This is a genomic window from Brevundimonas sp. Root1279, from assembly GCF_001425945.1.
Lineage (GTDB): Bacteria > Pseudomonadota > Alphaproteobacteria > Caulobacterales > Caulobacteraceae > Brevundimonas.
Map to the genome: position 1 here is coordinate 442611 of NZ_LMEB01000006.1, position 54909 is coordinate 497519.

Annotated in this window: 54 protein-coding genes (2 of these 54 running past the window's edge); 24 read left to right on the forward strand and 30 right to left on the reverse strand. The window is 69.1% G+C overall.

The features are described 5' to 3' along the window. From ASC65_RS10155 to ASC65_RS10165, 3 genes are all read left to right on the forward strand, one after another. Positions 1-864, forward strand: the 3' portion of a protein-coding gene (locus ASC65_RS10155) for an NAD(P)-dependent alcohol dehydrogenase (protein WP_056452259.1). Its footprint begins 195 nt before the window's first position; the window shows 864 of its 1059 coding nt (coding positions 196-1059); the start codon falls outside the window, past its left edge; the stop codon is at positions 862-864. A gap of 128 nt (positions 865-992) precedes the next feature. Then, positions 993-1718, forward strand: coding sequence for an acetoacetyl-CoA reductase (gene phbB / locus ASC65_RS10160; RefSeq protein ID WP_056452261.1), 726 nt, complete (start codon positions 993-995; stop codon positions 1716-1718). 99 nt (positions 1719-1817) lie between these two features. Beyond that, positions 1818-2564, forward strand: coding sequence for a DUF4908 domain-containing protein (locus ASC65_RS10165; RefSeq protein WP_056452263.1), 747 nt, complete (start codon positions 1818-1820; stop codon positions 2562-2564). Between the two features lie 4 nt (positions 2565-2568). Here the strand turns inward: ASC65_RS10165 and gloB are convergent, their stop codons facing one another. Beyond that, complete coding sequence (gloB, locus tag ASC65_RS10170) at positions 2569-3297, reverse strand: hydroxyacylglutathione hydrolase (protein WP_056452266.1); 729 nt, start codon at positions 3295-3297, stop codon at positions 2569-2571. A gap of 45 nt (positions 3298-3342) precedes the next feature. Between gloB and ASC65_RS10175 the strand changes: the two genes are divergently transcribed. The 5 genes from ASC65_RS10175 (at position 3343) to ASC65_RS10195 (ending at position 8096) form a co-directional block, all read left to right on the forward strand. Next, positions 3343-4083, forward strand: coding sequence for a class I SAM-dependent methyltransferase (locus tag ASC65_RS10175; protein WP_056452269.1), 741 nt, complete (start codon positions 3343-3345; stop codon positions 4081-4083). Positions 4084-4134: 51 nt separating this feature from the next. Then, the gene (locus ASC65_RS10180; RefSeq protein WP_056452272.1) at positions 4135-4635 is read left to right on the forward strand and encodes a SixA phosphatase family protein; all 501 of its coding nucleotides are present in this window, start codon (positions 4135-4137) and stop codon (positions 4633-4635) included. Further along, on the forward strand, positions 4632-4988 hold the full coding sequence (locus tag ASC65_RS10185) for a DUF952 domain-containing protein (protein ID WP_056452275.1): 357 nt from the start codon (positions 4632-4634) through the stop codon (positions 4986-4988). The genes ASC65_RS10180 and ASC65_RS10185 overlap by 4 nt, the downstream gene beginning before the upstream one ends. Next, on the forward strand, positions 4979-6016 hold the full coding sequence (locus tag ASC65_RS10190) for a quinone-dependent dihydroorotate dehydrogenase (protein ID WP_056452278.1): 1038 nt from the start codon (positions 4979-4981) through the stop codon (positions 6014-6016). Before ASC65_RS10185 ends, ASC65_RS10190 begins: the two co-directional genes overlap by 10 nt. Before the next feature lie 67 nt (positions 6017-6083). Then, positions 6084-8096 (forward strand): ATP-binding protein, encoded by a 2013-nt coding sequence (locus ASC65_RS10195; RefSeq protein WP_235561472.1) that lies wholly within the window; start codon positions 6084-6086, stop codon positions 8094-8096. Here ASC65_RS10195 and ASC65_RS10200 read toward each other — a convergent pair. Together ASC65_RS10200 and ASC65_RS10205 are read right to left on the reverse strand one after the other, a co-directional pair. Next, entirely contained in the window at positions 8057-8503 is a 447-nt protein-coding gene (locus ASC65_RS10200) for a very short patch repair endonuclease (protein WP_056452281.1), read from the reverse strand. The genes ASC65_RS10195 and ASC65_RS10200 overlap by 40 nt on opposite strands. Positions 8504-8594: 91 nt before the next feature. Next, on the reverse strand, positions 8595-9080 hold the full coding sequence (locus tag ASC65_RS10205) for a peroxiredoxin (protein ID WP_056452284.1): 486 nt from the start codon (positions 9078-9080) through the stop codon (positions 8595-8597). A gap of 132 nt (positions 9081-9212) precedes the next feature. On the opposite strand from ASC65_RS10205, the gene ASC65_RS10210 reads away from it, so the two are divergent. After that, positions 9213-9782 (forward strand): YqgE/AlgH family protein, encoded by a 570-nt coding sequence (locus tag ASC65_RS10210; RefSeq protein ID WP_082525980.1) that lies wholly within the window; start codon positions 9213-9215, stop codon positions 9780-9782. A gap of 121 nt (positions 9783-9903) precedes the next feature. On the opposite strand, the gene ASC65_RS10215 is transcribed toward ASC65_RS10210, so the two are convergent. The 11 genes from ASC65_RS10215 to coxB form a co-directional block, all read right to left on the reverse strand. Beyond that, positions 9904-11571: a putative bifunctional diguanylate cyclase/phosphodiesterase gene (locus ASC65_RS10215; protein ID WP_056452289.1), complete on the reverse strand. Its 1668-nt coding sequence runs from the start codon at positions 11569-11571 to the stop codon at positions 9904-9906. Between the two features lie 32 nt (positions 11572-11603). After that, positions 11604-12194 carry a GNAT family N-acetyltransferase gene (locus ASC65_RS10220; protein ID WP_056452293.1) on the reverse strand — a complete coding sequence of 197 codons (591 nt, stop codon included), beginning with the start codon at positions 12192-12194 and terminating at the stop codon, positions 11604-11606. 24 nt (positions 12195-12218) lie between these two features. After that, positions 12219-13430 (reverse strand): M16 family metallopeptidase, encoded by a 1212-nt coding sequence (locus ASC65_RS10225; protein ID WP_156459628.1) that lies wholly within the window; start codon positions 13428-13430, stop codon positions 12219-12221. Positions 13431-13480: 50 nt separating this feature from the next. Next, positions 13481-14236: an SURF1 family protein gene (locus tag ASC65_RS10230; RefSeq protein WP_056452299.1), complete on the reverse strand. Its 756-nt coding sequence runs from the start codon at positions 14234-14236 to the stop codon at positions 13481-13483. Then, the gene (locus tag ASC65_RS10235) at positions 14229-14603 is read right to left on the reverse strand and encodes a DUF983 domain-containing protein (RefSeq protein ID WP_056452302.1); all 375 of its coding nucleotides are present in this window, start codon (positions 14601-14603) and stop codon (positions 14229-14231) included. Before ASC65_RS10235 ends, ASC65_RS10230 begins: the two co-directional genes overlap by 8 nt. Before the next feature lie 24 nt (positions 14604-14627). Continuing rightward, positions 14628-15536: a cytochrome c oxidase subunit 3 gene (locus tag ASC65_RS10240; RefSeq protein WP_056452305.1), complete on the reverse strand. Its 909-nt coding sequence runs from the start codon at positions 15534-15536 to the stop codon at positions 14628-14630. 51 nt (positions 15537-15587) lie between these two features. Continuing rightward, positions 15588-16151, reverse strand: a complete 564-nt coding sequence (locus ASC65_RS10245; protein ID WP_082525981.1) for a cytochrome c oxidase assembly protein — start codon at positions 16149-16151, stop codon at positions 15588-15590. 10 nt (positions 16152-16161) lie between these two features. Next, on the reverse strand, positions 16162-16338 hold the full coding sequence (locus ASC65_RS17470) for a hypothetical protein (RefSeq protein ID WP_200939824.1): 177 nt from the start codon (positions 16336-16338) through the stop codon (positions 16162-16164). A 3-nt stretch (positions 16339-16341) separates the two neighbouring features. Further along, positions 16342-17310 carry a heme o synthase gene (cyoE, locus tag ASC65_RS10250; RefSeq protein WP_056452308.1) on the reverse strand — a complete coding sequence of 323 codons (969 nt, stop codon included), beginning with the start codon at positions 17308-17310 and terminating at the stop codon, positions 16342-16344. Positions 17311-17424: 114 nt separating this feature from the next. Beyond that, positions 17425-19095, reverse strand: coding sequence for a cytochrome c oxidase subunit I (gene ctaD / locus ASC65_RS10255; protein WP_056452311.1), 1671 nt, complete (start codon positions 19093-19095; stop codon positions 17425-17427). A gap of 24 nt (positions 19096-19119) precedes the next feature. Further along, complete coding sequence (gene coxB / locus ASC65_RS10260) at positions 19120-20130, reverse strand: cytochrome c oxidase subunit II (RefSeq protein ID WP_156459629.1); 1011 nt, start codon at positions 20128-20130, stop codon at positions 19120-19122. A 245-nt stretch (positions 20131-20375) separates the two neighbouring features. Between coxB and ASC65_RS10265 the strand changes: the two genes are divergently transcribed. From ASC65_RS10265 to tldD, 4 genes are read left to right on the forward strand one after another with little or no spacing between them, the layout of a single operon-like run. After that, the gene (locus tag ASC65_RS10265; protein ID WP_056452317.1) at positions 20376-20747 is read left to right on the forward strand and encodes a PadR family transcriptional regulator; all 372 of its coding nucleotides are present in this window, start codon (positions 20376-20378) and stop codon (positions 20745-20747) included. Further along, positions 20744-21316 (forward strand): DUF1700 domain-containing protein, encoded by a 573-nt coding sequence (locus ASC65_RS10270; RefSeq protein WP_056452320.1) that lies wholly within the window; start codon positions 20744-20746, stop codon positions 21314-21316. Before ASC65_RS10265 ends, ASC65_RS10270 begins: the two co-directional genes overlap by 4 nt. A 13-nt stretch (positions 21317-21329) precedes the next feature. Then, on the forward strand, positions 21330-22106 hold the full coding sequence (locus ASC65_RS10275; RefSeq protein ID WP_056452324.1) for a GIN domain-containing protein: 777 nt from the start codon (positions 21330-21332) through the stop codon (positions 22104-22106). 46 nt (positions 22107-22152) lie between these two features. Then, positions 22153-23583 carry a metalloprotease TldD gene (tldD, locus tag ASC65_RS10280; protein WP_056452328.1) on the forward strand — a complete coding sequence of 477 codons (1431 nt, stop codon included), beginning with the start codon at positions 22153-22155 and terminating at the stop codon, positions 23581-23583. Between the two features lie 113 nt (positions 23584-23696). On the opposite strand, the gene ASC65_RS10285 is transcribed toward tldD, so the two are convergent. Continuing rightward, positions 23697-24662, reverse strand: a complete 966-nt coding sequence (locus ASC65_RS10285) for a TraB/GumN family protein (protein WP_056452331.1) — start codon at positions 24660-24662, stop codon at positions 23697-23699. A 170-nt stretch (positions 24663-24832) separates the two neighbouring features. Between ASC65_RS10285 and ASC65_RS10290 the strand changes: the two genes are divergently transcribed. Then, positions 24833-26935, forward strand: a complete 2103-nt coding sequence (locus tag ASC65_RS10290) for a TonB-dependent receptor plug domain-containing protein (RefSeq protein ID WP_056452334.1) — start codon at positions 24833-24835, stop codon at positions 26933-26935. A 65-nt stretch (positions 26936-27000) separates the two neighbouring features. On the opposite strand, the gene ASC65_RS10295 is transcribed toward ASC65_RS10290, so the two are convergent. Next, positions 27001-28659 carry an amidohydrolase gene (locus ASC65_RS10295; RefSeq protein WP_056452336.1) on the reverse strand — a complete coding sequence of 553 codons (1659 nt, stop codon included), beginning with the start codon at positions 28657-28659 and terminating at the stop codon, positions 27001-27003. Between the two features lie 363 nt (positions 28660-29022). On the opposite strand from ASC65_RS10295, the gene ASC65_RS10300 reads away from it, so the two are divergent. Together ASC65_RS10300 and ASC65_RS10305 are read left to right on the forward strand one after the other, a co-directional pair. Beyond that, entirely contained in the window at positions 29023-29337 is a 315-nt protein-coding gene (locus tag ASC65_RS10300; RefSeq protein WP_056452339.1) for a hypothetical protein, read from the forward strand. Positions 29338-29346: 9 nt separating this feature from the next. Further along, entirely contained in the window at positions 29347-29778 is a 432-nt protein-coding gene (locus ASC65_RS10305) for a DUF488 domain-containing protein (RefSeq protein ID WP_056452342.1), read from the forward strand. Positions 29779-29931: 153 nt separating this feature from the next. On the opposite strand, the gene ASC65_RS10310 is transcribed toward ASC65_RS10305, so the two are convergent. The 3 genes from ASC65_RS10310 to ASC65_RS10320 all read right to left on the reverse strand — a co-directional run bounded on the left by ASC65_RS10310 (position 29932) and on the right by ASC65_RS10320 (position 34074). Next, the gene (locus ASC65_RS10310; protein ID WP_056452345.1) at positions 29932-32109 is read right to left on the reverse strand and encodes a 3-hydroxyacyl-CoA dehydrogenase NAD-binding domain-containing protein; all 2178 of its coding nucleotides are present in this window, start codon (positions 32107-32109) and stop codon (positions 29932-29934) included. A 217-nt stretch (positions 32110-32326) separates the two neighbouring features. Then, a complete protein-coding gene (locus ASC65_RS10315) occupies positions 32327-33532 on the reverse strand; it encodes an acetyl-CoA C-acetyltransferase (protein ID WP_056452348.1) in 1206 nt (401 codons plus the stop codon). Between the two features lie 152 nt (positions 33533-33684). After that, entirely contained in the window at positions 33685-34074 is a 390-nt protein-coding gene (locus ASC65_RS10320; protein ID WP_056452351.1) for a VOC family protein, read from the reverse strand. A gap of 194 nt (positions 34075-34268) precedes the next feature. On the opposite strand from ASC65_RS10320, the gene ASC65_RS10325 reads away from it, so the two are divergent. After that, entirely contained in the window at positions 34269-34823 is a 555-nt protein-coding gene (locus ASC65_RS10325; RefSeq protein WP_056452356.1) for a hemerythrin domain-containing protein, read from the forward strand. Positions 34824-34831: 8 nt separating this feature from the next. Here ASC65_RS10325 and ASC65_RS10330 read toward each other — a convergent pair whose 3' ends face one another. Then, complete coding sequence (locus tag ASC65_RS10330; RefSeq protein WP_056452731.1) at positions 34832-35821, reverse strand: KpsF/GutQ family sugar-phosphate isomerase; 990 nt, start codon at positions 35819-35821, stop codon at positions 34832-34834. Between the two features lie 125 nt (positions 35822-35946). On the opposite strand from ASC65_RS10330, the gene otsB reads away from it, so the two are divergent. Genes otsB through ASC65_RS10345 form a run of 3 tightly spaced genes read left to right on the forward strand, consistent with a single transcriptional unit; the run spans position 35947 to position 39996 of the window. Further along, the gene (gene otsB / locus ASC65_RS10335) at positions 35947-36735 is read left to right on the forward strand and encodes a trehalose-phosphatase (protein WP_082525982.1); all 789 of its coding nucleotides are present in this window, start codon (positions 35947-35949) and stop codon (positions 36733-36735) included. Then, on the forward strand, positions 36732-38516 hold the full coding sequence (locus ASC65_RS10340) for a glycoside hydrolase family 15 protein (protein ID WP_056452359.1): 1785 nt from the start codon (positions 36732-36734) through the stop codon (positions 38514-38516). The genes otsB and ASC65_RS10340 overlap by 4 nt, the downstream gene beginning before the upstream one ends. A gap of 55 nt (positions 38517-38571) precedes the next feature. Next, positions 38572-39996, forward strand: a complete 1425-nt coding sequence (locus tag ASC65_RS10345; protein WP_056452363.1) for an alpha,alpha-trehalose-phosphate synthase (UDP-forming) — start codon at positions 38572-38574, stop codon at positions 39994-39996. A 7-nt stretch (positions 39997-40003) separates the two neighbouring features. Here ASC65_RS10345 and ASC65_RS10350 read toward each other — a convergent pair whose 3' ends face one another. Continuing rightward, positions 40004-40618 carry a glutathione S-transferase family protein gene (locus tag ASC65_RS10350; protein ID WP_056452366.1) on the reverse strand — a complete coding sequence of 205 codons (615 nt, stop codon included), beginning with the start codon at positions 40616-40618 and terminating at the stop codon, positions 40004-40006. 137 nt (positions 40619-40755) lie between these two features. Here ASC65_RS10350 and ASC65_RS10355 point away from each other — a divergent pair, with 137 nt between their 5' ends. After that, positions 40756-41478 (forward strand): helix-turn-helix transcriptional regulator, encoded by a 723-nt coding sequence (locus ASC65_RS10355; RefSeq protein WP_056452369.1) that lies wholly within the window; start codon positions 40756-40758, stop codon positions 41476-41478. A gap of 146 nt (positions 41479-41624) precedes the next feature. On the opposite strand, the gene ASC65_RS10360 is transcribed toward ASC65_RS10355, so the two are convergent. Together ASC65_RS10360 and ASC65_RS10365 are read right to left on the reverse strand one after the other, a co-directional pair. Beyond that, a complete protein-coding gene (locus ASC65_RS10360; protein ID WP_056452372.1) occupies positions 41625-42830 on the reverse strand; it encodes an acetyl-CoA C-acyltransferase in 1206 nt (401 codons plus the stop codon). A gap of 122 nt (positions 42831-42952) precedes the next feature. After that, complete coding sequence (locus ASC65_RS10365) at positions 42953-43855, reverse strand: SDR family NAD(P)-dependent oxidoreductase (RefSeq protein WP_442854125.1); 903 nt, start codon at positions 43853-43855, stop codon at positions 42953-42955. A 206-nt stretch (positions 43856-44061) separates the two neighbouring features. Between ASC65_RS10365 and ASC65_RS10370 the strand changes: the two genes are divergently transcribed. Together ASC65_RS10370 and ASC65_RS10375 are read left to right on the forward strand one after the other, a co-directional pair. Next, on the forward strand, positions 44062-45240 hold the full coding sequence (locus ASC65_RS10370) for an outer membrane beta-barrel protein (RefSeq protein WP_056452379.1): 1179 nt from the start codon (positions 44062-44064) through the stop codon (positions 45238-45240). Positions 45241-45369: 129 nt separating this feature from the next. After that, a complete protein-coding gene (locus ASC65_RS10375; protein WP_056452382.1) occupies positions 45370-46674 on the forward strand; it encodes a UDP-glucose dehydrogenase family protein in 1305 nt (434 codons plus the stop codon). Here the strand turns inward: ASC65_RS10375 and ASC65_RS17145 are convergent. Both ASC65_RS17145 and ASC65_RS10380 read right to left on the reverse strand, forming a co-directional pair. After that, positions 46671-46862: a hypothetical protein gene (locus tag ASC65_RS17145; RefSeq protein WP_156459617.1), complete on the reverse strand. Its 192-nt coding sequence runs from the start codon at positions 46860-46862 to the stop codon at positions 46671-46673. The genes ASC65_RS10375 and ASC65_RS17145 overlap by 4 nt on opposite strands. A gap of 124 nt (positions 46863-46986) precedes the next feature. After that, the gene (locus tag ASC65_RS10380) at positions 46987-47655 is read right to left on the reverse strand and encodes an OmpA family protein (protein WP_056452385.1); all 669 of its coding nucleotides are present in this window, start codon (positions 47653-47655) and stop codon (positions 46987-46989) included. 152 nt (positions 47656-47807) lie between these two features. On the opposite strand from ASC65_RS10380, the gene ASC65_RS10385 reads away from it, so the two are divergent. Then, positions 47808-48773, forward strand: a complete 966-nt coding sequence (locus ASC65_RS10385; protein WP_056452388.1) for an isopenicillin N synthase family dioxygenase — start codon at positions 47808-47810, stop codon at positions 48771-48773. 216 nt (positions 48774-48989) lie between these two features. Here the strand turns inward: ASC65_RS10385 and ASC65_RS10390 are convergent, their stop codons facing one another. From ASC65_RS10390 to ASC65_RS10410, 5 genes are all read right to left on the reverse strand, one after another. Beyond that, positions 48990-50879 (reverse strand): TadE/TadG family type IV pilus assembly protein, encoded by a 1890-nt coding sequence (locus tag ASC65_RS10390; protein WP_162245670.1) that lies wholly within the window; start codon positions 50877-50879, stop codon positions 48990-48992. Positions 50880-50992: 113 nt separating this feature from the next. Further along, positions 50993-52852 (reverse strand): M2 family metallopeptidase, encoded by a 1860-nt coding sequence (locus ASC65_RS10395; protein WP_056452393.1) that lies wholly within the window; start codon positions 52850-52852, stop codon positions 50993-50995. Positions 52853-52947: 95 nt separating this feature from the next. After that, positions 52948-53658 carry a monofunctional biosynthetic peptidoglycan transglycosylase gene (gene mtgA, locus ASC65_RS10400; RefSeq protein ID WP_056452396.1) on the reverse strand — a complete coding sequence of 237 codons (711 nt, stop codon included), beginning with the start codon at positions 53656-53658 and terminating at the stop codon, positions 52948-52950. A gap of 46 nt (positions 53659-53704) precedes the next feature. Further along, positions 53705-54667, reverse strand: a complete 963-nt coding sequence (locus tag ASC65_RS10405; RefSeq protein WP_056452399.1) for a WD40 repeat domain-containing protein — start codon at positions 54665-54667, stop codon at positions 53705-53707. A gap of 42 nt (positions 54668-54709) precedes the next feature. Next, a protein-coding gene (locus ASC65_RS10410) for a hypothetical protein (protein ID WP_056452402.1) crosses the window boundary here: on the reverse strand, positions 54710-54909 show its 3' portion. It continues 538 nt past the right edge of the window; only the last 200 of its 738 coding nucleotides appear in the window; its start codon lies beyond the right edge, outside the window — the gene reads right to left on this strand; the stop codon is at positions 54710-54712.

The window sequence follows — 54909 nt, forward strand, 5'->3', positions numbered from 1 at the left end:
ATCGCCGGCGTGGTCACCGCCGTCGGGGCCAACGTGAGCCGCTTCAAGGAGGGCGACCGGGTGGGCGTCGGCTGCATGGTCGACAGCTGCCGCACCTGCGCCTCGTGCCGCGAGGGCGAGGAGCAGTACTGCGTCCCCGGCATGACCCAGACCTACGGCTCTCCCGACCCCAAGGGCGCCGACGTCGGCCAGAAGATCACCCAGGGCGGCTATTCGACCGCCATCGTCGTCGACCAGAACTACGTCCTTCGCATCCCGGACAGCATCCCCCTCGACGCCGCCGCCCCCCTGCTGTGCGCCGGCATCACCACCTACAGCCCCCTCAAGCACTGGAAGATCAAGCCCGGCTCCAAAGTCGCCGTGATCGGCCTGGGCGGCCTGGGCCACATGGCGGTCAAACAGGCTGCGGCCATGGGCGCCGAGGTCACCGTCCTGTCGACCTCCGACCGCAAGAAGGCCGACGCCGAGCGGATGGGCGCCAAACATTTCCTGATCAACTCGGACAAGGCCGCCATGGCCGCGGCCGCCGAGAAGTTCGACCTGATCATCAACACCGTCTCGGCCACCCACGAGATCGCCAGCCACGTGCAGTTGCTGGCCCGCGACGGCACCATGGTCATGCTGGGCCTGACCACCGAGGGTCTGCCCGTCTACGCCATGGGCCTGCTGTGGCGGCGCCGCGCCGTCGCCGGCTCGCTGATCGGCGGCATCCGCGAGACCCAGGAGATGCTCGACTTCTGCGCCGAGCACGGGATCGCCAGCGACATCGAAGTCATCGCCCCGGCCCAGATCAACGAGGCCTACGACCGGCTGGAGAAGTCGGACGTCCGCTACCGCTTCGTCATCGACATGGCAAAGATCTAGGGACGAGGGGCGACGGGCGAGGGGCGCTGCTTCGACCCTCGCCCCTCGACCCTAGCCCCTCTCGTCGCTACACCGTTAGATTGAAGGCCCTCCACCAGAGAGGGCGCTCCAGGGACAAGGAATCGCACATGGCTCGCGTGGCATTGGTGACCGGCGGCACCCGCGGCATCGGCAAGGCGATCGTTCAGCGGCTCAAGGAGGACGGCATGGCCGTCGCCGCCGGCTACTCCGGCAATACCGAGGCCGCCGAGGCGACCGCCCGCGAACTGGACGTCATGGTCGTCAAGGGCAACGTCGGCAGCTTCGAGGACTGCGCCCGCGCCGTGGCCGAGATCGAGGCCAAGCTGGGCCCGATCGACGTGCTGGTGAACAACGCCGGCATCACCCGCGACGGCTTCTTCCACAAGATGAGCTCGGAGCAGTGGTCCGACGTCATCCGGGTGAACATGGACAGCGTCTTCAACATGACGCGTCAGGTCATCAACGGCATGCGCGACCGCAGCTTCGGCCGCATCGTCAACATCAGTTCGATCAACGGCCAGAAGGGCCAGATCGGCCAGACCAACTACTCGGCCGCCAAGGCCGGCATGATCGGCTTCACCAAGGCCCTGGCGCTGGAGAACGCCCGCAAGGGCGTGACCGTGAACTGCATCGCGCCCGGTTATATCGACACGGAAATGGTGGGGGCGATGGACGAGAAGGTGCTGGCCGGCATCGTCGCCCAGATTCCCGTCGGTCGCCTCGGCAAGGGCGAGGAGATCGCCGACATGGTGTCCTGGCTGGCGGGCGAGCGTGCCGGATATGTCACAGGCTGTACGCTGTCGCTGAACGGCGGTCAGTATCTGGTCGGCTGAGGTCCACCTGCCCAAAATCCGCCGCGTGGCGATTCCTACTAGGCCGCTATGGAGTTGACGGCGAGGGTCAGAACGGCGCTAACGCCGCTTCAGGCCGCGATGGCGATCGCCCTCGCGGTTACGGCCCTTTTGTCTCTGCTGTTCGCCGCCCCGGCCCTGGCCCAGAGCCGCGGCAACGCCCAGGCGGAACAGAGCCAGTCGCTCCGCGAACGCCGTCCATCCCCGCCGACGCCGCCGCCCGTGGGCCGCTACATGGCGGAATCGGGCGAGGGCTTCATCCTCGACCGATCTGGGCGGCACCCCCTGCTGCGCTTCGACCGCCGCGCCGAAACCTGGGTGCTGCGCCCCAGCGCCGCCCCGCGCGGCGACGTCATCTACCGCAACGATGCGGGGGATGAGGTCCTACGGGTGACCCCCGGCGGCGGCATGACCGTCTACACGCCGCGGGCGCCCGGCGGCTCGCCCGCCTCGTTCGCCGGCGCCGGCCAGAGCCTGACGCCGCCGACCCTCGGCCCGGTGCTGCTGTTCCGCCTGATGGCCCAGCGCAGCGCCATGGTGAGCCAGGCGCTCGGCCGGCTGGTCGAGGTCAATCTGAGCGGACAACGCTCGGAATCGCTTTGCGTGGAGGCCCTGATCGTGACGACCGAGGCGGTCATCCGCATCGCCCGCTCGCCGACCGCGCGCGAATACGTCGAGGATCTGCGCAGCATCACCATTGTCGAGGGCCGCCGCTCAGGGGTGACCTATTCGCGCGGTCGCCTGACCGTCACGGTCAATCCGGACGAGGGCATGGCCGGCCGCCCATCCTCGGCCCGCGTCATCCGCGCCATCCTGCCTCAGACCTGAGCCGCTAGCCCGCAAAGCTGTCCTTGGCCGCGCGGCGCGCCGCGAAGTCGCTGGCGTCCCTGGCCCGCAGGAAAGGGTTGAAGGCCTTCTCCGCCCCGATCGTCGTCGGCACCGTCGGCTGGCCGCGCTCACGGGCCGCGAACACCGCCGCCGCTCGCGCCGCCATTTCGGGGCGATCATCCAGGCTCAGGGTGAAGCGGGCGTTGGCCGCGGTGTATTCGTGGGCGCACCAGATCACCGTCTCGTCCGGCCAGGCCGCCAGCGTCGACAGGCTGGTCCACATCTGCTCGGCCGTGCCTTCGAACAGCCGACCGCAACCCATGACGAACAGGGTGTCGCCGACGAAGGCCTGGCCGCTCGCCGCGTCGCGATAGACGATGTGGCCGAGGGTGTGGCCGGGCGTCTCGGTCACCGCCAGCGTCGTCTCGCCCAGTTGCACGACGTCGCCGCCGCGGACCACCCGGTCCAGCGAGGCGGCGCGGCGCACCTCCTCCGGACCGACGATCTCGCAGCCGGTCGCCGCCTTGAGGCGCGCGTTGCCCTGGGTGTGGTCCGGGTGCCAATGGGTGTTCAGGATCAGGTCCAGCCGCCCCCAGCCCGACCGCTCCAACTCGGCCAGCACGGCCTCGGCGTCAGGCGTATCGACCGTCGCCACCTGTCCGGTCGCCGCATCGCGCAGCAGGAAGCCGTAGTTGTCGTTGAGGCAGGGGAACAGTCGGACGTCCAGGGTCATGACCCGATCCTAGCAGCCGGGCCCCCATGCGCCTATGATGGGGTCATGCGCCGCAGTATCGAAGAGCTCCGGGACTTCTACGGCGAACCGGCCGGGACCCTGGCGCGTCGGCTGCTCGCGCGCCGGCTGGAGGACGCCTGGGGCGAGGCGAACGGGACCGACGTCCTCGGCATCGGCTACGCCACGCCCTGGCTGGACGCCTTCGTCGGCGCCCGCCGCGTCGTCGCCGCCATGCCCAGCGGTCAGGGAGTCGAGCTGTGGCCCGCCGCCGGCCGCAACCGTACGGTCCTGGTCGACGACCGCCGCCTGCCCTTCGCCGCCGGCGCCTTCGACCGCATCCTGCTGGTCCACGCCCTGGAAGAGGCCGACGACGCCCAAGCCCTGCTGCTCGAGGCGGTGCGCGCCCTAGCCCCGGCGGGACGGATCATCCTCGTCGCCGCCGCCCGCGGCGGGCTCTGGTCGCGGGTCGAGGCGACGCCTTTCGGCCACGGCCGCCCCTTCACCCGCCGCCAGCTTGAGCGACTGGTGCGCGAGGCCGGGCTGGAGCCGACGGCCTGGTCCCAGACCCTTTACGTGCCGCCATGGCGTCCGCTGCTGCCCTTCGCCGACGGCTTCGAACAGATCGGCCGTCACATCATGCCCGGCGCAGCCGGCGTCATTCTGCTCGAGGCCACGCGCCAGGCCTATGCGCGGGTTCATCCCGGCGGGGCCGCCGCCACCGCCCCGCTGCTGACCCCGGCCCTGCACCCGCAACCGGCGTCCCGGGCGCGCCGCAGCCATCCGTGAACCCTTCGCCGGCGGTTCCATTTGTCACGGTCAGGCCCTAAAGGCCGGAGCATGCAGAGACTGATCCTGATGCGGCACGCCGAGGCCGAACGGGCCGCCGGCTCCGGGCGCGACCGCGACCGGGCCCTGTCCGCCCGCGGCCGCGAAGACGCCGCCGCCATGGGCCGCGCCCTGGCCGCCCGCGGACTCAAGCCTGACCTGGCCCTGGTTTCGCCGTCCAAGCGCACCACCCAGACCTGGGAGTTGGCTCACGACGCCTTCGGCGACGTCGAGGTGCACGACCACGATCCGCTCTACAACGGTCCCGCCGACATCCTGCGTCGCTACATCGAGGACGCCGAGGATGCGGCCGGCTGCCTGATGGTGGTGGCGCACAATCCGGGCGTCCATGTCCTGGCCGTAGAATATCTGATCGAAAGCGCCGCTTCGCCGGCCATCCTGGACCGCATGACGGGCGGCTTCCCGCCGGGCGCCGCGGCGGTGTTCGGCGTCGACCCGGCCGGCCGCTGCACCCTGGAAGGCTTCCTCCAGCCGCGTGACCTGACCGCATGAGCGAAGTCGCCTACAAGCTGGTCGATCGCGCCGAATGGGAGGCCGCGCGCCCCTCGGGCGCCTACGGCGGCTCCGCCGTCGATCTCGCCGACGGCTACATCCACATGTCGACCTCGGCCCAACTGGCCGAGACGGCGCGCCGCCACTATGCGGGCCGCAGCGACCTGGTGCTGGTGACGGTGGACTGCACTTGGCTCAGCGAGACCCTGAAGTGGGAGGCGTCGCGCGGCGGCGACCTGTTCCCGCACCTCTACGCCCCCCTGCCCTTCGCCGCGGCGGTCGCCGAGCGCGGCCTGTCCGTCGACGCCGAAGGGACCCTGAAGTTCGAGGACGGAGCCGCCGGATGGCCCTGAGCGACATCGGCGCGGCCGTGCTGCGCAAGATCGACCCCGAGGCCGCCCACGGCTTGGCCATCAAGGCCCTGAAGACCCTGCCGCTCCCCTCGGCCCCGGTCGACGATCCCGTGCTGCACACGACCCTGGCCGGCCTCAGCCTGGCCAACCCGGTCGGCCTCGCCGCCGGTCTCGACAAGAACGGCGAGGCGTTGCACGGCCTGGCCCGCCTCGGCTTCGGCTTCGTCGAATGCGGCTCGGTGACGCCGCGCGCCCAGCCCGGCAATCCGAAGCCGCGCCTGTTTCGCCTGAGCGAGGACCGGGCGGTCATCAACCGCATGGGCTTCAACAACCAGGGACTGGAGGCCTTCGCCGCCAATCTGGCGCGCCGCCCCACTGAGACCGTCATCGGGGCCAACCTCGGCGCCAACAAGGACACCGAGGACAAGGCGGCGGACTACGTCACAGGGCTGGTTCGCCTGAAGGGTCTGGCCGACTACGTCACCGTCAATGTCTCCTCGCCCAATACGCCGGGTCTGCGCGACCTGCAGGGGCGGGCCGCGTTGGACGACCTGCTCGGCCGGCTGGCGGAGGCCCGCGGCGATGACCCGACGCCGGTCTTCCTCAAGATCGCGCCTGACCTCACCGCGGCCGAGATCGCCCTGACTGTCGAGGCCGCGATCGACCATCGCATCGACGCCCTGATCGTCTCGAACACCACCCTCGATCGCCCGGAAAGCCTGCGCGCACCGGACCGCGGAGAGGCCGGCGGCCTGTCGGGCGCGCCGCTCAAGGCCAAGGCCATGGCCGCTCTTCGGGCCGCCGCCGAAGCGGCCGCCGGCAAACTGCCGCTGATCGCGGTCGGCGGCATCGACTCCGGCGAAGAGGCCTACGCCCGCATCCGCGCCGGCGCCGCCGCGATCCAGCTCTATTCCGCCCTGGTGTTCGCCGGGCCGGGGCTGGTCGGCCACATCAAGCGCGATCTGGCCGCCCGCCTGCGCGCCGACGGTTTCTCCAGCGTGGTCGAGGCCGTCGCAACCGCGCGTTGACGGAGCGTTAGGGCAAGCTGTGCATGGTGGCGGGAAGGGCGGACTACGCCCGCCTCCCGGGGGATGCATGGCGAACGCCAAAGCCGATATGCCTGCCGCCGCGTCCGATAGCTGGGCCGGCGCCATCCGTCAGCGGCGCAAGGCGCTGCTGCAGCGGTTGGGCATGGCTGCGGCCAGCGCCCTGGTGTTCAGCCCGCTGCTGGGCTGGGACCTCAGCGTCGCCTGGGTGCTCGGCTATTTCGTTATCCAATTGGTCGACCTGTGGATCTTCGGGCCCGTCAACCAGGGCAAGACCGAGCGGCTGCGCGGCCCACGCGGCCTGGCCGGCGATGCGATCCTGTTCGTCAACGCAAGCTATTTTGGCAGTCTGGCCATTCCGCTGTGGCAGGCTGGCGGCCCAATGGGCGGCATCTGCGCGGCCATGTTGCTCTCCGCCGGCGCCATCTATTCGATGATCAACGCCCCACGCTCGACCTCGGTGCTGGTGCTGACGGTGACGCCGCAGTTCCTCTACCTGGCCTCGACGCCCTTCTTCATGTTCGCCTTCCACGCGTCGCCGGCCTTCGTGACCGCCGCCTCGATCGCCGTGGGCGTCTTCATCACCTACTGCCTGTCGACCTGGCAGCGCATGAACCAGTCGCGCATCGCCGAAAGCGCCGCCCGTGTAGAGGCGGAAGAGAAGCGCGCCGACGCCGAACGGATCATGGAGGGCCGCAGCGCCTTCCTCGCCGCTGTGGGCCACGACCTGCGCACCCCGATCAGCGCCATCCTGACCGGCTCGGCCGAGCTGGAGCGCGGGGCTGGCGACAGCGCCGCCCGCGCCCAGGCGCGCCTGATCAGCGACGCCGGCTTCATGATGAAGGCCCTGCTCGACGATCTGCTCGACCACGCCAAGCTCGAAGCCGGGCACATGACGGTCGAGAGCGCCGACTTCAACCTGCGCGACCTGCTCAACCAGTCGGCCCGGCTGTGGCGCGGCCCGGCCCGCGCCAAGGGCCTGAAGCTGCGCATCGAGGGCGCCTCGCGCGTGCCGATGTCGGTGCGCGGCGATCCGATGCGGCTGCGTCAGATCCTCAACAACCTGATCTCCAACGCCATGAAATTCACGGCCGAGGGCTCGATCACCCTGCGCTTCAACGCTTGGGCCGAGGACACCGGCGGCCACGCCGTCCTGATCGAAGTGGCCGACACCGGCCCGGGGATGACCCCCGACCAGCTGTCGCGCCTGTTCACCCCATTCGACCAGACCATCGCCGGCGTCAGCGCCCAGTACGGCGGCACCGGGCTGGGCTTGGCCATCAGCCGCCAGCTCGCTGAGCTGATGGGCGGCCGCCTGACCGCGCGCAGCGCCGTCGGCAAGGGCGCGAGCTTCACCCTCGCCCTGCGCCTCGACGACGGCCAGGTGATCGCCGCCCCGACCCAGGTCCTTGATCAGGAGAGCCGAGACGCCGTCGCCCGCGCCCTGTCGACCCGCGTCTCGACCCGCCCGTCGGCCCCGGCCTCGCCGGCGCCGCTGGCCCAGTCTCTGACCGCCGAAGCCCCGGCCGCGACCCCCGCCGTCCTGGCCGTCCTCGCTCAGGTCGACCCGAGCGCCGTCGGGCCCCATCCCGAACCGGCCCCCGCGCCCGAGCCCGTCGCAGCCGAGGGCGCCGAAGACGAGGACGAAGGCCGTCCGATGCGCGTGCTGGTCGTCGACGACCACGACATCAACCGCCGCGCCATCCAGCTGATCCTTCAGCCGTTGGGCTGCGATATCGCCACCGCCGCCGACGGCATGGCCGCCCTGAAGATCTGCGAGAGCTCCAGCTTCGACCTGATCTTCATGGACGTCCGCATGCCCGAGCTGGACGGTCGCGAGACCACCCGCCGCATCCGAGCCGGCGGCGGTCCCAACGCCCTGGTCCCGGTCATCGCCGTGACCGCCGACACCTCGGCCGAGGACATCGCCGCCTGCACCGACGCCGGCATGACCTATTTCGTGCCCAAGCCGATCACCCCGCCCATGCTGCTGGGGGCCATCACCCATGTGATGACCATGGCTCAGGACGACGTCGCCCCCCCGGCCTCCGCCGCCGCCTGACCGCGCACCTCGGCGACCAGCCGGTCGCCGAAGTCGGGCGCCTTCATCGCGCACTCCCAGACCGTGACGACCCGCCATCCGGCCCCGTCCAGCGCCGCTTCCGCCTCGGCGTCGCGTCGCCGATTGCGGTCGATCTTGGCGATCCAGTAGTCGGCGTTGGCCTTGGGCTGGCGTGCGCCGCGCGGGCAGTCGTGCCCGTGCCAGAAGCAGCCGTGCACGAACAGGGCGACCCGCCGCCCCTTCATCACCAAGTCCGGACGGCCGGGCAGGCCTGCGCCGCCCAGCCGATAGCCGATGCCCGCCTCGCGAAGGATACGACGCACGGCCAGTTCCGGCCGCGTGTCGCGTCCCTTCACCCGCCGCATCACGGCGCTGCGTTGCTCGGGACTGAAGACGTCGGTGCTCATCAGCTCAGGAACGCGGGAACGCCCTCGCTCAGCGAGCGATAGCGCCCCGCGCTCAAGCAGCGAGCCGCCGCGCGGCGAGCGTTAGCGCCCTTTAGAGAGTGGCCAGCAGATGCTCGGCCGAGGACACCTTGAACTCGCCCGGCTGCTCGATGTTCAGCTGCGCCACGACGCCGTCCTTGACGATCATCGAATAGCGCTGCGAGCGCTCGCCCATGCCGAAGCCCTTGGCGTCGAGCGAAAGGCCCAGCTGGCGGGTGAAGTCGCCGTTGCCGTCGCCCAGCATCAGGATGTCTTCCTTGCCGATGCCCTGGCTGTCGGCCCAGGCGCCCATGACGAAGGCGTCGTTGACCGAGACGCAGGCGATCGTGTCGACGCCCTTGGCGGCCAGGTCCGCGCGGTGATCCTTGAAGCCCGGCAGGTGGCGGGCCGAGCAGGTCGGGGTGAAGGCGCCGGGCACGGCGAACAGGGCCACGGTCTTGCCGGCGAAGATCTCATCCGTCGAAACCGGCTTCGGACCGTCGTCGGTGGCGCGGGTCAGGGTGGCCGAAGGAATGCGGTCGCCGATCTGGATGGTCATGAGGGGGCTCCGGGCTGGGCTTGGGCTGGACGGGCTCGTCTGCGCCCCAGATAAGGCCGACCGCCGTTCTCGCCAAGCCCGCGACGCTTCCGCGCCTTGCGCCTGCCCCCCGGCGATCCGATGATAGGAGGTATGGACGGCTTCGAATCCCTCGTCGGACGGCTGCTGGTGGCCATGCCCGGCATCAGCGACACCCGCTTCGAGCACGCGGTCATCCTGGTCTGCGCCCACGGTCCCGATCACGCCATGGGCCTGCGGCTGGACCGCCCCGCGCCGGGCGTCGACCTGAAGAGCGTCCTGGCCAAGCTGGAGACCCCCGCCCCCGACGCCGCCGCTCAGCGCGCCGTCCTGGTCGGCGGCCCGGTCGAGCGCGAGCGCGGCTTCGTCCTTCACACCGACGACTGGATGGCCCCGGACGCCTCCATGGCCTTCGGCGACGGCCTGGCCATGACCGGCACGCGTGAGGCCCTGGCGGCCATGGTCGACCCCTTCGCCGGCCCGCGCCGCGCCGTGCTGCTGCTCGGCTACGCGGGCTGGGGCGAGGGTCAACTGGAGGATGAGCTGGGCGAGAACGTGTGGCTGACGGCCGAACCCGACCCCGACCTGATCTTCGACCCCGACTACGCCGGCAAGTGGAGCCGCGCCATCCACGCCCTCGGCATCGACCCGGCCCAGCTCTCAGGGCAAAGCGGACGGGCCTGAGCAGGGGCTAGGTTCTAGGGGCTGGGGGCTGGGGGCTGGGGCGATGGACGCGGATCAGGAGGGCTGCTCGACCGCGGCTCCCCTAGAACCTAGAACCTAGAACCTAGAACCTAGACCCTACCTACGCCGATCGTTGCTTCAGCGGCGCCACGCCGTCGGCCAGGGACTCGTTGAGATAGACCTCGGCCTCCTGGGCCGGCAGGGCGGCGGCGTAGCCGAAGCCCTGACCATAGTGACACTGGGCGTCCAGCAGCAGAGCCGCCAGGCCGGCGTTCTCGACCCCCTCGGCGACGACCTCCAGCGACAGGTCGCGGCCCAGGTTGACGACCGATTTGACGATCTTCGCCGAGCCCTCGTCCTTGTCCATGGTCAGCACGAAATAGCGGTCGATCTTCAGCGTATCGAACGGCAGCTTCGCCAGGTAGCTGAGCGACGAGAAGCCGGTGCCGAAGTCGTCCAGCGCCAGCGAGGCGCCGGCGTCCCGCAGTTGTTTGAGAGTGTCGGCGGCGCGCGTGGTGTCGCGCATGATGTCGCCCTCGGTGACCTCCAGCTTCAGCGCCCCGCGCGGCAGGCCCGACTCGACGATGATGCGCCGCACGTCGTCGACCAGGTTGGCCCGCTCGATCTCGCCGACCGACAGGTTGACGCTGCAGAACAGGCGGCCCGCGGTCGGATGGCGCGCCAGCCACTCGGCCAGCTGCCGGGCCGACTGGCGCATCATCAGCAGGCCCAGATCATTCATCAGGCCCATCTCGTCCGCCAGGCCGAGGAACTCGTCCGGGGGCACCAGGCCGCGCTGCGGATGGCGCCAGCGGGCCAGCGCCTCGAAGCCGGCGACGGCGCCCGAGGTCAGGTTCACGATCGGCTGGTAGAAGGGCTCGATCTCGCCGCGCAGGAAGGCGTTGCGCAGGTCCGCCTCGAGCGCCAGACGCGATAGGCTGTCGGACTCCAGGGCGCGGCCATAGGCGGCGGCCCCGCCGCGGCCCGCGGTTTTGGCCTGCTCCACGGCCAGTTCGGCCCGGCGCAGAAGTTCGGCGGGATCCGGCGCATCCGGCCCGCCCTCGGCGACGACCGCGCCGATCGAGACCGTCGGATAGATATCGAAGCCGGCCACGCGCAGCGGCTGCTCCAGCGCCGCGCGCAGGCGCTCGGCGGTGTTTCCCGAGCCGCGCGACACGATGATGGCGAACTCGTCCTCGCCAATGCGCGCCGCGCCGGCTTCGTGCGCGAAGGCGGCGTTCAGACGCGACCCGAGCGCGGCCAGCACCAGGTCGGCGCGCTCATGGCCCAGGGCCTCGTTGAGGCGGCGCAGACGGTCGAGGTCGGCCACCACCAGCTCATAGTCGCCCGGCTGGACCAAGGTCTCGCTGATGCGCGCCAGGAAGGTGCGGCGGTCTAGCAGGCCCGTCAGGTGATCGCGGTGCGAGGCGGCGAATTTGGTTTCCAACGCCACCACGCCGGCGGCGCGCAGCCCGTCTTCCAGCCAGACGCCGCGCCAGATGCAGGTCTCGGCGTCGCGCATGCGCAGGCGCACGGCGACCTCGGTCCCCTCCTCCTGCGGCTTGAGGATCTTTTCGGCCAGGGCGCGGTCCTGCGGGATGGCCACGGCGGTGAAGGCCGCGCCCGAGCATTCCGGCGCGAGGGGGCCCAAACCCAGGGCCCGGGTCGCCCCGGTGAAGCGCATCTGATCGTCGGCGGGGGTCCACACCCACAGGGCGGCGTCTGCAGCCGCGAGCGCCTCAATGGCGGTCGTCGCGTCCCAGGCCAGACTTCTGGAGCGTGTGTTCAAAGCGCGTGACCGGTCCTGACAGGACGGCCTGACTAGCCGCCGCGCCCGACCGCGTCATTGACGATGCCGAACAGCAGATGATCTGCCCAAGCGCCGTTAATTTTGAGATAAGCACGAGCCCGCCCCTCGTGCGCGAAGCCGGCCTTTTCGAGCACCCGCCGGGAGGCCGTGTTGCTCGGCACGCAGGCCGCCTCGACCCGGTGCAGCGCCAGTTCATCGAACGCGTATTCGACCATCGCCCGCACCGCCGCGGTGGCGTGTCCCTGCCCGGCATGGCCCTGGCCGATCCAGTAGCCGAGGGTGCCGGATTCGGCGACGCCGCGACGCACGTTCGACAGGGTGATGGCTCCCAGCAGCGACTGGTCGCCTTCTGCGAAAATGAAGAAGGGCCAAGCGTTCCCCGCCTCCATCTCGCGAGCGTAGATCGACAGCCGGCGGCGGAAGGCGGCGCGGGTCAGGTCGTCCTCAGGCCAGGTCGGCTCCCAGGGCTGCAGGTAGCGGTAGGACGCCTGCCGAAGGCCGGCCCAGGCCTCGTGATCGGACGCGCGTGGGGGCCGCAGGCAGACACCGTGGCCCCGGACGATCGGCCCGCTTACCTCGTTGATCCAGTCCAGCAGGGCCATCGGCGAAGGATAGTCTTCGAGGCGTCAGGCGAAAAGAGCGTAGCGGAAGGCGGCGCCGGCCGGAGCCGCCGTTTTCGGGCCGAGCACGGCGGTCGCCGCGAGACCGGCGGACAGGGTCACGGCGGCGGCGGCGCGCACGTCCTCGGCGGTCTGGGCCAGCACCCGGTCGGCCATGGTCTGCGAGCCGATCGGGGCGCCGAAGATCAGTACCTGGGCGGCCGCTCGACCGGCGCGCGCCGCCGGGCTTTCGTCCGACATCCAAAGGCCGGCGTTCAACACGGCCTTGGACCGCGACAGCTCGACGTCGGTCGGGCCGTGCTCGGCCAGGGCCTTCAGTTCAGCGGCGCAGACCTTGGCCAGCTCGACCGAGCGATCGGCCGCGGCGCCGGCGTAGATGCCCAGCAGGCCCGCATCCTCATACGGCTCGTGATAGGCGTCGATGGCGTAGGCCAGGCCGCGCGCTTCGCGGGCGCTCTGGAACAGCCGCGAAGCCATGCCGCCGCCGAGGATCTCGGTCATCAGCCGGGCGGCCGGATATGCCGGATCCACCGCGGACGGCGCGGGCAGGAGGAAGACCACATTGGCCTGCTCGATGCGGCGGGTGAGGGTCGCATCGCCGCCGGTGAAGACAGGCGCCGCCGGGGCGTCCGCCGGGGTCGCCGCCTCGCCGCCGAACCAGCGCTCCGCCAGGGCCAGAAGCTCCGTCTCATCGACCGCGCCCGAGGCCGATACGACCATGCGATCCGGCGAGTAGAGGCGCGCACGCCATTCGCCAATTCCCGCTCGCTTGATCGGCTTCAGGCTGGCCACCGAACCGAGGATCGGGCGGCCCAGCGGCTGATCGCCATAGGCCCGGGTCTGGGCCATTTCGAAGACGTGGTCGTCGGGCGTGTCGAAGGCCTCGGCGATCTCCTGGGCGACGACATCCTTCTCGCGCTCGATCTCATCGGGATCGAGGGTCGGACGAAACACCAGGTCCGAGACCACCTGCATCGCCAGACCGAGCGATCCCTGCAGCGCCCGCACCTCGAAGCTGGTGCGCTCATAGCCCGTCGCCGCATTGAGCGAGCCGCCCTCGGCCTCGATACGCTCGACGATCTCGCGCGCGCTCATCTCGCCGGCGCCCTTGAACACCAGGTGCTCGAGGCAATGAGACCAGCCCGAGCGGGACGCATCCTCCCACTTGGCCCCGCCGCGCACGGCGACGGTCAGGGCCAGCGTGCGCAGGCCCGGCATCGGATCGCAGACGACCCGCAGGCCGTTCGACAGGGTGTGCAAGCGGGCGGTCAGAGGGGCTCCTTCGTCGTCCTATTGCCCCGCTCGCTTGGCGTGGCTGATTGAGGGCTGAGCTTTCGGCGCAGCAGGGCGATGTAGAAGGCGATCAGGGCCAGCGCCAGACCGAACCAGGTCAGGGCGTAGCCGAGGTGGTTGTTTGAAAAGGCCGCCGGCGGGGCGGACGGATGAAGGGCCTGCCACTCGGGATTGGAGGAGGTCAGGGCGAACAGGGTCCAGGGCGAGACCTCGCCGACCTGCAGGGCCTCGGCCATCGCGGCCGAGTCGCGGGCGTAGAAGCGTCCCTGCTGCGGCGGGGGTGCCATGGCGCCCGGCGGGGGAGTCTGCCGGAGCTCTACGGCGACCGTCATCGGGACCGTCGACGACGCCACGGGCGGCCGGGCCGAAATCTCGTCCGCGACAAAGCCCCGGTCGACCAGGAAGGCGCGCTCCTGCCCGGCCGGCCGGCAGGCGGAGATGAGGCGCACGCCGGCCTGGCCGTCGTGGATCGACTGCAACTCGACATAGGGCGCCGAGGCCAGGCCCGGGCAGTCGATGGACGCCTTGCGGAACTCCGGCGAGCCCGAGGCCAGAACGGTCGCCAGGGGCGCGGGCGGCCGGGCGACGGCGGTCTCCGCCTGGGTGATCAGGCCTTGCTTCCAGTGCAGCCGCTGAACCTGCCAGACGCCGAGCGACAGCAGCAGGGCGAGCGCGAGGGCCGCGACGACGGTCAGTCCCCACGGGAAACGACGGCGAGCGGCCTCAGTCATGGCTGGTCCGGTTGCGCATCTGCAGGGCTATCATGACCCCCTTGCCCGGCCGCATCAGGCCGATCGACAGGGTCGCGACCAGCGGCAGGGCGATGAGCAGCAGAAGCCAGATCGGCGGATCGTAGGCGATCATCACGAACAGGGCGCTGAACACCACGATCCCGCCGGCGATCTGCATGATGAAGATGGCCGCCCCGTCGCCGGTGTTCAGGCGGCTGAAGTCGAAACCGCAGGCGGCGCAGCGGTCGACCACCTTGAGAAAGCCCTCGAACAGCGGCCCCTGCCCGCAATGGGGGCAGCGGCAAAGCAGACCGGCGCGGATCGGGTCGATCCGCGCCGGTGCAGCGTCTTTGAGTTCAGAGGACATTCGTCACCCCGGCGAAGGCCGGGGTCACCCGAAGGTGACGTAGACGAAGGCGAACAGGAACAGCCAGACCACGTCCACGAAATGCCAGTACCAGGCGGCCGCCTCGAAGCCGAAATGCTTCTGCGGGGTCATGCCGCCGCCCATGATGCGGAGCAGGCAGACGATCAGGAAGATGGTGCCGACGAGGACGTGGAAACCGTGGAAGCCGGTCGCCATGAAGAAGATCGAGCCGTACAGGCCGGAGTTGGCCGCCGCTTCGTTGAAGAAGAGGTGCTCGTGGATGATGTGCTGGTACTCGTAGGCCTGCACCGCGGTGAACAGGATGCCGAGCGCGACGGTGATGGCCAGGCCGATCTTGGTCGCCTTGCGGTCGCCGTTGGCCAGGGCGTGGTGAGCCCAGGTGACGGTCGTGCCCGAGAGCAGCAGGATGATGGTGTTCAGCAGCGGCAGCTGCCAGGCGTCCAGGACCTCGACGCCCTTCGGCGGCCAGGTCGACCAGGCGGCGGCGGTGTCGGCCCAGGAGGCGACCTGCGGGATGTGAGCGCGCGCTTCATTGAAGATCGCCATCTCGAAGAACATCCAGAAGAAGGCGGCGAAGAACATCACTTCCGAAGCGATGAACAGGATCATGCCGTAGCGCAGGCCGATCGAGACGACCGGGGTATGGTCGCCCGCCTTGGCTTCCTTGATGACGTCCGACCACCAGCCGAACATCGAGACCAGCACGCCGGCCAGACCGGCGAAGAACAGGGCCATCTTGCCTTCCGACAGCAGGGCCGAGGCGACCGGGCCGGAATCAGCCGGAACCAGGCCCTTCATCCACACCACGGCGCCGATCAGCATGATCGTCGCCGCGATCGACGAAACCAGCGGCCAGGGGCTTGGATTCACCAGGTGGTAGTCGTGGTGCGGGGTCGCGTGGGCGTCGGCCATCTAGGTCTCTTGGAACGGTCGAGAGTCGTTGGGTGGAGGCTATAGCGTCCGCTATCCGGCGGCGCCAGTGGGTGCGGCAGCGTTTGGGGCCTCTTCGAAGCCCTTGGTCGGATAGAAGGTGTAGCTGAGGGTGATTTCGCGCACGCCGTTGGCCTCGCGATCGGTCGCGATCTCGGGGGCGACGAAGTACTGCACGGGGAATTTCATGGTGGCGCCGGGCTGGATCACCTGACCCTCGAAACAGAAGCACTGCAGCTTCTGGAAGTACGGTCCGGCGCGCTCGGGCACGACGTTGTAGGCGGCCGTGGCGTGAATCGGATGGTCCGAGGTGTTGGTCACGTCGAAATAGGCCATGCCCGTCTCGCCGATCCGCACCCGCTGGCTGATCTGCTCGGCCTTGAAGACCATCGGCAGGCCGCGGACATTGGTGTCGAACCGGATCAGCACCGTCTCATCGAGGATGGTGTCCGGGGCCTTCTCGGCCTTCTTCACCGTGCCGTCGAAACCGGTCACCTGGCAGAACAGGCGATAGAGCGGCACGGCGGCGAAGGCGGCGCCGGTCATGGCCATGACGCCGAATGCGCAGGCGATCGCGATCAGATTCTTGCGGTTCACGGCGCCGGCCTCAGTTCGCGTAGCCGACCGGTTGGCCCGCGGCCATGGCGGCCTCGCGGGCGTCGAGGTTGCGCTTGAGGTTCAGCACGGTGACGCCGAACACCAGGATGATGAACACCACCAGAGCGCCGGCGATGGCCAGGTTGCGCTTCTTGCGGGCGGCGAGTTCTTCGGGGGTCAGGCGCATGGGTTACAGGCTCACGGACGACGTCACGCTCTCGACCAGCAGGGCCGCGAACAGCGCCATCAGATAGAGGATGGAGAAGGCGAACAGGTTGCGCGCCGGTTTGGCCTCCGCGCGCACGTCATACAATGCGGCCTCTCGCCCCACGGCCTCGGCCTTGTCCGGCTGGTCGCCGGCGCGCGAGCGCCACAGGCGGAGGGCCAGCCACAGGAAGCCGAGCCCGCCCACGATCGAGACGCCCAGATAGATCGGGCCGCCCAGACCGGTGAAGCCCGGCGCGATCGCCGCCGGCACGAACACCAGGGTGTAGAGCAGGATCTGCAGGCGGGTGCTCTTGGCCCCGCGCGCCACGGGCATCATCGGGATGCCCGCCTTGGCGTAGTCGCCGGCCGAATACAGGGCCAGGGCCCAGCTGTGCGGCGGCGTCCAAAGGAAGATGATCAGGAACAGCAGCCAGGCCTGCCATGGCGCCTGGCCGGTCGCGGCGGCCCAGCCGATCACCGGCGGGAAGGCCCCCGCGGCGCCGCCGATGACGATGTTCTGGGGCGTCCGGCGCTTCAGCAGCAGGGTGTAGAAGACGGCGTAGTAGAGGATGGTCATCAGCAGCAGGCCGCCGGCCAGCCAGTTGGTCGCCATGCCGAGCAGCATCACCGAGAAGATCGACAGGATGACGCCGAAGGCCATGGCGTCGTTCTTCTTCACCCGGCCTGCGGCCACCGGCCGGCCGCGCGTGCGCCGCATCAGGGCGTCGGTGTCGCCCTCCAGCGCCATGTTCAGCGCCCCCGCCGCGCCTGCGCCGACGGCGATGCACAGGATCGCGATGGCGGCGGAGATCCAGTCGAGGTCGCCGCGTGCGACCACCAGGCCGGTGACGGCGGTGAAGATCACCAGCGACATCACGCGCGGCTTCAACAGCTGGAAGAAGTCCTCCGGCTGGGCGAGCGATACGGCGGGCGGGGCGGCGGGTTCGGTCATGGGTCTCTTGCGCTCGGGTGGCGCGACGCGCGTTAGCGCCTGAAAAAGGCCGAAGGCCGCCCTTTCGTTCGAAAGAGCGGCCCCCGTAGGTCGTTCCGGCCGGAGCCGGTCGTCTTAATGCTCGTCGTTCTTGACCACGGGCAGTTCGTTGAACTGGTGGTGCGGCGGCGGCGAGGACAGGGTCCATTCCAGCGTCGTGGCGCCTTCGCCCCACGGGTTGGCGACGCCCTTGCGGCGACGGATCGCGGCTTCCAGCAGCATGATCAGGAAGACGACGACGCCGACGACGGTGATGGCGTAGCCCACCGACGAAACATGGTTCCAGAGGGTGAAGGCTTCCGGATAGTCGACGTAGCGACGCGGCATGCCCTGCAGACCGAGGAAGTGCTGCGGGAAGAACACCAGGTTCACGCCGATGAACATGATCCAGAAGTGCGCACAGCCGAGGAACTCGTTGTACTTCACGCCGAACATCTTCTCGAACCAGTAGTAGAAGCCCGCGAAGATGGCGAAGACGGCGCCCAGCGACAGCACGTAGTGGAAGTGCGCCACGACGTAGTAGGTGTCGTGCAGGCTGTAATCGATGCCGGCGTTCGACAGGACCACGCCGGTGACGCCGCCCAGGGTGAACAGGAAGATGAAGCCGATCGCCCACAGCATGGGCGTCTTGAAGCTGATCGACCCGCCCCACATCGTCGCGATCCACGAGAAGATCTTAACGCCGGTGGGCACTGCGATGATCATGGTCGCGGCCACGAAGTAGGCGCGCAGGTTCACCGACATGCCGACGGTGTACATGTGGTGCGCCCACACGATGAAGCCGATGAAGCCGATGGCGACCATGGCGTAGGCCATGGCGAGGTAGCCGAAGACAGGCTTCTTCGAGAAGGTCGAGACGATGTGGCTGACGATGCCGAAGCCCGGCAGGATCAGGATGTACACCTCGGGGTGGCCGAAGAACCAGAACAGGTGCTGGAACATGACGGGGTCGCCGCCGCCGGCCGGATTGAAGAAGCTGGTGCCGAAGTTGCGGTCGGCCAGCAGCATGGTGATGGCGCCGGCCAGGACGGGCAGCGACAGCAGCAGCAGGAAGGCGGTGATCAGCACCGACCAGGCGAACAGCGGCATCCGGTGCAGGGTCATGCCCGGCGCGCGCATGTTGAAGATGGTGGTGATGAAGTTGATGGCGCCGAGGATCGACGAGGCGCCGGCGATGTGCAGCGAGAAGATCGCCAGATCCATGGCCGGGCCGGTGTGGCCGGTCGTGGACAGCGGCGGATAGATCGTCCAGCCGCCGCCGAAGCCGCGGCCCGGACCGCCGTCGACGAACATCGACAGGATCAGCAGCACCCAGGCCGAGACCAGCAGCCAGAACGAGATGTTGTTCATGCGCGGGAAGGCCATGTCCGGCGCGCCGATCATGATCGGCACGAACCAGTTGCCGAAGCCGCCGATCATCGCCGGCATGACCATGAAGAAGATCATGATCAGGGCGTGGGCGGTGACCACGGCGTTGTAGCCGTGCTTCGACTGCTCGATCAGGCCCAGCAGGCTGACCGACGAGTTGGCGGCGAAGATCTGGATGCCCGGCTCGGCCAGTTCCCAGCGGATCAGGCCGGACAGGGCGCCGCCGACGATGCCCGCCATGATGGCGAACATCAGATACAGCGTGCCGATGTCCTTGTGGTTGGTCGACAGGAACCAGCGGGTGAAGAAGCCCGGCTTGTGGTCGTGATCGTCATGACCGTCGTGGTCATAGGCGAGATTTTCGGCTGCGGTGGCCATGGTCTTTGGGGCTCTCGCGGTTCGTTACTGGGCGGCCGGAGCGGCGGCGGGCGCGGCCGGCGCGGCGGCGCCGGTCGGCTGGGCGGTCGGGGTGGTGGCTTCCTGGGCCGTCGGGATGGCGTTGGCGCCTTGCGAGACGGTCAGGGCGCCCGTGGTGCCGGCGGCGACCTGGGCGGCGGTGCCGCCCGGAGCCTGTTCCGGAGTCTTCGGCGTCATCGAGCCGCCCTTGGAGGCGACCCAGGCTTCGAACTGGGCCTTGGAGACGACGTTGATCTGGATCGGCATGAAGGCGTGGTCGACGCCGCACAGTTCCGAGCACTGGCCGTAGAAGGTGCCGACGCGGTCGGCGCGGAACCAGGTCTCGTTGACGCGGCCCGGGACGGCGTCGGTCTTCAGACCGAAGGCCGGCAGGGCGACGGCGTGGATGACGTCGGTGGCGGTGACCAGCAGGCGGACGTTGGTGCCGACCGGAACGACCATCGGCTCGTCAGCGGCCAGACGATACAGGCTCGTCGGCATGCCGCGCGAGGCGACCTCGTCTTCCGGCAGCATGTTCGAGATGTACTCGCCGATGCCCTGGTCCGGATATTCGTAGGCCCAGTTCCACTGGTTGCCGGTGACCTTAACCGTCAGGCCGGGCTCCGGCATGTCGTGGTAGGCGAACAGCAGGCGGAACGAGAACAGCGAGATGAAGACCAGGATCAGGACCGGCAGGACCGTCCAGATGATCTCGATCAGGGTGTTGTGGCTCCACTTGGCCGGAACCGGGTTGGCCTTCTTGTTGTAGCGGATGCAGATCCACACGATCAGGCCGAGCACCAGCAGGGTGATCGCCGTGATGATCGGCATCAGGATCAGGTCGTGGAAATGGTGCGCCTGCTCCTTGAGCGGCGAAGCCGCCGGCTGCAGGCCGAGGCCGCCCGGCGTGGGCTGACCCATCAGGTCCTGCGCCGCGACCGGCGCGGCGAAAAGAGCCAGGGCCAGGGCGGTCATGCCGCCGCCGATCAGACCCCGGGCCCGCGTGCCCATCCCCATGCGAGACATCCTCATTAAATTCGTTTCGTCGCAATCGTTTGCGAGTGGATCGCAAACAACCGCCGGAGCGCGCTGCCCGCGGCGGTACTTCGCGGGGGTCCATATCGCCCCCTCCCGCGCTTGCCAAGCGATAGGACGCAACCGCGACGTTCGGGCGCCGGATTAAATCGCATTCATGTTTCGCCAGCTACCTTGTAGCGCAAGATACCTTGCGATATCCCATCTCCATCACAGGAGACGCCGAGGTGCCTGAAACCATTGAAATCCAACTCAAGAAGGGAGTGCTCACATTGTGTGTGCTGGCCCTTCTGAACCGGCGCGACAGCTACGCCTACGAGATCGCTTCGACACTTTCCGACGCGATCGACATGGGCGAGGGGACGATCTACCCGCTGATGCGCCGCATGCAGTCTGACGGGCAGGTCGAGACCTATCTGGTCGAATCGACGGCCGGACCGTCCCGCAAATATTACCGCCTGACCGACGGGGGCCGCCGCGCCCTGGAGACCCAGACCGCCGAATGGCGCGCCTTCGTCACCGCCGTCGAAGGCGTCATGACCGCCGAGGCGCCCGCAGAGCCGGCCGCCGTCGCTACTGAAAGGGGAGCCGAACAATGACCCGCGCCGAATTCATGGCCCGGCTGAAACAGGGCCTCATCGGCCTGCCGATGACGACCGCCGCCGAGATCGCCGCCGACTACGAGGCGCATTTCGACGAAGGCGTGGAGGCCGGCCGCACCGAGGCCGAGATCGCCGGCGCCCTTGGCGACCCCGGTCGCCTGGCCCGCGAACTGCGCGCCGAGGCCAGCGCCCGCCGCTGGACCCAGGAACAAAATCCGTCGGCCGCCGCCGGCGCCATCTTCGGCCTCATCGGCCTGGGCGCCATCGACATCCTGATCCTGCTGCCGATCGCCCTGCCGCTGTTCGGCACCGTCCTCGGCTTCCTGGTGGCCGGCATCGCCATCTTCTTCGCCGGCGGGATCATCCTCGTCGTCGGCCCGCTGATGGGCGCGCCGGGCGGCGTAGCGGCCGCCATCCTGATGGGCATCGGCTTCATGGGGCTGGGCCTGTTCATGAGCGGCCTGATGGCCGTCCTGACCAAGTGGCTGATCGACGCCACCGTCTGGTACGCCCGTCTCCACTATCGCGTGCTCAAGCCCGCGATCGACAACCAAGTTCAGGCCTGAGGGAGGACCTGACATGATCCGCAATCTACTGGTCATCACCGGGGTCGGCTTCCTGCTCGCCCTTGTCGGTCTCGGCGGCGGCATGGCGCTCGTCCGGAACGACGTCCAACGCAACGACTGGACCTGGATCGTCGAGGACGGCGGCACGGGCGGCGACAGCATCCGCTTCGAGCGCGGCCGCAGCGATCCCGAGGCCACCCGCGACATCGCCTGGGGCGGCGGCGAGCGCCTGTCCATCGACCTCCCCGCCCAGGTCACCTACGTCCAGGGCACGACGCCGGGGGTGCACATCACCGGGCCCAAGACCGTCATCGACCGCGTCCGCTTCCAGGACGGTCGCCTGACCCTCGACAGCGATAACGTCGGCGATCGTGGCTACATCCGCTGGAGCGGCCGGGGCATCCGCGCCTGGAGCGAGTACGACGACCTGCGCGTCGTGGTCACCGCCCCGAAGGTCACCACCTTCGACGTCGGTGATGACGGTCACCTGTCTATCCGCGACTACGACCAGCCGACCCTGACCCTGCGCCTCAACGGCGAGGGCGACGCCGACGCCCGCGGCGCGACCGAGCGTCTGGATCTCAAGGTGTACGGCGACGGCGACGCCGACCTGCACCGCCTCGAGGTCACGGATGCGGTCATCGAATCCTCGGGCGACGGCGACACCCGCGCCGGACCGACCGGAAACGTCCAGATCGACATCACCGGCGACGGCGACGTCAACCTGTCCCGCCGCCCGGCCCAGCTGCGCCAGTCGACCAGCGGCTGGGGCGAGGTCGAGCAGGAATAGCGCCTGCGAAGGTGACGCGGGGACGGTCAGCGCCTATCTGGGCTCCATGACCGTCCCCGTTTCGCCGCCCGCCATCCTCGACACCGCCGACGTCGCCCCCGAGGAGGCGCTCGGCATCCTTCAGGCGGCGCTGGCCGGCGCCGACGACGGCGAACTCTTCCTCGAACGCTCCGAATCCGAATCCCTCGTCTTCGACGACGGCCGCTTGAAGTCCTCGGCCTGGGACGCGGGCGAAGGCTTCGGCCTTCGCGTCGTGGCGGGCGAGACCGCCGGCTACGCCCACGCCAACGAGATCAGCGCGCCCGCCCTGCGCCGCGCCGCCGACAGCGCCGCCCTGGCCAAGGCCGGGCACGCCGGGACCGCCGCCGAGGCGCCCCGCGCCACCAACCAGAAGCTCTATGAGGCGGTCGACCCCCTCGCCTCCCCGGCCTTCGCCGACAAGATCGACCTGCTGCGCGAGATCGACGCCTGGGCCCGCGCCCGCGACCCGCGGGTGGTCCAGGTCTCGGCCAGCCTGATCGGCGAGCGCCGCCAGATCGAGATCCTGCGCGGCGACGGTCGCCGCGTCTCCGACTTCCGCCCGCTGGTTCGCCTGAACGTCTCGGTCACCGTCGAGAAGGACGGCCGCCGCGAGGGCGCCTCCGCCGGCGCCGGCGGCCGCTCGGGGTTCGAGACCTGGATTGCGCCCGACCGCTGGCAGGGCCAGGTCGACGAAGCCCTGCGCCAGGCCCTGGTCAATCTCGACGCCGTCGACTGCCCGGCCGGCGAGATGGACGTGGTGCTGGGCGCCGGCTGGCCCGGCGTCCTGCTGCACGAGGCGATCGGGCACGGCTTCGAAGGCGACTTCCACCGCAAGGGCTCATCGGTCTTCACCGGCATGATGGGCAAGCGCGTCGCCGCCCCGGGCGTGACAGTCGTCGACGACGGCTCCATCGCCGGCCGCCGAGGCTCCCTGACCATCGACGACGAGGGCACCCCGACCTCGCGCACCGTCCTGATCGAGGACGGCATCATGGTCGGGCTGATGCACGACCGCCTCTCGGCCCGCCAACTGAACACCCACGCCACCGGCAACGGCCGGCGCCAGTCCTTCGCCCACATGCCGATGCCGCGCATGACCAACACCTTCATGGAAGGGGGCAAGGACAAGCAGGCCGATATGATCGCCTCGACCAAGCGCGGCCTCTACGCCGCCAATTTCGGCGGCGGCCAGGTGGACATCACCAACGGCAAATTCGTCTTCCAGTGCACCGAGGCCTACCTGATCGAGGACGGGCGCATCACCGCCCCGGTGCGCGGCGCGACCCTGATCGGCGACGGTGCCACGGCGCTGCAGCGGGTCGAGATGATCGGCGACGACTTCGCCTTCGACCCCGGCGTCGGCGTCTGCGGCAAGGCCGGCCAGGGCGTCCCCGTCGGCATCGGCCAACCCAGCCTCAAGATCCTCGGGCTGACCGTGGGCGGCACGGCCGTTTGATCAGGTTCTAGGTTCTCGGGGTTAGGTTCTAGGGAAGAAAGGTCACCTGCGCCTGAGCTCGCGCCGGAGCCCGCGACAGCGTCACTAGAACCTAGCCCCTAGTACCTAAAACCTCACTTCCACTCCGGCCCGTCGATCTCGAAGCCGCGGGCCTCGAGGTCGTCCAGCACCCCGCCCTCTTCGGCCAGCAGGCGGACCGGGGCGACGCCCATGGTCACGCCGGGCGAGAACAGGGCCGTCTCGATGGCGGCGGCCCACTGCGAGTGCAGTTGCGGCGCGATCTCCGGGTCGCCCCACGGCCAGCACTGGGCCAGAGCCTTGTCGAGCGGCGAGTCGATCACCTCGGGCACGCGCAGCGCGCGCCAGGCCTCAGCCCGCTGGCGGGCGGCGTCCGGGCCGATCTCGGCGGCGGCGACGGCGGCCTGCACACAGGCGACGTGAGACGACTGCGGAGCGGTGATCAGGCTGTCGATCAGTTCATCGCCGCGGACCGTGCCGACGGGGCGGATATCCACCCGGGCGCGGCGCCCGGCGCGCTCGATCACGTCCAGGGCGTCATCCCGGCCGCCGCGACCGGTATAGCCGGCCTTGTCCTTCATCAGGTCGAAGCCGAGAATCAGCAGGCTCTTCTCACGCCAGTCCTGATTCCGCTCGCCGGCCATGACGGCGTCGAGCCGGGTCTGCCACTCAAGCGTCAGATAGTCGGCGCTGGTCTGCCCCTGCGGCATCCGGGCGATGGTGCGGATCCGCCAGAGCACCCGCAGCACGTCGGTGATCGAGGCGCGCCCGACCTGGGGCGTCAGGATCAGGTCCGAGCGGGCGGCGGCGGCCTCCAGATCGTCCGGCCGCCATTCCAGGTCCCGCGGCAGGCCGGTGATGGCGCCGACCAGGATGAGGGTGCTGTCGCCCTTGGTCACCGTCCACATCGGCGCCCCCGAGCGCCGGGCCAGGACGATGATCTCGCCCAGTTCGTCCGCCTGTTGCGTCGACGCCGTGACCGGAGACGGGGCCTCCTGCGCCACGGCGGGCGCACCGGCCAGAAGGGTCGCGACGGCAAGGAAAGTAACGGCGGTCTTCATGGCTATACCTGTTCCCTTGAGTAAAACGCCGTGGTGGGCGGCCCATTTCAGAACACGAGGATGACAGCTCCGTAATGCTGTCACCGATTTAATCCACCTGTCCGTCTTGTAACTGGAGACGGGGGCGCAGGATCGGCACAGCTTCGTCACACGACGAGGGGAATCCTGCAATGACGAAGACCATCCTGCTGGCGACGACGGCCATGCTTCTGACCGCCGGTGCGGCCCAGGCCCAGAGCGCCAACGGCGCGCCGAGCACGGCCCCAGCCACGCCGCCGCAGGTGGCCGAGGCGCCGGTCCCGACCGGCCCGACCCAGAACTCGCCCGAGGTCGATACGGCCCAGCAGGGCGTCCTGGTCTTCACTCCCGACTTCTTCGCCGAGCAGCGCCCGAACACCGCCCTGGACATGGTGGTCCGGGTGCCCGGCTTCTCGGTCAACGACGGCTCGGGCAACCGCGGCTTCGAGGGCGCGGTCGGCAATGTGCTGATCAACAACGCTCGCCCCGCCTCCAAGAACGACACCGGCTCCAACGTCCTGTCCCGCACGCCGGCCAATCAGGTCGAGCGCATCGAACTGATCCGCGGCGGCGCGCCGGGCATCGACATGCAGGGCTATTCGGTCGTCGCCAACGTCATCCTCAAGACCGAGAACACCCGCCAGTCGATCGTCACCTTCAACGCCAACCTGTTCGAGGGCGGCCAGGACCTGTTCGGCGGCTCCTACCAGTTCACGGCCCGCGAGGGCGAACGGACCTGGGGCGTCACGCTCAGCGACGGCATCTCGTCGAGCGACTCCAACGGCGTCGGCACGGTCGTGCGCACTGACGCCAACGGGAACGTCATCCGCCAGGAAGACTGGTTCAACGACCAGTACGGCGGCGGCACCGCGATCCGCGGCAACTTCGCCACCCCCCTGTTCGGCGGCAAGATCGACCTGACGGCGCGCTACGGCGTCAACGACTTCCACAGCGTGAGCCTGCAGACGGCCACCGATGTCCGGCGCGAGAACCTCTACGATGACGACGGCGACAGCGGCGAGTTCGGGGCCGTGTACACCCGGCCGCTGAGCCCGCGGCTGAACCTCGAGACCCGCCTGATCCACGAGTGGAGCACCTTCGACAACGCCTCGACCTCCCGCACGCGGCTCGGCGCGATCGACAATCCGGAGCAGCGGTTCGCCTCGGAGGGCGACGCCTCGGAAAGCATCCTGCGCGGCCTGGTCCGCTTCGAGCACTCGCCGGCCCTGACCTTCGAGACGGGGGCCGAGGTCGCCTACAACATGCTGGAGACCAATCAGGCCTTCACCGTCGGCGGCGTGCCGGTTCCCCTGCCCTCGGCCTCGGTCAAGGTCGAGGAGATCCGCGGCGAGATGTTCGGCAAGGGCACCTGGCGGATCGACCCCAAGCTGACCCTCGAAGGCGGCCTGCGTGTCGAGGCCTCGACCATCAGCCAGTCCGGCGACGCCGACCAGGAAGAGAGCTTCTTCTTCCCGAAGCCGCGCTTCCTCGCCACCTGGACCCCGATGGCCGACAACCAGCTGCGCGTGCGCTTCGAGCGCGAGGTGGGCCAGCTGGACTTCGGCGACTTCGCCGCCTCGGCCGACCTGGACGACGAGAACGTGCTGGGCGGCAACGTCGACCTGGTGCCGGAACAGCGCTGGATCAGCGAAGCCATCTACGAGCGCCGCTTCTGGGGCGAGGGCATCATCAGCATCGGCCTGCGGCACGATGCGATCGTCGACGCCATCGACGTGATCCCGCTCGACGACGGCCTGTCGGCGGTGGGCAACATCGGCGACGGCACCCTGGACCAGCTGAACGTCAACTTCACCCTGCCGTTCGACAAGCTGGGCGTGCCGGGCGGCACCTTCCGCTTCCGCAACACCTGGAACAAGACCGAGGTCACCGACCCGACCACCGGCGAGAAGCGGCCGATCTCCAACGTCCGCCCGACCCAGGCCGTCATCTCCTGGGAGCACGACATCACCACCTGGAAGTTCCAGTACGGCGGCGCCTGGCTGCCGCTGCTGGGCCAGAAGAGCTTCGATCCGGACCAGTCCTCGTCCTGGCGCGGCTCCGACTATTTCGAGCTCTGGGCCGAGTACAAGCCGACCGCGACCCTCTCGATCCGGACCCAGGTCAACATCTGGAACGACTTCGACCAGGAGCGGATCGTCTACGCCGACCGCACCACCCGGGACATCCTGTTCATCGAGGAGCGCTTCATCGATCCGCGCACCTTCTGGCAGATCCGCCTGCGGAAGACCTTCTAAGCGAAGGACGCCCCCTCCCGCAGGGCAGGACGGCCCCGTCGGCGACAGCCGGCGGGGCCTCTTTTCTAATCGGCGCGGTAGACGACCTCGCCGTCCACCACGGTCAGAACCGCCTTGCCCTTGGGGATGTCGGCGAAGGGGGCGGTCATCAGGTCGACGTCGAAGGCGGTGAAGTCGGCCCGCTTGCCGACCTCGATGGTGCCCAGCTCGGCCTCGCGGAAGCTGGCGTAGGCCGGCCAGAGGGTGAACATCTTCAGGGCCGTGGCGCGGTCGACGGCCTCCTGCGGGCGCCAGTCGGGGCCCTGGAAGCCGTTCAGGTCGCGGCGTGCGACAGCGGCGTAGAACTCGATCAGAGGCGCGCCGCGCTCGACTGGAGCGTCCGAGCCCCCGACCACGATGACGCCGCGGTCGACCAGACTGTGCCAGGCGTAGGCGCCGTCGAGGCGGGCGTCGCCGAGCCGCGCCGGGGCGAAATGCAGATCGCCGATGGCGTGGCTGGGCTGCATGGAGGCGATGATCGGCAGGGTCTCGAAGTCGGCGTAGTCCGCCGGGCGAAGGATCTGGGCGTGCTCGATGCGCCAGCGCACATCAGCGCCGTTTGGCCGCTCGCTCGCCGGGACCTTGGCCAGGGCCTCGGCGTACCAGTCCGCCACCGAGGCGTTGCCGCGGTCGCCGATGGCGTGGGTGGCCACCTGGATGCCGCCCTTCAGCGCCGACTCGTAGAGCGGCACGATCTCGGCCTCGGTGATCTGCATCAGACCCGTCGTGTCGGGCCGGTCGGCGTAGGGCTCGAACAGGGCCGCGCCGCGCGAGCCCAGGGCCCCGTCGGCGTAGTATTTGATCGCCCGGGTGATGATCCGGCCGTCGGCCACGCTGCGCGGGCCGCCCGCGATCAGCGCCGCGGCGCCGTCGGGGGTGACGCTGTTGTAGATGCGCAGGGGCGCCTCGCCGCCGGCGGCCATGGCCTCCAGCAGGGGGATGTCCCTCCACGGGGCGCTCATGAAGTGGACGCCGGTCCAGCCGTAGGCGGCCTCGACGCGGAAGCCGGCGCGATAGGCCTCGCGGGTGGCGTCGGGATCGGCCTGGGGCATCAGGCCCGAGACCAGCTGTTCGGCGGCGTCGACCAGCATGCCGGTGGGCTTGCCGTCGGCGCCCTTGAGGATCTCGCCGCCCGAGGGCGCGACCGTCGAGGCGTCGATGTGGGCCGCCGCGAGCGCCGGGGTCGAGGCGACCACCGCATGGCCGTCGGCCCGGCTCAGCAGCACGACGCGGCCGGGCGCGGCGGCGTCGAGGTCGGCGGCGGTCAGGAAGCGGCCTTCCGGCCAATGCGTCTCGATCCAGCCGCGGCCGACGATGGGGCCCTCCGGATGGGTCGCGGCCCAGGCCTTGAGCCGGTCCATGGCCTCGGCGACCGAGGCCGAGCCCTCGAGGTTCAGGGTCAGCTCGCGCCAGCCGATGCCGTCCAGGTGGGCGTGGCCGTCGGTGAAGCCGGGGAAGAGGGCCGCGCCCTTGAGGTCGACGGTCGCCACGGTCGCCGGCACGGCGGGCTGGTCGGCGAGGCGGCCGACCCAGGCGATGCGGCCGTCGCGGACCAGCACGGCCTCGGCGGCCGGAGCCCCGTCCACACCGGTGTAGATCGGCCCGCCCTTGATCAGCAGATCCTGGGCCTGGGCCGAGGCGGCGGTCCCGGCGAGCAGCAGGGCGAGGCAGAGGCGGCGGATCATGGGCAGGCTCCGGGGATTGGCAGGCGAGCGGCGGCGGCGGGAACGGTGAAGGTGAAATCAGGGTCTGAAAAGTCTGAATCGTCTGAACCGGCGGCGCGGCCAGGTCCTGAAAAAACAGAGTCTGAATCGTCTGAATAGTCTGAAATCGACGAGGGGACCGGCGCGGAAATACAGAGTCTGAATCGTCTGAATGGTCTGAAATCGCCCCCGCGAGGCCGAGGAGAAAACACAGTCTGAAGAGTCTGAATCGTCTGAATTCGGCCCCCAAGGACGCAGGATGGCATGGCGGTGCGCCGGAAACGGACGTGGGCTGGCCATCCAGGGACGGCTCGGCCAATCTGGTCGGAAACGGAGAACGCCCGCGTGATCGCCCTCGCCCTGACCCTGCTCGTCGCCGAGCCCGAGCCCGCCCGGGCCGAGCTGTGCCGCGCACACATGAACGCGATGATCGCCGAGGCCATGAAGGAGACCGGCCGCGTCGCCGGCCCGAGCTGGTTCATCCGCGACTGGTGGACCGCCCGACTGCCCGAGGCCGGCGCGCCCGGCGCCCTGACGGCGGAACAGAGGGCGGCGCTGGAGGCTTCCATGCCGGCGCGGAAGGCGGCCGATCCCGACAAGCACCGGGCCGAGCTCGGCAGCTGCGTGAACGAGGCCATGGACGCGGGCGCCGTGCCCTAGGAGGACCGGATGAAGGTGTTCACCGTCGGCTACGAGGGCGAGCCGCAGGCCGCCGTGATCGACAAGCTGAAGGCCGCAGGGGTCGAGGTGGTCGCCGACGTGCGCGCCGTGGCTTCTTCGCGCCGGGCCGGCTTCTCCAAGACGATCCTCGGGAACAGCCTCAAGGACGCCGGCATCGACTACGTCCACCTGCGCCCGCTGGGCACGCCCAAGGCCGGGCGCGACGCCGCCCGCAAGGGCCACATATCCGAGATGCGCGAGATTTTCGCCGAGCACATGCAGGAGCCGCCGTCGCAGCTGGCCTTCGAGGAGCTGCGCGAGCTGGCGGGGAAGAAGAAGACCGCCCTGCTGTGCTTCGAGGCGGATCACGCGGGGTGTCACCGTTCTGCGCTGGCCGAGCGGCTGAAGGCGGAGGACGGGTTCGAGGTGGTGAACCTGTAACTCAAAGCCCTTCTCCCCTTGCGGGAGAAGGTGGCCCGCGAAGCGGGTCGGATGAGGGGTCGAGCGGTGTGACCCCTCACCCGACCGCACAAGAACGATCGCAACGCGATCGTGTGCGGTCTCCCTCTCCCGCAGGGGGAGAGGGAGCAGTTTTTACGCCGCCGCCTTCTGCTTGCCGGCGAAGTCGCCGTAGAAGGTGCGGCCTTGGGCGGCCATGTCGCGCAGGAGCTGGGGCGGCGAGAAGCGGGGGCCGTACTGGGCGGCGTATTTGTCCGCCTGCTCGACGAAGGCCTTCAGGCCGGTCTGGTCGATCAGGGTGATCGGGCCGCCGGTCCAGGGGGCGAAGCCCCAGGCCAGGATGGCGCCGACGTCGGCCTCGCGCGGGTCGTCGATGACGCCCTCTTCCCAGCAACGCGCGACCTCGACCGCCTGGCGGTACAGCAGGCGCTGCTTCTGGTCCTCGACCAGCTCCGGGGTGGAGTCGTTGATCTTGACCGGCGCCAGCTCCGAGAGGCCGGACCACAGCTTCTTGGGCTTGGTTTCGTAGTCGTAGAAGCCCTTGCCGTTCTTGCGACCGTAGCGGCCCAGGTCCTCGACCATGGTCTGGACGACCTGCCAGCCGGCCATCGGCTCATAGGCGTCGCCGAGGTCTTCCTTGGTCTGTTTGGCGATCTTGACCGACAGGTCGAGCGCGACGTCGTCGTGCATCTCCAGCGGGCCGCGCGGCATGCCGGTCATGCGGCCGATGTTGTCGATCAGGGCCGGGGCGTAGCCTTCCTCGAGCATGGCGAGGCCCTCGGCCACATAGGTGCCGAAGCAGCGCGAGGTGTAGAAGCCGCGGCCGTCGTTGACGACGATCGGGGTCTTCTTGATCTTCATGATGTAGTCCAGCGACTTGGCGATCGCCGCCTCGCCGGTCTTCTCGCCGAGGATGACCTCGACCAGCATCATCTTGTCGACCGGCGAGAAGAAGTGGATGCCGATGAAGTCGTCGGGGCGCACCGAGGCCTCGGCCAGGCCGGTGATCGGCAGGGTCGAGGTGTTGGAGCCGAAGATGGCGCCGGCCTCCAGCTGGGCCTCGGCGCGCTTGGTCACCTCGGCCTTGATCTCGCGGTTCTCGAACACCGCCTCGATGACCAGGTCCGAACCCTTGATCAGGTCGTAGTCGGTCGTCGCGGTGACCGAGCCGAGCAGGGCATCAAACTTGGCCTGATCGATCTGGCCGCGCGAGAGCCGCTTCTTGAGCAGCTCCTCGACGTGGGCCTTGCCCTTGTCGGCGGCCTCCTGGTCGCGGTCGATCAGGATGGTCTCGATGCCGGCCAGGGCCTGCACATAGGCGATGCCCGCGCCCATCATGCCGGCGCCCAGGACGGTGACCTTCTTGGGATCCGACTTGGGCTGGTTGGCCGGACGCACGGCGCCCTTGTCGAGCTCCTGCTTGGACAGGAACAGCGAGCGGATCATGGCCTGGGCCTGCGGCGTCATCAGGGTCTTGATGAAGTAGCGGGTCTCGATGCGCAGCGCCGCGTCCATGGGAACCTGGACGCCCTCGTAGACGGCCTTCATCAGGTTCAGGACGGCCGGGTAGTTGCCGTAGGACTGCTTGCGCAGCATGGCGTTGCCGACGAGGAAATTCTGGATGCCGGCCGGGTGGTAGGGCCCGCCGCCGGGCAGTTTGAAGGACTTGTCGTCCCACGGCTGCACGGCCTTGCCGCCGCCCTTGATCCAGGCCTTGGCGGCCTCGACCTCGCTGCCGACCGGCACGACCTCATGGACGATGCCCGCGCCCTTGGCGTCGTTCGGGCGGAAGGACTTGCCCTCGCTCATGGCGGTCATCGCCGCCATCACGCCGACCAGGCGCGTCAGGCGCTGGGTGCCGCCGCCGCCGGGGAAGAGGCCGACCTTGATCTCGGGCAGGCCGAGCTGGATCTTCGGGCTGTCGCCGACCACGCGGTAGTGGCAGGCCAGGGTCAGCTCGAGGCCGCCGCCCAGGGCCAGGCCGTTGATCGCCGCGGCGACCGGCTTGCCGCAGGTCTCCAGGGCGCGCAGGGCGCCGTTCAGCTTCCAGCCCGCATCATAGGCGTCCTGCAGCGAACCGCCGGCCAGCATGCCGCCGGCCATGTCGCCCAGGTCGGCGCCGGCGCAGAAGCCCGACGCCTTGCCCGAGGTCAGGACCGCGCCCTTGATGGCGTCGTCGGTCTTGATGCGCTCGACCCACTCGGGGATCTCCTTCATCACGCCCGAGGTCAGGGTGTTCATCGACCGTCCCGGGACGTCGAAGGTGATCAGGGCGATGCCGTCGGCGTCGACGTCGATCTTGAAGTTTTCCATCGGCCTAAGGCCCTTATTCTGAAACGTCGGCGCTTGAAGCCGACTGTTGATGGTTCGTCACGAAGACCACGAAGGAGGCACGAAGGACACGAAGGGCCCGGTGTGAGCGCCGCAGGCGACTATTCCGGATGTTCGGCGGCGCTGCGCGCGGCGATGAGGCGCTGCCTCTTGGTGCACTTCGCGCCTCCTTCGTGTCCTTAGTGATGAACCTCCGAACTCAGACGCGTTCGATGACGGTGGCGGTGCCCATGCCGCCGCCGATGCACAGGGTGATGAGGGCGGTCTCCTTGTTGGAGCGCTCCAGCTCGTCGAGGACCACGCCGGTGATCATGGCGCCGGTGGCGCCGAGCGGGTGGCCCATGGCGATGGCGCCGCCGCAGACGTTGATCTGGTCATGCGGGATGTCGAGCGCCTGCATGAAGCGCAGGACGACGGCGGCGAAGGCCTCGTTCAGCTCCCACAGGTCGATGTCGTTCTTCGACATGCCCAGCTTGCCGAGCAGCTTGTTGGCCACGAACTCCGGGCCGGTCAGCATGATCGACGGCTCGGAGCCGATCGAGGCGGCGCCGCGGATCCTGGCGCGCGGCTTGAGGCCGAGGGCCTTGCCGGCCTCCAGCGAGCCGATCAGCACGCCGGCCGAACCGTCTACGATGCCCGAGGAGTTGCCCGGGGTGTGGACGTGGTTGACGCGCTCGACCTCGGGGTAGCGCTGGTTGATCACGCTGTCGAAGGCCATTTCGCCCATCATGGCGAAGGACGGGTTCAGGGCGCCCAGGGTCTGCATGTCGGTGTTGGGGCGGATGGTCTCGTCATGGTCGAGGCGGACCAGGCCGAGCTGGTCGAGCACCGGGATGACCGAGCCCTTGAAGCGGCCCTCGGCCCAGGACCGGGCCGAGCGCTTGTGGCTCTCGACCGAATAGGCGTCGACGTCGTCGCGGCTGAAGCCCCATTTGGAGGCGATCATGTCGGCCGAGACGCCCTGCGGCACGAAATAGGTCGGGAAGGCCGAGGACGGGTCGACCGGCCAGGCGCCGCCGTCCGAGCCCATCGGCACGCGGCTCATCGCCTCGACGCCGCCGCCGACCGCGAAGTCGGCCTCGCCGGACTTCACCTTGGCCGCGGCCATGTTCACGGCTTCCAGGCCCGAGGCGCAGAAGCGGTTGATCTGGACGCCGGCGGTGGTCTGGGCCCAGCCCGAGTTCAGGACGGCGGTGCGGGCGATGTCGGCGCCCTGCTCGCCCACCGGCGAGACGCAGCCGAGGATGACGTCGTCGACCTTGGAGGTGTCCAGGTCGTTGCGGTCGCGCAGCGCCTGCAGGACCTGGGTGGCCAGCGACAGGGCGGTGATCTCGTGCAGCGAGCCGTCCTTCTTGCCCTTGCCGCGGGGGGTGCGCACGGCGTCGTAGATATAGGCGTCGCCCATGAGGATCTCTCTCTTGAGTGTCCCTACCGCTCGCGACGCGGTCGCTCGCTGCTTGAGGGAGGAGGGTGCGGAATCGAAACTCGCAGGTCAAAAGCCCTACGTTTACGTCAACGTCAAGTATTCACTTTTCAGCGATCCGCCAGAGGGCGCGGTCACTCCGCCGCATGGCAGACCGCCTCGATGTTGAAGCCGTCCGGATCGAGCACGAAGGCGGCGTAATAGGTCGGTCCATAGTGCTCGCGCAGGCCCGGCGCGCCGTGGTCTGTCCCCCCCGCCGCCAGGGCCGCGGCGTGGAAGGCCTCGACCTGGTCGCGCGTGCCGGCGCGGAAGGCGACGTGGTTGCCTTCGCCCGGCCGCTCGTTGTCGGCGATGACGAAGGTGACGCCCTCGGCCCCGCCGAACATCACCGCCGTGCCGCCGGTCTCGGTCCGGTCGGGCGGGATCGTCGCCAGGACGTGCATGCCCAACGGCGCCAGGGCCTTCTCATAGAAGGCCCGCGAGCGGGCGATGTCGGAGACGGCGAGTCCGATGTGGTCGATCATGGCGCGGCCCTGTTCTGTGTCGAGGCCCTTCCCCCGCGCCAACGCGCAACCGCGCGAAAAGGCGCCATTCCGGTACGGCGCCGGACACGACCTGGCCAAACCGCAGCGAACGACTCTCACCTAGCTAAGCCGTTGGAACGTGTGGGGAACTCCGGGCTTTCTCCGGCTCGCCATTGCCTGAGGAGGAAATTTCCATGGCCCAGAATTACGAAGAGATGGACGCCATCGCCATGCTGAAGGCCGACCACCGCAAGGTGGAAGAGATCTTCGCCGCCTTCGAATCCGCCCGTAGCCGCGACAAGAAGCAGGCCCTCGCCGAGCAGGCCTGCCTGGAGCTGAAGGTCCATACGGTGATCGAGGAGGAGATCTTCTACCCGGCCTGCAAGGGCAATATCGAAGAGGACCTGCTGAAGGAGGCCTATGTCGAGCACGACGGGGCCAAGCAGCTGATCAACGAGATCGAGGCGGGCGGGCCCGAGGACGACTTCTACGACGCCAAGGTCAAGGTGCTGTCCGAGATGATCGAGCACCACGTCGAGGAAGAAGAGAAGCGCTCGGAAGGCATGTTCGCCCAGGCCCGCGCCGCCGGCCTGGACATGGATCTGCTCGCCGACCAGATGCGCGAGCGCAAGCGGACCGCGATGGAGGAGTTCCAGGCCGGCAAGCCGGCGGAGCCGCTGACCCTGCGCGAGGAAAACGGCGGCCAGGAGCCGACGCTGAACGAACTGACCGGCGACACGGCGCGCTGAGGCGGGGCCTAGCTGACGTAGCCCGCCTGCATCAGTTCGGCGATGTGGACGATCGCCATCGGGCGATCGTCCTCGACCACCAGCAGGGTGGCGATCTTGTTCTGGGTCATCAGGTCGATGGCGTCGCTCATGCGCGCGTCCGGCCCGATGACCTTGGGACGGGGGCTCATGACATCGGCGGCGGTCAGGCCCGAGAGGTCGCCGCGGGAGAAGGCGCGGCGGACGTCGCCGTCGGTGACGATCCCGGCCAGGGTCCCGTCCGGATTGACCACGGCGGTCGCGCCCTTTCGGCCCTCGGTGATGGCCGAGACCACCTCGGCGAAGGTCGCGGTCAGCGGCACGGTCGAGGGGACCGGCGGGCGGTCGCCCATCCAGTCGCGCACGCTCTGCAGGCTCATGCCCAGCTTGCCGCCCGGGTGATGCAGGCCGAAGTCCTCGGCGGTGAAGCCGCGGCGGCCCATCAGCACCATGGCCAGGGCGTCGCCCATGGCCAGGGTCATCAGGGTCGAGGTGGTCGGGGCCAGGCCGTTGGGGCAGGCCTCGGGCGCATTGGGCAGGGTCAGGCAGACCGCCGAGGAGCGACCGAGGAAGCTGTTCGGGCGCTGGGTGATGCCGATCACCGGAATGCCCTGGCGCTGGCAGTAGAGCAGCGGGTCGCGCAGCTCCCGGGACTCGCCCGAGTTGGAGATGGCCAGCAGGGTGACGTCGTTGCGCAGCATGCCCAGGTCGCCGTGGCTCATCTCGGCGGGGTGGACGAAGAAGGCGTTGGTGCCGGTCGAGGCCAGGGTGGCGGCGATCTTTCCGCCGATGTGGCCGGACTTGCCCATGCCGGTGACGACCAGATAGCCGGGTCGCGACAGGATCACCTCGACGGCGCGGGCCAGGCTGTCGTCCAGGCCGGCCTCCATCGCCTGCAGGGCCGCGATGTTCAGCTGGATGACCTCGCGGGCGCGGGCGGTCATGGCGGCGGTGTCGGCGGGGAGCGGAGCGTCGGTCATCTGCGGGAATTGGCGCATCCGCAGCGGTTGTACAACTCAGCGCGGGCGACCGCCTCGGATGCTGCGATGCGGAAGAAAGCGAAGATTTCCCGGAAACCCGGCGGGCCTTGAGCGTTAGGACGCCCATGGGGACGTCAGACCTGATCATCGACGCCGCGGATGCGGCGGCCGACACGCCGACGCGTTTGCCCGCGCCGCCGCCTTCCCTTCCGCGCCCGGCCCTGTTCCTCGACCTCGACGGCGTGCTGGCCGAACTGGCCGAGACGCCGGACGCCGTGGTGCCGCATCCGCGGCGCACGGCGGTGCTGAAGGGGCTGATCCCGCGGCTGGACGGCCGGGTGGCCATCATCAGCGGCCGGACCATCGCCGAGATCGACCGTATCGCCGAGGACAGCATGGCGTCCGCCTCGGGCGTGCACGGGCTGGAGCGACGGCGCGCCGACGGCTCCTTCCTGCGCGCCGAGGCGTCCGAGACCGTGCGCCACGCCATCGCCGCCTTCGAGGACTTCGCCCGCACCCGCCCCGGCGTGACGGTCGAGGACAAGGCGGTCGCCGCGGGCCTCCACTATCGCGGCGCGCCGGACGCCGCTCCGGCCGCCGAGGCGCTGGTCCATCGGCTCGCCGCAGAGACCGGGCTGTCGGTGCAGCCGGGCAATATGGTCATCGAGCTGAAGACGCCCGGCGCCAGCAAGGGCACGGCGCTGAAGGCCTTCATGGCCGAGGCCCCCTTCGCCGGCGCCACGCCCGTCATGCTGGGCGACGATCTGACCGACGAGGACGGCTTCAAGGCCGCGGCCGAACTGGGCGGCTTCGGCGTGCTGGTCGGCCCGCCGCGCGAGACCGCGGCCCGCTTCGCCCTGCCCGACGTCGACGCGGTCCTAGCCTGGCTCGAAACCCTGCAGGAGTGCGAATGACCCCGAACCTGGACCTCGCCCCGATCGGCAACTGCTCGATCAGCGCCCTGATCGACCGCAACGGGCGGTTCGTCTGGGCCTGCGCCCCGCGCGTCGACGGCGAGCCGGTGTTCTCGGCCCTGATGGACGGTTTCGACCCCGAGCACGGCTTCTGGGACTTCGAACTGGAGGGGCTGAGGCAGGTCTCGCAGGCCTATGTGCGCAACACGCCGGTGCTGCGGACGGTGCTGACCGCGGAGGATGGAGCGGGGGTCGAGATCCTGGACTTCGCCCCACGTCATCCGAAGCACGCCCGCACCTACCGGCCGCTGGCCTTCGCCCGCATCGTCCGCCCGCTGGAGGGCTCGCCGCGCATCCGCGTGCGGTTGCGGCCCGCCGCCGACTGGGGCGCGCGCCGCGCCGAGACCACCAGCGGTTCGAACCATATCCGCTACCTGTGCAGCGACGTCACCTTCCGCCTGACCACCAACTGCCCGGTCTCGCATATTCTGAACGAGCGGACGTTCCGGCTGGAGAAGCCGCTGGCCTTCTTCTTCGGGCCCGACGAGGGCTACGACCAGGACGTCATGCCGGGGGTCTCGGCGGCGCTCGACCAGACCGTCGCCTATTGGCAGGACTGGGTGCGCACCCTCTACCTCCCGCTCGACTGGCAGGAGGCGGTGATCCGCGCCGCCATCACCCTGAAGCTGTGCGCCTACGAGGAGACCGGGGCCATCGTCGCGGCCCTGACCACCTCGGTGCCGGAATTCCCGGAGAGCGGCCGCAACTGGGACTACCGCTACTGCTGGATCCGCGACGCCTATTACGTCGTGCGGGCCCTGAACCGACTGGGCGCGGTCGACATCCTGGAGAACTACCTGGGCTACCTCAGGAATCTTGTCGACGCCTCGGGCGGCGGTCACGTGCAGCCCGTCTACGGCGTCGGGCTGGAAGAGGATATCGACGAGCGGATCACCGAGACGGTCGCCGGCTATCGCGGCATGAAGCCGGTGCGGGTCGGCAACCAGGCGCGCGAGCACCTGCAGCACGACGTCTACGGGCAGATCGTCCTGCCTCTGGTGCAGGCCTTCTATGACCACCGCCTGCTGCGGCCGGCGACGATCGACGACTTCTACGCGCTGGAGAAGGTCGGCGAACGGGCCTTCGCCATGCACGACCAGACCGACGCCGGCCTGTGGGAGTTCCGCACCATCGCCCGGGTTCACACCTATTCCTCGGTGATGTGCTGGGCCGCCTGCGATCGCCTGGCCAAGGCCGCCGATCACCTGGGCCTGCCCGCCCGGGCCGAGGCCTGGCATGAACGCGCAGGGATCATCCGCGAGCGAATCGAGCGCGAAGCCTTCGTCGAGGACGAGGGCCGATTCGCCGCCAGCTTCGGCAACCGCGAGCTCGACGCCTCCCTGCTGCAGATGACCGACCTGGGCTTTCTCGACGCCCTGGACCCGCGCCAGGTGAAGACCTTCGAGGCCATCGAGCGGGACCTGAAGAAGGGTCCCTACCTGTTCCGCTACATCGAGCCGGACGACTTCGGCGAGCCCGAGACCGCGTTCAACTTCTGCACCTTCTGGTTCATCGAGGCCCTGCACATCAACGGCCGCACCGAGGAGGCGAGGGAGATCTTCGAGCAGATGCTGAGCCGGCGGACCCACGCGGGCCTGCTGAGCGAGGACCTCTCGCTGGGCGACAACGAGCTGTGGGGCAACTACCCGCAGACCTATTCGCTGGTCGGCATCATCAACTGCGCGGTGCTGCTGAGCCGCTCGTGGACGGACGCCCGATGAGACGTCTCACGACATTGCGTTGCGACCATGCGGCGAACGGAGCGGTTCTGCATCCATGAGTCGCCTGATTGTCGTTTCGAACAGGGTGTCGGCCCCCATGGACCCCGCCGCGGGTTCGGTGGGCGGCCTCGCCATGGCCCTGTCCTCGGCGCTGCGGAAGTACGACGGCTTGTGGTTCGGCTGGTCGGGCGAGACGGTCGAGAAATTCGTGCCCGAGGCCAAGATCGAGGACCGCGCCGGCGTCACCGTCGCCCTGGTCGACCTCGAGCCGCAGGATGTGGACGAGTACTATAACGGCTACGCCAACAAGACCCTGTGGCCCCTGTTCCACCACCGGGTCGACCTGACGGCCTACGAGCGGTCGTACGGCGAGGGCTATGAGCGGACCAATGCGCGGTTCGCCGAGGTGCTGGCGCCCCTGATCCGGCCCGACGACGTCATCTGGATCCACGACTATCACATGATCCCGCTGGCCCGGGACCTGCGCCGCCGGGGCATCAAGAACCGCATCGGCTTCTTCCTGCACACGCCCTGGCCGGCGCGGCAGCTGCTGGTCACCCTGCCCCACCACCGGCGGCTGGTGGAGTCGATGTTCAGCTACGACCTGATCGGCTTCCACACCCGCGAGTGGCTGGACCTGTTCCGGGACTATGTCGCTTCGGAGCCCGAGGTGCGCGGCAAGCTGCTGCCGAACGACGCCCTGGAGGCGTTCGGGCGGACGGTGCAGGCCGGCGTCTTCCCGATCGGCATCGACGTCGAGGGCTTCCTGAGGGCGCGCAACTCGGTCTTCGGGCGGCGCACCTACGACCGCATGGCCGCGTCCTCGGCCTTCCGCACGATGATGGTCGGGGTCGACCGGCTCGACTACTCCAAGGGCCTGGAGCAGCGGCTGCTCGGATATGAGCAGTTCCTGACCGACAATCCGGACATGCGCGGCGACGTCTTCCTGCTGCAGGTGACGCCGATCAGTCGCGACGAGGTCGATACCTATCAGGACATCCGTTCACGGCTTGAAGGCCTGGCCGGGCGGATCAACGGCGAGTTCGCCGACATGGATTGGCAGCCGATCCGCTACCTCAACCGCACCTACCGCCGCGACCAGCTGGCCGGCATCTATCGGGCGGCCAAGGTCGGTCTGGTGACGCCGCTGCGCGACGGCATGAACCTGGTGGCCAAGGAATATGTGGCGGCCCAGAACCCCGAGGATCCGGGCGTCCTGGTGCTGTCGCGCTTCGCCGGGGCGGCCGAACAGATGGGCGAGGCCCTGCTGGTCAATCCGTTCAGCCGCGAGGAACTGTCCGACGCCATCAAGCGGGCCCTGACCATGCCGCTGGCGGAACGGCGGCGTAAGTGGGAGTGCCTGATGGAGTGCGTGCGGGAAACCGACGTCAGCATCTGGCGCGACGACTTCGTCGCCTCGCTGCGGGCGATCGACAGGCCGGCGGACGGGGACAGCGATCCCGCCGCCCGCGCGGCCTGATCAAGCCTCAGGCCACCTGTGCGTCCGCCGGCGGCGTTCCGTCCTTGGCGGCGGCCGCCGCATTGGCCGGGCTGGCCATGATCCGCTCCAGCCATGCGTCGAGCAGCGGGCTCTCGGGGGCGAACTCGCGGCCCCAGGCCATGGCGGCGCCGACCATGACGTCGACGGCGGTGAATCGGTCGCCCATCAGATAGGGCCCGGCCTCAAGCGCTTTGAGGATACGGTCGTTGGCGGCGTCGTAGCGGGCCTTGGCGACCGGATCGCCTTCGGTCTGGCCGCTGATCCGGCCCCAGTAGGCGGGCTCCATCTCGCCGGCGGTCCAGCTCAGCCAGGTGACATAGGCGGCGCGTTCGGACGAGCCGACCGGGGCGCCGAGGCCCGCGTGGGGGAAGAGGTCTGTCAGATAAAGGGCGATGGCCGCCGACTCGGTGACCAGAGCTCCGTCATGCACCAGCGCCGGGACCTTGCCGTCCGGGTGCGGATTGGCCGCGTCGCGCCCGCCGCTCTGGGTCTGGGCGCGGAAGATGTCGACGTAGCGGATCTCGTACGGCGCGCCGATCTCCTCCAGCAGCCAGACGATGCGGCTCGAACGCGACCAGGGGGCGTGGAAAAGGGTCAGCATGGTCTTTCTCCGGAGTGAGGGCGCTATCGCTCGCCGCGCGGCGCCTCGCTGCTCGAGCGCGTCGCCGCCGACCCGGATTGATCTACTGCCACCCTGCTGCCAGCATGTTGTCAGCAGGCGTACGGCAGGATGCAGACATGAGACGCGCGGACCGCCTATTCCAGATCATCCAGGTGCTGAGACGCTCGTCGAAGCCGGTGACGGCGGACGCCATGGCGACCGAGCTGGAGACCTCGAAGCGCTCCATCTATCGCGACATCGCCACCCTGATGGGCCAGCGGGTGCCGATCCGCGGCGAGGCGGGGATCGGCTATGTGCTCGACGGCGGCTTCGACATGCCGCCGCTGATGCTGACCTCGGACGAGGTCGAGGCGGCGGTGCTGGGCGCGCAGTGGGTGGCCGGGCGCGGCGACCCGGCCCTGGCCCGGGCGGCGCGCGACCTGGTGGCCAAGATCGCGGCGACGGTTCCCGAAAAGCTGCGGCCTGTGCTGCTCGAGCCCGCGGTCGCGTCGGCGCCGACGTGGAAACGCGAGGTGGAGACCCTGGACATGTCGCGGGTGCGGGCCTCGATCCACGCCGGGCGCAAGCTGCGGCTCCATTATTCCGACGAACAGGGCCGCGAGACCCTGCGGGTCATCTGGCCCTGCCTGGTCGGTTATCGCGAGACCACCCGGCTGCTGGTCGGCTGGTGCGAGACCCGCGACGACTTCCGCACCTTCCGCACCGACCGGGTGGTCGAGGCGGAGTTCCTGGACGACCGCTATCCGGGCCGGCCGGCGGTGCTGCGCGCCCGATGGTTCGCCCAGATGGAGGCGGAGCGGGCGGAGTGGCTCAACCGGCAGGGGGACGGAACCAACTAACCCGCTCATCCCGGCGAAAGCCGGGACCCAGTGCTGTCCAGCGAAGCACCTGCGCCGAAGGACTACCGTTCATGGGAGCGTCCAACCAGCCGTCACCCAAAGAACTGGGTCCCGGCTTTCGCCGGGATGAGCGGATTTGAGGGTCCTCAGTAGATCTCGAACAGCCCGGCGGCGCCCATGCCGCCGCCGACGCACATGGTGACGACGCCGTATTTGGCGCCGCGGCGCTTGCCCTCGATGAGGACGTGGCCGGTCATGCGGGCGCCCGACATGCCGTAGGGGTGGCCGATGGAGATGGCGCCGCCCGAGACGTTGAGGCGGTCGTTGGGAATGCCCAGCCTGTCGCGGCAGTAGAGCACCTGCACGGCGAAGGCCTCGTTCAGCTCCCAGATGCCGATGTCGTCGACGGTCAGGCCGTGGCGCTTCAGCAGCTTGGGCACGGCGAAGACCGGGCCGATGCCCATCTCGTCAGGCTCGCAACCGACCACGGCCATGCCGCGATAGGCGCCGAGCGGCTGCAGGCCGTGACGCACGGCCTCGCCGGCCTCCATGATGACGCTGGCCGAGGCGCCGTCCGACAGCTGGCTGGCGTTGCCGGCGGTGATGAACTCGCCCTGCTGGATCTCCTCGCCCGAGCCGAACACCGGCTTCAGCGACTTCAGGCCTTCCAGGGTGGTGTCGGCGCGGTTGCCCTCGTCCTTGGACAGCGTGACCTCCTTCTTCGAGGTCTCGCCGGTGGACTTGTCGACGACCAGCATGGTCGAGGTCATCGGTACGATCTCGGCGTCGAGGCGGCCCTCGGCCTGGGCCTGGGCGGTGCGCTGCTGCGACTGAAGGGCGTATTCGTCCTGGGCGTCGCGGCTGATGCCGTAGCGGCGCGACACGACCTCGGCGGTCTCGAGCATCGACATATAGATGTGCGGCGCGAGCTTGAGCAGCTCCTCATCCTTGCCGCGGTACAGGTTCATGTTCTGGTTCTGGACCAGGGAGATGGACTCCAGGCCGCCGCCGACGACGACCTTCTGCTGGTCGAAGATCACCTGTTTGGCGGCGGTGGCGATGGCCATCAGGCCCGAGGCGCACTGGCGGTCCAGGCTCATGCCGGCGGTCGTGACCGGCAGGCCGGCGGCGAGGGCCGCCTGACGGCCGATGTTGGTGCCGGTCGAGCCCTGCTGCAGGGCCGCGCCGATGACCACGTCCTCGACCTCGGCCGGATCGATCCCCGCCCGCGCAACGGCATGGCGGATGGCGTGGGCGCCCAGCTGCTGGGCCTGGGTGTCGTTGAAGGCGCCGCGGTAGGCGCGGCCGATGGGGGTCCGGGCGGTGGAGACGATAACGGCTTCGCGGGACATCCGGGCACTCCTGTATGGGATGCCTGTGATCTAGGCCCATACCGTGGCGTCAGCCAAGGGTGGTTCGGTCCAGCAAGGAAACGGGCCGGCCTTCGCTAGCGACCGGCCCGCGACAAGGCCGCCTATTTGGCCTGGGCCGCCTGAGCCTTGCCCAGTTCGATGAAGCCTTGGGCCGCGCCCATTTCGGGGATGATCTCGCCCGTGCGGTCCGAAATCTCCTCGAAGCGAGCGGCGACCTGCTCGGGGGCGTCCTCGCCGGCGATCCAGGCGCCCTGGGTCAGGGTGACGTAGGCGCGCTCGAAGCCGCCGGCCCCGGCGGTCAGGATGCAACGGCTGGGCGCGTCCTCGCTGACCAGGTGCAGCAGCCCCGGCGTGACCATGTCGGGGCCCAGCAGCTCGAGCGGCAGGCGGGCGCCGAGGTCCTCGGTCATGCGGGTGTGGGCGGTCGGGGCCAGACAGTTGACGCGGATGTCGTTCTTGGCCCCCTCGATCGACAGGGTCTGCATCAGGCCGACCAGGGCCATCTTGGCGGCGCCGTAGTTGGACTGGCCGAAATTGCCGAACAGGCCCGAGGACGAGGTCGTCATCACGATGCGGCCGTAGTTCTGCTCGCGCATGATGTCCCACACCGCCTTGGTGCAGTTGACCGCTCCCATCAGGTGCACGTCGACGACGAAGCGGAAGTCCTCCAGCTCCATCTTGGCGAAGGTCTTGTCGCGCAGGACGCCGGCGTTGTTGACCAGGATGTCGACCCGACCCCATTGGGCCATCGCCGCCGCAACCATGGCCTGGACCGCCGCCGGGTCGGTGACCGAGGCCGCATTGGCCATGGCCTCGCCGCCGGCCGCCACAATCTCTGCAACCACAGCTTCAGCCGCCGTGGCCGAGCCGCCGGAGCCGTCGCGGGCGCCGCCCAGATCATTTACGACCACCTTTGCGCCACGCTTCGCCAGCCCGAGCGCGTGTTCACGGCCAAGGCCGCCGCCGGCTCCCGTCACGATCGCCACGCGGCCTTCAAACCCCATAGCCATGCCCATTCTCCTTCGTTGCGCGTTGTCCTGTTAGCAGGCGTTTCAGTTTCGGACAGCCCGTCCGAATGTGTTGGAATGGCGCCACACTCGCCGTATTCCGAGCGAAAACCAAGGAACCGGAACCGTACAATGCCGTTCGGCTCCGGAGCGTCCCGTTTCAAAGCGTGGGCATTCGGGCAACCTTGAGTGTGAGGGATATCATGAAGGTGAAACTTCTCGCCGGCGTCGCAATGGCGGGGCTGTTCGCAGCCGGCGCAGCGGCGGCCGAGCCAAATGGCTGGTACGGGGCAATCGATGTGGGTTACCACACGATCTCCGACCAGGAACTGGTGTCGCAAACCACCGGTCCGGAATGGGACATTGAACTGAAAGACGACTGGGCGGCCTTCGCCCGTCTCGGCTATCGGTTCACCCCGAACTGGCGCGTGGAGCTGGAAGGCGGCTACCGCACCAACGACATCGAAGGCATTACCAATCCGAACGGCAACGTTCCGACCGGCGTCTGTAACTCGACCCCGGCCCTCGGCGCGTGCGAATCCCCGGACGGTGAGATCCAGGCCACCACCCTGATGGCCAACGTGATCTACGACTTCGGTGATGAGACCTGGGGCTTCCGTCCCTTCATCGGCCTCGGCGCGGGCGTCGCTCGCATCGACACCGAGTTCACCGGCACCCTGGGCGGTCAACGCACCACGGCCGTGGGCGCCGACGACAGCTCGACCAAGCTGGCTTCGCAGTTCCTCGCCGGCGTCGCCTGGGCCATCAGCGACCGCGCCAACGTCGACCTGACGTACCGCTACCTGATGACCAACATGGAGTTCGACACCTTCGTGTCCGCTCCGGCTGCTGTGCCGCTGACCGGTCCGTTCGCGGGCCGCTACGACCAGAGCCACACCATCACGCTGGGCCTGCGCTATGCGTTCGGCGCCGACGAGCCGGTCTACGTGCCGCCGCCGCCGCCGCCGCCGCCGCCGCCGCCCCCGCCGCCGCCTCCCCCGCCGCCGCCGCCGCCGCCTGCTCCGGCTGCGCGTGAGTTCGTGGTGTACTTCGACTGGGATCGTTACGACCTGACGCCGGAAGCCCAGGCCGTCGTGACCCAGGCGGTCAACCACGCCAAGACCGGTCGTCCGACGCGGATCCTGATTGTCGGTCACACCGACACCTCGGGTTCGGCCGAGTACAACATGGGTCTGTCCATGCGCCGCGCCCGCACCGTGGGTGACGCCATGGTCGCCGGTGGCGTCAACGGCGGCGTGATCTCGCTGGACGGCAAGGGTGAAACCCAGCTGGCCAAGCCGACCGCCGACGGCGTTCGCGAGCCGCTCAACCGTCGCGCATCGCTCCCCGGCCTTCGGGCCGGGAAGCGGACGGCAAGCTGAACTACCGGAACCGCCGGTCCCTCACGGGGCCGGCGGTTTTGTTTGGCCCGGCATTTGGCCCGCCCCCGGGGTGGCCAAAGGCGGGGACGGCCGCTATCTCCGGCCCACTATTGGAAGAGGCGAAACCGCATGCGCGTCGCAATGATCGGAACCGGCTACGTCGGCCTGGTGTCTGGAGCCTGTTTCGCCGACTTCGGCCATGAGGTGACCTGCGTCGACAAGGACGCCTCCAAGATCGAGCGCCTTGAGCGCGGCGAGATTCCGATCTTCGAACCGGGCCTGGACGACCTGGTCGCGTCCAACGTCCGCGGCGGCCGCCTGAGCTTCGCCCTGGACGGCGCCGAGGCGATCCGCGCCGCCGACGCCGTGTTCATCGCCGTGGGCACGCCGTCGCGCCGGGGCGACGGCCATGCCGACCTGTCCTACGTCTACGCCGCCGCCGAGGAGATCGCCGGCCTGATCGAGGGCTTCACCGTCGTCGTGACCAAATCGACCGTGCCGGTCGGCACCGGCGACGAGATCGAGAAGATCATCCGCGCCCGTCGCCCGGACGCCGACTTCGCCGTGGTCTCCAACCCGGAGTTCCTGCGCGAGGGCGCGGCCATCGAGGACTTCAAGCGTCCGGACCGCGTCGTAGTCGGCGCCGAGGACCCGCGCGCCCAGGAGGTGATGCGTGAGCTGTACCGGCCGCTGAACTTGAACGAGACGCCGATCCTGTTCACCGGACGGCGCACCTCGGAGCTGATCAAATATGCGGCCAACGCCTTCCTGGCGATGAAGATCACCTTCATCAACGAGATGGCGGACCTGTGCGAGAAGGTCGGGGCCGACGTGCAGCAGGTCGCCCGCGGCATCGGCCTGGACAAGCGGATCGGCGGCAAATTCCTCCACGCGGGGCCGGGCTACGGCGGCTCGTGCTTCCCCAAGGACACCCTGGCCCTGGTGCGCACCGCCACCGACGCCGGCGCGCCGGTGCGGCTGATCGAGACCACGGTGGAGATCAACGACGCGCGCAAGAAGGCCATGGCCTCGCGCGTCGAGACGGCGCTGGACGGCGACCTCAAGGGCAAGACCGTCGCCCTGCTGGGCCTGACCTTCAAGCCGAACACGGATGATATGCGCGACGCGCCGTCGCTCGACGTCGCCCCCGCCCTGATCGCCATGGGCGCCACGGTCCAGGCCTTCGACCCGGAGGGCATGCACGAGGCCTCGCGGATGCTGGACGGCGTGGTGTTCAAGGACGGCCCGTACGACGCCGTCGCCGGCGCCGATGTGGTGGTGATCCTGACCGAATGGGACCAGTTCCGCGCCCTCGACCTGGACCGCGTCAAACTGCTTCTGCGTCAGCCGGTGATGGTCGACTTGCGCAACGTCTATCGTCCGGACGACATGCGGGCGCGCGGCTTCCGCTACGCCTCGATCGGTCGCGCCTAGGGGCGGTCGACCGTCCTGACGACCCGCACCTCGGCGGCGTGAGCCGAAGCCGCTTGCGCCTGGGCTTCATGGCCGTGGGGCATGAGCGCGCGGCCGGCGCCGATCACCAGAGTCGCCGTCACCACCGCCGAAACGACGGCGATGGCGCCCATGCGGATGCTCTCAGTGATTTCGTGTTCCGACCGCACGCGTTTCCCCGATTCAGACGCACGTCGTTAACAGCATCCGGATCGGCCAGCCGCAAGTCACGGAACGGTGTCCCGCGACAAAAAAGGCGGGGCTGAAGCCCCGCCCTTCTTTCTGATCGCTGGATCAGCCCTTGAACGGGCGGATCGTGATCTCGACGCGACGGTTCTGGGCCTTGCCCTCGGCCGTGGCGTTGGTGGCGATCGGGGCGCTCTCGCCGCGACCTTCCACGTACAGACGATCCGGCAGCACCTGATGGCTGACCAGGTACTGGGCGACCGACGAGGCGCGCTGGCGCGACAGGTTCAGGTTGAAATCGTCCGCGCCATCGGCGTCGGCATGGCCGACGATGTCGATGACCGACTGGTCATAGCGGTTCAGCACCCGGGCCACGTCGTCCAGGGTCGAATAGAAGCGCGGGTCGATGCTCGACTGGGCGGTGGCGAAGGTGACGTCCGACGGCATGCGCAGGACCAGGACTTCGCCCTGGCGGGCGACGCCGACGCCCGAGCCCGACAGCTCGGCCTCGAGCTCGCGCTGCTGGCGATCCATGTACTGGCCGACGGCCGCGCCGCCGAGGGCGCCGATGCCGGCCCCGATCAGGGCGTTCTTGCGGCCCTGTTCCGAGTCCGAGGTGTTGGTCAGGTAGCCGAGCAGCGCCCCGCCGACGGCGCCGGCGATGGCGCCCGTGCCGGTGTTGTTGCGGTTCGGGGTCGAGCTGTAGGGGTCGGTCGTGGTGCAGGCGCCCAGCAGGGCGGCGAGGCTGAGACCGGTGATGAGGAGTTTGGCGCGCATGGGAGAGAGAGCCTTCTGAGTTTCTGATTGCGGGCGGAAACGCGCCCTTACCGTCAAGGTTCCAGGCTGTACGGGGGGTGAACGCCCTCGCTTTGCCAAGATCGGTCCTGAGGGCGTATGGGAGAGCCCGCGTTACCGATTGAGGTCCCCCAATGGCCGACGGCCTGAACACCACCACCGCCCGCCGCGCCATCGAGCCCGTCTCGATGAAGCTGTACGACACCGACTTCCAGGCCTTCGCCGACGCCCTGGGCGGGTCGTTCAAGCGCTACGGCTTTGCGGTCATCGCCGACCACGGGCTGGACGAGGCGGTGATCGACAGCGCCCTCGACGACGCCAAGGCCTTCTTCGCCCTGCCGGAAGAGACCAAGCGCCAGTACCACCAGCCGGGCACCGGCGGCGCGCGCGGCCTGACCCCGTTCGGCGTCGAGGCCGCCAAGGGCGCGGCAACGGTCGACCTGAAGGAATTCTGGCACGTCGGCCGCGAGCTGCCGGAGGGCCACCCCTATCGCAAATACATGCGCGACAACGTCTGGCCGACCGAAGTCGAGGGCTTCCAGGAACACCTCTACGGCATGTTCACCGCCATGGACGCGCTGGGCGCCAAGATCCTGCGCGCCATCGCCCGCTACATGGAGCTGGGCGACGACTTCTTCGAGGACAAGGTCCAGCTGGGCAACAGCATCCTGCGCATGCTGCACTATCCGCCGGTCGCCGCGGGCAGCTCTGGCGTCCGCGCCGGCGCCCATGAAGACATCAACGTCATCACCCTGCTGCTGGGCGCCGAAGAGGCCGGCCTGCAGCTGAAGGACGCCGACGGCGAATGGCTGGACATCGCCCCGCCCCCGGGCGCCCTGGTGGTCAACATCGGCGACATGCTGCAGCGCCTGACCAACCACGTCCTCCCGTCCACCAGCCACCGGGTGATCAACCCGACGCCGGAGCGGGCCAGCTTCGCCCGCTATTCGACGCCCTTCTTCCTGCACTTCAACCCGGACTTCGTGATCAAGACCCTGCCGTCGACGATCACCCCGGAGAACCCGGACCGCTATGTCGACAAGTCGATCATGGCCGAGGACTTCCTGACCGAGCGGCTCAAGGAAATCCGGCTTATCTAAGAGGGGCGCTAACGCTCGGCCCGCGGGGCCTCGCTGCTTGAGCGAGGGGAAGCGCTAACGCTCGGCCCGCGGGGCCTCCCTGCTTGAGCGAGGGGAAGCGCTAACGCTCGGCCCGCGGGGCCTCGCTGCTTGAGCGCGGGGAGGCGCTAACGCTCGCGCGGCAGGCGCTCGCTGCTTTAGGGCGGGATCTGGGAGGGCCGAAGCCCTCCCAGGGCGCTACTTGGTGATCCGCAGCTTGGTGATGTCGCGACCGATGGCGGCGAAGACTTCGCTGAGGTCGCCGCCGGTGGCCGGCAGGAAGAATTTGTCCTTCGAGGAGGCGCAGTCCTCGAGCAGCGCGGCCGCATCGCCGCCGGAGGCGATCTGGAAGCCGACGGTGTAGACGATCACGCCTTCGGCCTTCATCGCCGAACAGATGGACCGACTCTGGGCGAAGGGATCGCCGTTGTCGGCGTCGCAGTCGATGCGAACGCTGCCGCTGCCCGACCCCGCGTTCCGCGCCAGGACGCCGGTGCAGTAGGGGGTGTTGAACTCCCCGTCGGTCATGATCACCACCGCCTTGAGCGTGCGGCCCACGTTGTAGGCGCCGGCCTGGCCGGAGCCCCCCCAGAGGGCGCTGAAGGTCGGCGAGACCATGTACCAGCCCCAGCCGATGCCGATCTGGCCCGCCGTACCGCCCGTCGCGACGAAGTTGTCGATGCGGGACTTGAGGGTGGTCTTGTCCGTCGACAGCGGCACCACGGCGTTGCCGAGGCATTCGCCGGTGGCGCTCGGGTAGTGTCGTCCGACCTTTCCGGCCCCGACGGAAGCGTCGGTGTAGCGTTCGTTGCCGGTGCGCTCCGTCACACATGAACTGACCTGGAAGGTCTGCAGGTCGCCCGCGGTGTCCTCGAAGGCGTACCAGGTACATCCGGCCTGGGCGCACCACGTCCGACCGCCCGAGGCGTAGGGCGTGATCGACTGACCGTCAGGCGGTTCGATGGTGAAGGTGGTCGAGGTGACGTTGCCGACCAGGAAGCTCTTGCCGTTGACGACGCTGTTGTTGCTGCTGTCGCGCAGACCGCTGACATCGGTGAAGTAGACGTAGTCGTTGTTGCTAAGGCCGTGATTCGACGAGGTGGTGAAGGTGATCGAGCAGTCGTTGTTCTGGCAACGCTGAATCCGGCCGGCGGTGCCCGTATAGGCGTTGTAGTTCTCGCCGTTCACGCGGCTGCCCGACAGGGTGTAGAGCTCGAAGGTGTTGGTGGTCTTGTTCTTGACCACATAGGGCTTGTTGTTCAGCTGGGTCATGCCGGTGGCGCCGGTGATCCAGACGACGTCGTTGTTGGCGAAGCCGTGGCTGGCCGAGGTGATGACCACCGGCCGGGCCTTGGTCGCGCCCGTGATGGTCTTGGCGGTCCCGACCAGGTTCATCACCGCATTCGACACCGGCGTCGATCCGACCACGGAGCCGCGGACGCTGGTCAGGTAGCTGCTGCCCGGGTTGACCGAGTTCGACCACGGCACCAGCGCAACCTTGGAATAGTAGGGGGTCTGGATCGGCTGCACGACCAGGTCGACCAGCTGTTTGGCCGCCGCCTTCAGGTCGGTCAGCTTCTGGCCGGCCATCGAGCCGGTGATGTCGAGCGCCAGCGCCACCTCGATGTTGCGCGAGGCGCGGTCGACTTCCGAGTGTCCCTTGACCGGCAGGGTGTCGTCCAGGAGCTTCCCGTAGGGCGGCAGGACGATGTTGGCGACCAGGGTCTTCACCTCGACCTTGGCGTCGGCCACGACCACGTCGCCGACCAGGGTGAATTTGGTCTGGTCGCGGATCAGGACGATGTCGGGATAGTTCTGCAGGTTGGCGTCCAGCGCCGCCAGGCCGATCCGCTTGAGGTCGGCGTCGGAGGTGTAGGGCGAACGCGCGGCCGCCAGGGTCGCGGCGTCCAGCGCGTCCTGCAGGTTCACCCGCACCGTCGAGATGCGGTGAATGTCGACCCCGCCGAAGGTCATCATGATGAGCACGGGCATGGCGAGGCAGAACAGCATCGCCACATTGCCGCCGATGTCGTCGGCCGTTCGCCGCGCGAACTTCAGAACGCCGTCACTCCAGACCTTGAGCCGCATCGCTGTCCCCGCCGTCTGACGCGGGCGCACGCCGCCCACGGTCATCCGGTCGAGACTGGCGCATCTCGGTTAAGAGAAGCGCCAACAGCAAAAGTTAACGGCCCACGATCGGTTCAGGCCCCCCAGCCGCAGTCCTTGCCGCGGTTCTGCTCGGTCAGCCAGACATTCAGCGGAGCGAAGTAGTCCGCCACGGCCGAGGCGTCGTTGCCCGACTCGCCGGTGAAGGCGGCCATGGCCTCGGGCCAGGGACGGGACTGACCCATCTCGAGCATGGCGTTGAAGCGCTCGCCGACTTCCTTGTTGTCGTAGATCGAGCAGCGATGCAGCGGTCCGGTCCAGCCGGCCTGCTGGCAGGCAGCGCGGTGGAACTGGAACTGGTAGATGCCGGCCAGGAAGTAGCGGGTGTACGGGGTGTTGCCCGGGATATGGTATTTCGCGCCCGGGTCGAAGGCGTTGGCCGGACGCGGTCCCGGCGGGACCAGACCCTGGTATTTCAGCATGTTGGCGGTCCAGGCGTCGTTGTACTGGGCCGGGGCCGTACCGCCGTCGAACACATCCCAGCGCCAGCGGTCGACCATCAGGCCGAAGGGCAGGAAGGCGATCTTGTCGAGCGCCATCTTGAGCAGGAAGGGAATGTCCTCCTCCGCCCCCGGGGCCTCATCGAGCAGGCCGATCTGGTTGAGGTAGGTGGGCGTCAGGGCCGACAGGCCGACGAAGTCGCCGATCGCCTCGTGGAAGCCGTCGTTCGCCCCGTTCTTGAACAGGAAGGGCTGATCCTTGTACGCGCGCTGGTAGTAGTTGTGCCCGAGTTCGTGGTGGACGGTGTAGAAATCGTCCGCATTGACCTGGGTGCACATCTTGATGCGCACGTCCTCGAGGTTGTCGAGGTTCCAGGCGGAGGCGTGGCAGACCACCTCGCGGTCGCGCGGGCGGGTGATCATCGACCGCTCCCAGAAGGTCGGGGGCAGCGGGTCCAGGCCCATCGAGACGTAGAAATTCTCTCCGGTCTTCACCATCCGCGTGGCGTCGTAGTTCTGGGCCACGAGCAGCTTGGTCAGGTCGTAGGAGGACTCGCCGCCCCGCGCCGGAGCGACGACGTCATAGATGTTGCCCCACTGCTGCGACCACATATTGCCGAGCAGGTCGGCGCGGATCGGGCCGCGATCCGGCTGGACCGCGTCGCCGTATTTGGCGTTCAGGCGGTTGCGGACGTAGCAGTGCAGGTTCTCGTAGAAGGGCTTCACCTGCTCCCAGAGCCGGTCGGTCTCGGCGGCGAAGGCGTCGGGCTCCATGTCGTAGCCGGCGCGCCACATGGCCCCGGTGTCGGCGAAGCCGAGCTCGCGGCTGCCCTCGTTGGCGATCTCGACCATGCGGGTGTAATCGGCGGCCATGACCGGCGAGATGGTGCGCCAGCCCTCGTACAGCGCCTTGGTCACGGCCGGGTCACGGCTCTCGGCGAGCAGCACGCTGGCGTCGTCGAGGGTGATCTGGCGACCCTGGAACTCGAACTTGCCGGTGGCGTAGGTCGAATCGAGCCGAGTGGTGATCTCGGACAGCTCGGCGGCCGCGCCCGGGCGGTTCGGCGCGGGCAGGACGATGCCGAGGCGGAGCAGGTTCAGCTTGCGGCGGACGTCGTCAGGGACCTGGACGTCATTGAAGCGAGCCGCGCCGTTGGCCAGCTCGACCTGCAGCTCGGTGTACTCGGCGTTGATGCGGCTCTCGAGCCACATGGTGTCGTGGGTGATGTTGGTCGCCCGGGTCCACTGGATGCGGGCGGCCTCCTCGCCGAGGTCGGCGAGGCGTTTCTCGGCGTCGGCGACGAAGGTCGAGGCGTCCTGGGCGGTGGGCGGCGCGGCTTGCGCGGCCGGGGCCGCCGGGGCTGCGGGGTCGACGGGGTCCGCCATCGAGGCGCAGGCGGCCAGGCCGAAGGTGAGGGCGCAGGCGGCCGACGCCGCCATCAGGGAACGCTTCATGGGAGTCCTCCTCCGCGCGGGTTGCTCCCGCGTCCATGGGCGGCACAGGAAGCCTCCCAACGGCAGAGGTCAAGCGTAGCCTTGCGGGCGACCCTTCAGCGCAGGACGCAGGCGGCCAGGCCGTCGTTGCGGACCGTGCCCATGGCGGCCTGGATGCGGGCGGCGCGGCGGCGGACGTAGGGCCCCGGCGAACCGGCGTTGTAGCGGCGCGGCGAGGGCAGGATGGCGGCCAGGCGGGCGGCCTCGCGCGGACTGAGCTCGTCGGCGTCTTTGCCGAACCAGTGGCGGGACGCGGCCTGGGCGCCGAAGACGCCGGGGCCCATCTCGGCGACGTTGAGGTACATCTCCATGATCCGCCGCTTGCCCCAGACGGTCTCGATCAGGACGGTGTAGCCGGCCTCCAGCCCCTTGCGGACCCAGTCGCGGCCAGGCCAGAGGAAGACGTTCTTGGCGGTCTGCTGGCTGATGGTCGAGCCGCCGCGGATGCGGCCGGACTTGCGCTTCTCGGCCTTGGCGTTGGCCTTCAGGGCCTGTTCGATGGCCTTCATGTCGAAGCCGCGGTGAGCGCAGAAGGTCGAGTCCTCGGCGGCGATGGCGGCCTCGACCAGGCGGGGCGAGATGTCGTCGATCGAGCGCCACTTGTAGTTCATGCCGTCGCCGGCGACGGCGCGGCTGATCATCAGGAAGGTGGCGGCGGGCGGCAGGAAGCGATGGATGATCACGCCGCCCAGCACGAAGCAGGCGGCGGCCATGACGACCGTCAGGAGCGTCCGCCGGATCTTCTTGAACTTCGATTGCCCCGCCATGCGGCGAGGTTGGCGCGGCTTTGCGGTCTTAGGCAAGGGGCGGGCCTCAGAGGGTGAAGACGCCGGCCTGGCCGTCCTCGTCGGCCCAGGCGACGCGGCCGGCGTCCGGGCTCATGGCCAGGGCGGTGATGGGGGCGCCCTTGTCGGCCTTGAGGAAGTTGAGCCCCTGCCCGGCCGGATCGGCCAGCCAGACGCGGCCGTCGTTGAGGCCGGCGGCCAACAGGCCGTGCCTGGGCTGGGAGGCGACGAGGGCGACCAGGGTGCTGTCGTCGAAGCCGATCTCATTGGCCTCGCGCCCCATCGGCCCGTTGGAGCCGACGAAGGGCCACAGCACGGCGCCCTGCGCCCCCGAGGTGGCCAGCAGCTGGCCGTTGGCCAGGAAGCTCATGGCGCGGACCTTCGACGGATAGCCGCCCATGCGCAGGTTCTTCTGGTCCTTCACCCGCCAGCCGTGCAGCTGGTTGTCCTGCATGGCGGTGACGACGAAGGCGCCGTCGGGCGACCAGGCGACCGCGGTGTGCGAACCGGCCCACTTCAGAAAGGTCGGCTTCTGCACGGCGATGCGGGCGAACCACAGGGCCGCGCCGCCGTAGGTCGAGGTCGCGATGCGCCGGCCCTTGGGATCGAAGGCCACGCCGGAGACGGTGCGCTCGTGGACGAAGTCGCGGCGGAAACCGGCGTCGACAGCGTCGATCACCGACAGGGTCTTGCCGGCGGAGAAGGCGATCAGCTTGCTCTCGGCCGAGGCGTCGATGGCGTCGATCCACTGGCCCTTTGCCGTGGCCAGGACGCCCGCCTCGCCGCGGCGGTGCCAGATGACGCGGCCGTCGTCGCCGCCGGTGACCACGCCGTCGCCGGAGGGGTGGACGACGGCGCAGAGGACGGCGCCGTCGTGGGCGGCGCTGAACTCGCCGGTGTCGAAGCGGACCGAGCCGTCGCCCAGGGCGAAGATCGCCCCGGTCGCATCGAACAGGGCGGCGGTGATCTGGGCGTCGAAACTGGCTTTCATGGGCCCCGATGTAGAGCCCGGGGCCGGGGCGTCAACGGCCGATCAGGCCGCCGCGCGCGCCGCATGCTCCGCGAGGATCGCGGCCCACAGGGTGGAGACCTCGCCGAGGCCGTCCTCGAAGGCCTGGCGCTCGGCCTTGAGCCGGGCCGCCTCGATGGCGTCCTCGCTGCCCCAGATGTTGGAGCGCTGGTCGCCGGTCGCCGTGGTCTCGCCCGTGCCGTAGATGAAGCCGGTGCGCACAT

Excerpts from the sequence above, each read along its gene's own strand:
- phbB (WP_056452261.1), top strand. The coding sequence starts at position 993 with ATGGCTCGCGTGGCATTGGTGACCGGCGGCACCCGCGGCATCGGCAAG.
- ASC65_RS10165 (WP_056452263.1), top strand. The coding sequence starts at position 1,818 with ATGGCGATCGCCCTCGCGGTTACGGCCCTTTTGTCTCTGCTGTTCGCC.
- gloB (WP_056452266.1), bottom strand. The coding sequence starts at position 3,297 with ATGACCCTGGACGTCCGACTGTTCCCCTGCCTCAACGACAACTACGGC.
- ASC65_RS10175 (WP_056452269.1), top strand. The coding sequence starts at position 3,343 with ATGCGCCGCAGTATCGAAGAGCTCCGGGACTTCTACGGCGAACCGGCC.
- ASC65_RS10180 (WP_056452272.1), top strand. The coding sequence starts at position 4,135 with ATGCAGAGACTGATCCTGATGCGGCACGCCGAGGCCGAACGGGCCGCC.
- ASC65_RS10185 (WP_056452275.1), top strand. The coding sequence starts at position 4,632 with ATGAGCGAAGTCGCCTACAAGCTGGTCGATCGCGCCGAATGGGAGGCC.
- ASC65_RS10190 (WP_056452278.1), top strand. The coding sequence starts at position 4,979 with ATGGCCCTGAGCGACATCGGCGCGGCCGTGCTGCGCAAGATCGACCCC.
- ASC65_RS10195 (WP_235561472.1), top strand. The coding sequence starts at position 6,084 with ATGGCGAACGCCAAAGCCGATATGCCTGCCGCCGCGTCCGATAGCTGG.
- ASC65_RS10200 (WP_056452281.1), bottom strand. The coding sequence starts at position 8,503 with ATGAGCACCGACGTCTTCAGTCCCGAGCAACGCAGCGCCGTGATGCGG.
- ASC65_RS10205 (WP_056452284.1), bottom strand. The coding sequence starts at position 9,080 with ATGACCATCCAGATCGGCGACCGCATTCCTTCGGCCACCCTGACCCGC.
- ASC65_RS10210 (WP_082525980.1), top strand. The coding sequence starts at position 9,213 with ATGGACGGCTTCGAATCCCTCGTCGGACGGCTGCTGGTGGCCATGCCC.
- ASC65_RS10220 (WP_056452293.1), bottom strand. The coding sequence starts at position 12,194 with ATGGCCCTGCTGGACTGGATCAACGAGGTAAGCGGGCCGATCGTCCGG.
- ASC65_RS10225 (WP_156459628.1), bottom strand. The coding sequence starts at position 13,430 with ATGCCGGGCCTGCGCACGCTGGCCCTGACCGTCGCCGTGCGCGGCGGG.
- ASC65_RS10230 (WP_056452299.1), bottom strand. The coding sequence starts at position 14,236 with ATGACTGAGGCCGCTCGCCGTCGTTTCCCGTGGGGACTGACCGTCGTC.
- ASC65_RS10235 (WP_056452302.1), bottom strand. The coding sequence starts at position 14,603 with ATGTCCTCTGAACTCAAAGACGCTGCACCGGCGCGGATCGACCCGATC.
- ASC65_RS10240 (WP_056452305.1), bottom strand. The coding sequence starts at position 15,536 with ATGGCCGACGCCCACGCGACCCCGCACCACGACTACCACCTGGTGAAT.
- ASC65_RS17470 (WP_200939824.1), bottom strand. The coding sequence starts at position 16,338 with ATGCGCCTGACCCCCGAAGAACTCGCCGCCCGCAAGAAGCGCAACCTG.
- cyoE (WP_056452308.1), bottom strand. The coding sequence starts at position 17,310 with ATGACCGAACCCGCCGCCCCGCCCGCCGTATCGCTCGCCCAGCCGGAG.
- ctaD (WP_056452311.1), bottom strand. The coding sequence starts at position 19,095 with ATGGCCACCGCAGCCGAAAATCTCGCCTATGACCACGACGGTCATGAC.
- coxB (WP_156459629.1), bottom strand. The coding sequence starts at position 20,130 with ATGGGGATGGGCACGCGGGCCCGGGGTCTGATCGGCGGCGGCATGACC.
- ASC65_RS10270 (WP_056452320.1), top strand. The coding sequence starts at position 20,744 with ATGACCCGCGCCGAATTCATGGCCCGGCTGAAACAGGGCCTCATCGGC.
- ASC65_RS10275 (WP_056452324.1), top strand. The coding sequence starts at position 21,330 with ATGATCCGCAATCTACTGGTCATCACCGGGGTCGGCTTCCTGCTCGCC.
- tldD (WP_056452328.1), top strand. The coding sequence starts at position 22,153 with ATGACCGTCCCCGTTTCGCCGCCCGCCATCCTCGACACCGCCGACGTC.
- ASC65_RS10285 (WP_056452331.1), bottom strand. The coding sequence starts at position 24,662 with ATGAAGACCGCCGTTACTTTCCTTGCCGTCGCGACCCTTCTGGCCGGT.
- ASC65_RS10290 (WP_056452334.1), top strand. The coding sequence starts at position 24,833 with ATGACGAAGACCATCCTGCTGGCGACGACGGCCATGCTTCTGACCGCC.
- ASC65_RS10295 (WP_056452336.1), bottom strand. The coding sequence starts at position 28,659 with ATGATCCGCCGCCTCTGCCTCGCCCTGCTGCTCGCCGGGACCGCCGCC.
- ASC65_RS10305 (WP_056452342.1), top strand. The coding sequence starts at position 29,347 with ATGAAGGTGTTCACCGTCGGCTACGAGGGCGAGCCGCAGGCCGCCGTG.
- ASC65_RS10310 (WP_056452345.1), bottom strand. The coding sequence starts at position 32,109 with ATGGAAAACTTCAAGATCGACGTCGACGCCGACGGCATCGCCCTGATC.
- ASC65_RS10315 (WP_056452348.1), bottom strand. The coding sequence starts at position 33,532 with ATGGGCGACGCCTATATCTACGACGCCGTGCGCACCCCCCGCGGCAAG.
- ASC65_RS10320 (WP_056452351.1), bottom strand. The coding sequence starts at position 34,074 with ATGATCGACCACATCGGACTCGCCGTCTCCGACATCGCCCGCTCGCGG.
- ASC65_RS10325 (WP_056452356.1), top strand. The coding sequence starts at position 34,269 with ATGGCCCAGAATTACGAAGAGATGGACGCCATCGCCATGCTGAAGGCC.
- ASC65_RS10330 (WP_056452731.1), bottom strand. The coding sequence starts at position 35,821 with ATGACCGACGCTCCGCTCCCCGCCGACACCGCCGCCATGACCGCCCGC.
- otsB (WP_082525982.1), top strand. The coding sequence starts at position 35,947 with ATGGGGACGTCAGACCTGATCATCGACGCCGCGGATGCGGCGGCCGAC.
- ASC65_RS10340 (WP_056452359.1), top strand. The coding sequence starts at position 36,732 with ATGACCCCGAACCTGGACCTCGCCCCGATCGGCAACTGCTCGATCAGC.
- ASC65_RS10345 (WP_056452363.1), top strand. The coding sequence starts at position 38,572 with ATGAGTCGCCTGATTGTCGTTTCGAACAGGGTGTCGGCCCCCATGGAC.
- ASC65_RS10350 (WP_056452366.1), bottom strand. The coding sequence starts at position 40,618 with ATGCTGACCCTTTTCCACGCCCCCTGGTCGCGTTCGAGCCGCATCGTC.
- ASC65_RS10355 (WP_056452369.1), top strand. The coding sequence starts at position 40,756 with ATGAGACGCGCGGACCGCCTATTCCAGATCATCCAGGTGCTGAGACGC.
- ASC65_RS10360 (WP_056452372.1), bottom strand. The coding sequence starts at position 42,830 with ATGTCCCGCGAAGCCGTTATCGTCTCCACCGCCCGGACCCCCATCGGC.
- ASC65_RS10365 (WP_442854125.1), bottom strand. The coding sequence starts at position 43,855 with ATGGGGTTTGAAGGCCGCGTGGCGATCGTGACGGGAGCCGGCGGCGGC.
- ASC65_RS10370 (WP_056452379.1), top strand. The coding sequence starts at position 44,062 with ATGAAGGTGAAACTTCTCGCCGGCGTCGCAATGGCGGGGCTGTTCGCA.
- ASC65_RS10375 (WP_056452382.1), top strand. The coding sequence starts at position 45,370 with ATGCGCGTCGCAATGATCGGAACCGGCTACGTCGGCCTGGTGTCTGGA.
- ASC65_RS10380 (WP_056452385.1), bottom strand. The coding sequence starts at position 47,655 with ATGCGCGCCAAACTCCTCATCACCGGTCTCAGCCTCGCCGCCCTGCTG.
- ASC65_RS10385 (WP_056452388.1), top strand. The coding sequence starts at position 47,808 with ATGGCCGACGGCCTGAACACCACCACCGCCCGCCGCGCCATCGAGCCC.
- ASC65_RS10390 (WP_162245670.1), bottom strand. The coding sequence starts at position 50,879 with ATGCGGCTCAAGGTCTGGAGTGACGGCGTTCTGAAGTTCGCGCGGCGA.
- ASC65_RS10395 (WP_056452393.1), bottom strand. The coding sequence starts at position 52,852 with ATGAAGCGTTCCCTGATGGCGGCGTCGGCCGCCTGCGCCCTCACCTTC.
- mtgA (WP_056452396.1), bottom strand. The coding sequence starts at position 53,658 with ATGGCGGGGCAATCGAAGTTCAAGAAGATCCGGCGGACGCTCCTGACG.
- ASC65_RS10405 (WP_056452399.1), bottom strand. The coding sequence starts at position 54,667 with ATGAAAGCCAGTTTCGACGCCCAGATCACCGCCGCCCTGTTCGATGCG.